General features: G+C 64.9%; 47 protein-coding genes, 2 pseudogenes and 1 riboswitch (2 of these 50 running past the window's edge). Of the genes and pseudogenes, 34 read left to right on the top strand and 15 right to left on the bottom strand.

Annotated elements, in window-relative coordinates; genetic code table 11:
• From tkt to ACXHGZ_RS19340, 8 genes are all read left to right on the top strand, one after another.
• Positions 1–1,824: the 3' portion of a transketolase gene (gene tkt, locus ACXHGZ_RS19375; RefSeq protein WP_084854060.1), read on the top strand. 174 nt of this gene lie to the left of the window's left edge; the window shows 1,824 of its 1,998 coding nt (coding positions 175–1,998); the start codon falls outside the window, past its left edge; the stop codon is at positions 1,822–1,824.
• Between the two features lie 150 nt (positions 1,825–1,974).
• Positions 1,975–3,036: an erythrose-4-phosphate dehydrogenase gene (gene epd / locus ACXHGZ_RS19370; RefSeq protein ID WP_480461041.1), complete on the top strand. Its 1,062-nt coding sequence runs from the start codon at positions 1,975–1,977 to the stop codon at positions 3,034–3,036.
• Positions 3,037–3,048: 12 nt separating this feature from the next.
• Positions 3,049–4,212 carry a phosphoglycerate kinase gene (locus ACXHGZ_RS19365; protein WP_480461040.1) on the top strand — a complete coding sequence of 388 codons (1,164 nt, stop codon included), beginning with the start codon at positions 3,049–3,051 and terminating at the stop codon, positions 4,210–4,212.
• 32 nt (positions 4,213–4,244) lie between these two features.
• Positions 4,245–4,460 carry a hypothetical protein gene (locus ACXHGZ_RS19360; RefSeq protein WP_084854302.1) on the top strand — a complete coding sequence of 72 codons (216 nt, stop codon included), beginning with the start codon at positions 4,245–4,247 and terminating at the stop codon, positions 4,458–4,460.
• Between the two features lie 160 nt (positions 4,461–4,620).
• A complete protein-coding gene (locus tag ACXHGZ_RS19355; RefSeq protein WP_084854066.1) occupies positions 4,621–4,950 on the top strand; it encodes an MliC family protein in 330 nt (109 codons plus the stop codon).
• 98 nt (positions 4,951–5,048) lie between these two features.
• Positions 5,049–6,113 carry a class II fructose-bisphosphate aldolase gene (fba, locus tag ACXHGZ_RS19350; protein ID WP_084854068.1) on the top strand — a complete coding sequence of 355 codons (1,065 nt, stop codon included), beginning with the start codon at positions 5,049–5,051 and terminating at the stop codon, positions 6,111–6,113.
• Between the two features lie 125 nt (positions 6,114–6,238).
• Positions 6,239–6,739, top strand: coding sequence for a M48 metallopeptidase family protein (locus ACXHGZ_RS19345; RefSeq protein ID WP_480461038.1), 501 nt, complete (start codon positions 6,239–6,241; stop codon positions 6,737–6,739).
• A gap of 12 nt (positions 6,740–6,751) precedes the next feature.
• Entirely contained in the window at positions 6,752–7,048 is a 297-nt protein-coding gene (locus tag ACXHGZ_RS19340) for a winged helix-turn-helix domain-containing protein (RefSeq protein ID WP_084854072.1), read from the top strand.
• Positions 7,049–7,082: 34 nt separating this feature from the next.
• On the opposite strand, the gene ACXHGZ_RS19335 is transcribed toward ACXHGZ_RS19340, so the two are convergent.
• Entirely contained in the window at positions 7,083–7,535 is a 453-nt protein-coding gene (locus tag ACXHGZ_RS19335; protein WP_084854304.1) for a GNAT family N-acetyltransferase, read from the bottom strand.
• A gap of 158 nt (positions 7,536–7,693) precedes the next feature.
• On the opposite strand from ACXHGZ_RS19335, the pseudogene ACXHGZ_RS19330 reads away from it, so the two are divergent.
• Positions 7,694–7,870: pseudogene (locus ACXHGZ_RS19330) on the top strand (amino acid ABC transporter substrate-binding protein); the annotation flags it as partial.
• A 49-nt stretch (positions 7,871–7,919) separates the two neighbouring features.
• On the opposite strand, the gene yccS reads toward ACXHGZ_RS19330, so the two are convergent.
• The 6 genes from yccS to ACXHGZ_RS19300 form a co-directional block, all read right to left on the bottom strand.
• Positions 7,920–10,103: a YccS family putative transporter gene (gene yccS / locus ACXHGZ_RS19325; RefSeq protein WP_480461037.1), complete on the bottom strand. Its 2,184-nt coding sequence runs from the start codon at positions 10,101–10,103 to the stop codon at positions 7,920–7,922.
• Between the two features lie 216 nt (positions 10,104–10,319).
• Positions 10,320–11,501, bottom strand: coding sequence for a BaiN/RdsA family NAD(P)/FAD-dependent oxidoreductase (locus ACXHGZ_RS19320; protein WP_480461035.1), 1,182 nt, complete (start codon positions 11,499–11,501; stop codon positions 10,320–10,322).
• A gap of 148 nt (positions 11,502–11,649) precedes the next feature.
• The gene (dbpA, locus tag ACXHGZ_RS19315) at positions 11,650–12,987 is read right to left on the bottom strand and encodes an ATP-dependent RNA helicase DbpA (protein WP_480464103.1); all 1,338 of its coding nucleotides are present in this window, start codon (positions 12,985–12,987) and stop codon (positions 11,650–11,652) included.
• Positions 12,988–13,099: 112 nt separating this feature from the next.
• The gene (mdtD, locus tag ACXHGZ_RS19310; RefSeq protein WP_480461034.1) at positions 13,100–14,527 is read right to left on the bottom strand and encodes a multidrug transporter subunit MdtD; all 1,428 of its coding nucleotides are present in this window, start codon (positions 14,525–14,527) and stop codon (positions 13,100–13,102) included.
• A gap of 66 nt (positions 14,528–14,593) precedes the next feature.
• Positions 14,594–15,922 carry a TldD/PmbA family protein gene (locus ACXHGZ_RS19305; RefSeq protein ID WP_480461032.1) on the bottom strand — a complete coding sequence of 443 codons (1,329 nt, stop codon included), beginning with the start codon at positions 15,920–15,922 and terminating at the stop codon, positions 14,594–14,596.
• On the bottom strand, positions 15,922–17,364 hold the full coding sequence (locus tag ACXHGZ_RS19300) for a TldD/PmbA family protein (protein ID WP_480461030.1): 1,443 nt from the start codon (positions 17,362–17,364) through the stop codon (positions 15,922–15,924). Before ACXHGZ_RS19300 ends, ACXHGZ_RS19305 begins: the two co-directional genes overlap by 1 nt.
• Positions 17,365–17,729: 365 nt before the next feature.
• Between ACXHGZ_RS19300 and ACXHGZ_RS19295 the strand changes: the two genes are divergently transcribed.
• The 3 genes from ACXHGZ_RS19295 (at position 17,730) to ACXHGZ_RS19285 (ending at position 20,304) form a co-directional block, all read left to right on the top strand.
• Entirely contained in the window at positions 17,730–18,635 is a 906-nt protein-coding gene (locus tag ACXHGZ_RS19295; RefSeq protein ID WP_480461029.1) for a hypothetical protein, read from the top strand.
• 2 nt (positions 18,636–18,637) lie between these two features.
• Entirely contained in the window at positions 18,638–19,573 is a 936-nt protein-coding gene (locus ACXHGZ_RS19290; RefSeq protein WP_480461027.1) for a DMT family transporter, read from the top strand.
• 134 nt (positions 19,574–19,707) lie between these two features.
• Positions 19,708–20,304: a hypothetical protein gene (locus ACXHGZ_RS19285; RefSeq protein WP_480461025.1), complete on the top strand. Its 597-nt coding sequence runs from the start codon at positions 19,708–19,710 to the stop codon at positions 20,302–20,304.
• Positions 20,305–20,635: 331 nt separating this feature from the next.
• Here ACXHGZ_RS19285 and putA read toward each other — a convergent pair whose 3' ends face one another.
• The gene (gene putA / locus ACXHGZ_RS19280; protein ID WP_480461023.1) at positions 20,636–24,586 is read right to left on the bottom strand and encodes a trifunctional transcriptional regulator/proline dehydrogenase/L-glutamate gamma-semialdehyde dehydrogenase; all 3,951 of its coding nucleotides are present in this window, start codon (positions 24,584–24,586) and stop codon (positions 20,636–20,638) included.
• A gap of 355 nt (positions 24,587–24,941) precedes the next feature.
• On the opposite strand from putA, the gene putP reads away from it, so the two are divergent.
• From putP to ACXHGZ_RS19235, 9 genes are all read left to right on the top strand, one after another.
• Positions 24,942–26,420 (top strand): sodium/proline symporter PutP, encoded by a 1,479-nt coding sequence (putP, locus tag ACXHGZ_RS19275; protein WP_480461022.1) that lies wholly within the window; start codon positions 24,942–24,944, stop codon positions 26,418–26,420.
• Positions 26,421–26,598: 178 nt separating this feature from the next.
• Entirely contained in the window at positions 26,599–27,435 is an 837-nt protein-coding gene (locus tag ACXHGZ_RS19270) for a 23S rRNA (adenine(2030)-N(6))-methyltransferase RlmJ (RefSeq protein WP_480461021.1), read from the top strand.
• A gap of 158 nt (positions 27,436–27,593) precedes the next feature.
• On the top strand, positions 27,594–29,351 hold the full coding sequence (locus tag ACXHGZ_RS19265) for a carbamoyltransferase family protein (RefSeq protein WP_084854092.1): 1,758 nt from the start codon (positions 27,594–27,596) through the stop codon (positions 29,349–29,351).
• Positions 29,335–30,465, top strand: a complete 1,131-nt coding sequence (locus ACXHGZ_RS19260) for a glycosyltransferase (protein WP_480461020.1) — start codon at positions 29,335–29,337, stop codon at positions 30,463–30,465. Before ACXHGZ_RS19265 ends, ACXHGZ_RS19260 begins: the two co-directional genes overlap by 17 nt.
• Entirely contained in the window at positions 30,465–31,361 is an 897-nt protein-coding gene (locus ACXHGZ_RS19255; protein WP_480461019.1) for an antimicrobial resistance protein Mig-14, read from the top strand. The genes ACXHGZ_RS19260 and ACXHGZ_RS19255 overlap by 1 nt, the downstream gene beginning before the upstream one ends.
• Positions 31,358–32,773: a PIG-L family deacetylase gene (locus ACXHGZ_RS19250; protein WP_480461018.1), complete on the top strand. Its 1,416-nt coding sequence runs from the start codon at positions 31,358–31,360 to the stop codon at positions 32,771–32,773. Before ACXHGZ_RS19255 ends, ACXHGZ_RS19250 begins: the two co-directional genes overlap by 4 nt.
• Positions 32,774–32,802: 29 nt before the next feature.
• On the top strand, positions 32,803–33,759 hold the full coding sequence (locus ACXHGZ_RS19245; RefSeq protein ID WP_480461017.1) for a glycosyltransferase family protein: 957 nt from the start codon (positions 32,803–32,805) through the stop codon (positions 33,757–33,759).
• A 64-nt stretch (positions 33,760–33,823) separates the two neighbouring features.
• Positions 33,824–34,597 (top strand): glycosyltransferase family 2 protein, encoded by a 774-nt coding sequence (locus tag ACXHGZ_RS19240; protein WP_480461016.1) that lies wholly within the window; start codon positions 33,824–33,826, stop codon positions 34,595–34,597.
• 47 nt (positions 34,598–34,644) lie between these two features.
• Positions 34,645–35,739: a glycosyltransferase gene (locus tag ACXHGZ_RS19235; protein ID WP_480461015.1), complete on the top strand. Its 1,095-nt coding sequence runs from the start codon at positions 34,645–34,647 to the stop codon at positions 35,737–35,739.
• On the opposite strand, the gene ACXHGZ_RS19230 is transcribed toward ACXHGZ_RS19235, so the two are convergent.
• Complete coding sequence (locus ACXHGZ_RS19230) at positions 35,736–36,341, bottom strand: BUD32 family EKC/KEOPS complex subunit (RefSeq protein WP_084854104.1); 606 nt, start codon at positions 36,339–36,341, stop codon at positions 35,736–35,738. The genes ACXHGZ_RS19235 and ACXHGZ_RS19230 overlap by 4 nt on opposite strands.
• Before the next feature lie 97 nt (positions 36,342–36,438).
• On the opposite strand from ACXHGZ_RS19230, the pseudogene ACXHGZ_RS19225 reads away from it, so the two are divergent.
• The 3 genes and pseudogenes from ACXHGZ_RS19225 to hldE form a co-directional block, all read left to right on the top strand.
• Positions 36,439–36,684: pseudogene (locus ACXHGZ_RS19225) on the top strand (O-antigen ligase family protein); the annotation flags it as partial.
• Positions 36,685–36,699: 15 nt separating this feature from the next.
• Positions 36,700–38,508, top strand: a complete 1,809-nt coding sequence (gene msbA / locus ACXHGZ_RS19220) for a lipid A export permease/ATP-binding protein MsbA (RefSeq protein ID WP_480464102.1) — start codon at positions 36,700–36,702, stop codon at positions 38,506–38,508.
• Between the two features lie 130 nt (positions 38,509–38,638).
• Positions 38,639–40,060 carry a bifunctional D-glycero-beta-D-manno-heptose-7-phosphate kinase/D-glycero-beta-D-manno-heptose 1-phosphate adenylyltransferase HldE gene (gene hldE / locus ACXHGZ_RS19215; protein ID WP_480461014.1) on the top strand — a complete coding sequence of 474 codons (1,422 nt, stop codon included), beginning with the start codon at positions 38,639–38,641 and terminating at the stop codon, positions 40,058–40,060.
• A gap of 114 nt (positions 40,061–40,174) precedes the next feature.
• Here hldE and ACXHGZ_RS19210 read toward each other — a convergent pair whose 3' ends face one another.
• The 4 genes from ACXHGZ_RS19210 to ACXHGZ_RS19195 form a co-directional block, all read right to left on the bottom strand.
• The gene (locus ACXHGZ_RS19210) at positions 40,175–41,137 is read right to left on the bottom strand and encodes a metal ABC transporter ATPase (RefSeq protein WP_480461013.1); all 963 of its coding nucleotides are present in this window, start codon (positions 41,135–41,137) and stop codon (positions 40,175–40,177) included.
• A 37-nt stretch (positions 41,138–41,174) separates the two neighbouring features.
• Positions 41,175–41,987 (bottom strand): aldo/keto reductase, encoded by an 813-nt coding sequence (locus ACXHGZ_RS19205; protein WP_480461012.1) that lies wholly within the window; start codon positions 41,985–41,987, stop codon positions 41,175–41,177.
• Positions 41,984–43,159: an NAD(P)/FAD-dependent oxidoreductase gene (locus ACXHGZ_RS19200; RefSeq protein ID WP_480461011.1), complete on the bottom strand. Its 1,176-nt coding sequence runs from the start codon at positions 43,157–43,159 to the stop codon at positions 41,984–41,986. The genes ACXHGZ_RS19205 and ACXHGZ_RS19200 overlap by 4 nt, the downstream gene beginning before the upstream one ends.
• A gap of 169 nt (positions 43,160–43,328) precedes the next feature.
• Entirely contained in the window at positions 43,329–43,661 is a 333-nt protein-coding gene (locus tag ACXHGZ_RS19195) for a DMT family transporter (protein WP_084854115.1), read from the bottom strand.
• Between the two features lie 88 nt (positions 43,662–43,749).
• On the opposite strand from ACXHGZ_RS19195, the gene ACXHGZ_RS19190 reads away from it, so the two are divergent.
• Positions 43,750–44,640: a LysR family transcriptional regulator gene (locus tag ACXHGZ_RS19190; protein WP_480461010.1), complete on the top strand. Its 891-nt coding sequence runs from the start codon at positions 43,750–43,752 to the stop codon at positions 44,638–44,640.
• A 52-nt stretch (positions 44,641–44,692) separates the two neighbouring features.
• Positions 44,693–45,961, top strand: coding sequence for a lipid IV(A) 3-deoxy-D-manno-octulosonic acid transferase (waaA, locus tag ACXHGZ_RS19185; RefSeq protein WP_480461009.1), 1,269 nt, complete (start codon positions 44,693–44,695; stop codon positions 45,959–45,961).
• 95 nt (positions 45,962–46,056) lie between these two features.
• Here waaA and ACXHGZ_RS19180 read toward each other — a convergent pair whose 3' ends face one another.
• Complete coding sequence (locus ACXHGZ_RS19180; RefSeq protein ID WP_480461008.1) at positions 46,057–47,484, bottom strand: TolC family outer membrane protein; 1,428 nt, start codon at positions 47,482–47,484, stop codon at positions 46,057–46,059.
• Positions 47,485–47,642: 158 nt separating this feature from the next.
• Positions 47,643–47,749, top strand: a riboswitch (TPP riboswitch).
• A 145-nt stretch (positions 47,750–47,894) separates the two neighbouring features.
• Here ACXHGZ_RS19180 and thiC point away from each other — a divergent pair.
• Complete coding sequence (gene thiC, locus ACXHGZ_RS19175; RefSeq protein ID WP_084854121.1) at positions 47,895–49,781, top strand: phosphomethylpyrimidine synthase ThiC; 1,887 nt, start codon at positions 47,895–47,897, stop codon at positions 49,779–49,781.
• 162 nt (positions 49,782–49,943) lie between these two features.
• Positions 49,944–51,227 carry a putative hydroxymethylpyrimidine transporter CytX gene (gene cytX / locus ACXHGZ_RS19170; protein ID WP_480461007.1) on the top strand — a complete coding sequence of 428 codons (1,284 nt, stop codon included), beginning with the start codon at positions 49,944–49,946 and terminating at the stop codon, positions 51,225–51,227.
• On the opposite strand, the gene ACXHGZ_RS19165 is transcribed toward cytX, so the two are convergent.
• Positions 51,196–51,942, bottom strand: a complete 747-nt coding sequence (locus ACXHGZ_RS19165; protein ID WP_084854125.1) for an RsiV family protein — start codon at positions 51,940–51,942, stop codon at positions 51,196–51,198. The genes cytX and ACXHGZ_RS19165 overlap by 32 nt on opposite strands.
• 184 nt (positions 51,943–52,126) lie before the next feature.
• Here ACXHGZ_RS19165 and ACXHGZ_RS19160 point away from each other — a divergent pair, with 184 nt between their 5' ends.
• The 6 genes from ACXHGZ_RS19160 to ACXHGZ_RS19135 all read left to right on the top strand — a co-directional run.
• Entirely contained in the window at positions 52,127–52,744 is a 618-nt protein-coding gene (locus ACXHGZ_RS19160) for an NUDIX domain-containing protein (RefSeq protein WP_084854127.1), read from the top strand.
• Positions 52,735–53,187 (top strand): DUF1249 domain-containing protein, encoded by a 453-nt coding sequence (locus ACXHGZ_RS19155; protein WP_084854129.1) that lies wholly within the window; start codon positions 52,735–52,737, stop codon positions 53,185–53,187. The genes ACXHGZ_RS19160 and ACXHGZ_RS19155 overlap by 10 nt, the downstream gene beginning before the upstream one ends.
• An 85-nt stretch (positions 53,188–53,272) precedes the next feature.
• A complete protein-coding gene (gene cpdA / locus ACXHGZ_RS19150; RefSeq protein WP_480461005.1) occupies positions 53,273–54,088 on the top strand; it encodes a 3',5'-cyclic-AMP phosphodiesterase in 816 nt (271 codons plus the stop codon).
• Positions 54,089–54,269: 181 nt separating this feature from the next.
• A complete protein-coding gene (locus ACXHGZ_RS19145) occupies positions 54,270–54,878 on the top strand; it encodes a YqiA/YcfP family alpha/beta fold hydrolase (protein WP_480461004.1) in 609 nt (202 codons plus the stop codon).
• A 36-nt stretch (positions 54,879–54,914) separates the two neighbouring features.
• Positions 54,915–56,819, top strand: a complete 1,905-nt coding sequence (gene parE / locus ACXHGZ_RS19140) for a DNA topoisomerase IV subunit B (protein ID WP_084854134.1) — start codon at positions 54,915–54,917, stop codon at positions 56,817–56,819.
• Positions 56,816–57,671 carry the 5' portion of an esterase-like activity of phytase family protein gene (locus ACXHGZ_RS19135; protein ID WP_480461001.1) on the top strand. It continues 131 nt past the right edge of the window, so 856 of the gene's 987 nt are visible here — the first part of the coding sequence; it begins with the start codon at positions 56,816–56,818; its stop codon lies off the right edge, out of view. Before parE ends, ACXHGZ_RS19135 begins: the two co-directional genes overlap by 4 nt.

Raw genomic sequence — 57,671 nt, 5'->3', positions numbered from 1 at the left:
CGCTTCGTGCTGTCCAACGGCCACGGCTCGATGCTCATCTATTCGCTGCTGCACCTGACCGGCTACGACCTGTCGATCGATGACCTCAAGGCCTTCCGCCAGTTGCACAGCCGCACCCCGGGCCACCCGGAATACGGCTACACCGCAGGCGTGGAAACCACCACCGGCCCGTTGGGCCAGGGCATCGCCAACGCCGTGGGCTTCGCCCTGGCGGAAAAAGTGCTGGCCGCCCAGTTCAACCGTGAAGGGCACACCATCGTCGACCACAACACCTACGTGTTCCTCGGCGACGGCTGCATGATGGAAGGCATCTCCCACGAAGTCGCCTCCTTGGCCGGCACCCTGGGCCTGAACAAGCTGATCGCCTTCTACGACGACAACGGCATCTCCATCGACGGTGAAGTGCACGGCTGGTTCACCGACAACACCCCGGCGCGCTTCGAGGCGTACAACTGGCAGGTGATCCGCAACGTCAACGGCCATGACGCCGACGAGATCAAGACGGCCATCGAGACCGCCCGCAAGAGCGACCGCCCGACCCTGATCTGTTGCAAGACCATCATCGGCTTCGGCTCGCCGAACAAGCAGGGCAAGGAAGACTGCCACGGCGCACCGCTGGGCAACGACGAAATCGCCCTGGCGCGCAAGGAGCTGAACTGGAACCACGGCCCGTTCGAAATCCCTGCCGAGATCTACGCCGAGTGGGATGCCAAGGCCGCCGGCGCCAAGCTTGAGGCCGAGTGGAACCAGCGCTTCGACGCCTACGCCAAGGCCTACCCGGAGTTGGCTGCCGAGTTCAAGCGACGTGAAAGCGGCGAGCTGCCGGCCGACTTCGCCGAGAAGGCCCAGGCCTACATCAACGAAGTGGCCGCCAAGGGCGAAACCATCGCCAGCCGCAAGGCCAGCCAGAACGCCCTGAACGCCTTCGGCCCGCTGCTGCCCGAGTTCCTCGGCGGCTCCGCCGACCTGGCCGGTTCCAACCTGACCCTGTGGAAGGGCTGCAAGGGCGTCAGCGCCGACGATGCCAGCGGCAACTACGTGTTCTACGGTGTGCGCGAATTCGGCATGACCGCCATCATGAACGGCGTCGCCCTGCACGGCGGCCTGGTGCCATATGGCGCGACCTTCCTGATGTTCATGGAATACGCGCGCAACGCGGTGCGCATGTCGGCCCTGATGAAGCAGCGCGTGATCCACGTCTACACCCACGACTCCATCGGCCTGGGCGAAGACGGCCCGACCCACCAGCCGATCGAGCAGCTGACCGCCCTGCGCAGCACCCCGAACCTGGACACCTGGCGCCCGGCCGACGCGGTCGAGTCGGCCGTGTCCTGGAAGAACGCCCTGGAGCGCAAGGACGGCCCGTCGGCGCTGATCTTCTCGCGCCAGAACCTGCAGCACCAGGAGCGCGACGCCCAGCAGATCGCCGACATCAGCCGCGGCGGCTACATCCTCAAGGACTGCGCCGGCGAGCCTGAACTGATCCTGATCGCCACCGGTTCGGAAGTGGGCCTGGCGGTCCAGGCGCACGCCAAGCTGACCGAGCAGGGCCGCAAGGTTCGCGTGGTCTCCATGCCGTGCACCAGCGTGTTCGATGCCCAGGATGCTGCCTACAAGCAGTCGGTGCTGCCACTGGAAGTGGGCGCGCGTATCGCCATCGAAGCTGCCCATGCCGACTTCTGGTACAAGTACGTGGGCCTGGAAGGCCGTGTCATCGGCATGACCACCTACGGTGAGTCGGCACCGGCTTCGGCACTGTTCGAAGAATTCGGCTTCACCTTGGAGAACATCCTGGGTACTGCCGAAGAGCTGCTGGAAGACTGATACAGGCAAGGCGAGGGCCCTTGGCCCTCGTTCGCGGCGCAAGGCCGCTCCTACAGGGTATTGCGCATGTCGTCCCCTGTAGGAGCGGCCTTGTGTCGCGAATGGGCCGCCCAGCGGCCCTGTTCAACCGCCGGAGTTCAAGAGCCACCTATGTCCCATCCGCGTCCCTACAAAGTTGCACTCAACGGTTATGGCCGTATCGGTCGCTGTGTCTTGCGCGCCTTGTTCGAGCGCGGGGCGGATGCCGGTTTCGAAATCGTTGCGTTGAACGACCTGGCCGACCAGGCCAGCCTCGAATACCTGACCCGCTTCGACTCCACCCACGGGCGTTTCCCCGGCCAGGTGAGGGTCGATGGCGATTGCCTGCACATCAACGGCGACTGCGTGAAGGTCCTGCGCAGCGCCACTCCGGAAGGCATCGACTGGGGCGCCCTGGGCGTGGACCTGGTGCTGGAATGCTCCGGCGCCTATAACACCCGTGCCGATGGCCAGCGCTTCCTCGATGCCGGCGCGCCGCGAGTGCTGTTCTCCCAGCCGATGGCCAGTGAGGCGGATGTGGACGCCACGGTGGTCTACGGCATCAACCAGGATTGCCTCGGTGGCCAAGAGCGCCTGGTGTCCAATGCCTCCTGCACCACCAATTGCGGCGTGCCGCTGCTGCGGGTGCTGGACCAGGCGTTCGGCATCGAGTATGTGTCGATCACCACCATCCACTCGGCGATGAACGACCAGCCCGTGATCGACGCCTACCACCACGAGGACCTGCGCCGCACCCGTTCGGCCTTCCAGTCGGTGATCCCGGTGTCCACTGGTCTGGCGCGTGGCATCGAGCGGCTGCTTCCGGAACTTGCCGGGCGAATCCAGGCCAAAGCGGTACGCGTGCCGACCGTCAACGTGTCGTGCCTGGACATCACCCTGCAGACCGCCCGCGACACCAGCGCGGCCGAGGTCAACCGGGTGTTGCGCGAGGCTGCCCTGGACGGCCCGCTCAAGGGGCTGCTGGCCTACACCGAGCTGCCCCATGCCAGCTGTGATTTCAACCATGACCCGCATTCGGCCATCGTCGATGCCAGCCAGACCCGTGTTTCCGGCCCCCGCCTGGTGAACCTGCTGGCCTGGTTCGACAACGAATGGGGGTTCGCCAACCGTATGCTCGACGTCGCGGGTCACTTCCTGCGCGTCGTCCACCAAACCCGCACCAAACAGCCCTGAAGGACTGCATTCATGACCGTGTTGAAGATGACCGACCTCGACCTGCAAGGTAAGCGCGTACTGATCCGCGAAGACCTCAACGTCCCTGTGAAGGACGGTGTGGTAGCCAGCGATGCGCGTATCCTGGCTGCGCTGCCGACCATCAAGCTGGCCCTGGAGAAGGGCGCGGCCGTGATGGTCTGCTCGCACCTGGGGCGCCCGACCGAAGGTGAGTTCTCCGCCGAGAATAGCCTCAAGCCGGTTGCCGACTACCTGAGCAAGGCCCTGGGCCGCGACGTGCCGCTGGTTGCCGATTACCTCGACGGTGTCGAGGTCAAGGCCGGTGACCTGGTGCTGTTCGAGAACGTTCGCTTCAACAAGGGCGAGAAGAAGAACGCCGACGAGCTGGCGCAGAAATACGCTGCCCTGTGCGACGTGTTCGTCATGGACGCCTTCGGCACCGCCCACCGTGCCGAGGGTTCCACCCATGGTGTGGCCAAGTTCGCCAAGGTCGCTGCGGCCGGCCCTCTGCTGGCCGCCGAGCTGGACGCCCTGGGCAAGGCCCTGAAGGCCCCGGCCAAGCCGATGGCCGCCATCGTCGCCGGCTCCAAGGTGTCCACCAAGCTGGACGTGCTGAACAGCCTGAGCACCGTCTGTGACCAGCTGATCGTCGGCGGCGGCATCGCCAACACCTTCCTCGCCGCGGCCGGCCACAAGGTCGGCAAGTCGCTGTACGAACCTGACCTGGTCGAGACCGCCAAGGCCATCGCCGCCAAGGTCAGCGTACCGCTGCCGGTGGACGTGGTGGTGGCCAAGGAATTCGCCGAGAGCGCCGAAGCCACCATCAAGTCCATCGCCGATGTGGCCGATGACGACATGATCCTGGACATCGGCCCGAAGACCGCCGAACAGTGCGCGGAGCTGCTCAAGTCGTCCAAGACCATCCTGTGGAACGGCCCGGTCGGCGTGTTCGAATTCGACCAGTTCGGCAACGGTACCAAGGTGCTGGCCAAGGCCATTGCCGATAGCGCCGCCTTCTCCATCGCCGGTGGTGGTGACACCCTGGCGGCCATCGACAAGTATGGCGTCGGCGCTGATATCTCCTACATTTCTACCGGTGGCGGCGCATTCCTCGAGTTCGTCGAGGGCAAGGTCCTGCCTGCCGTTGCTATCCTGGAAGAACGGGCCAAGGCCTGAGCATGACGGCGCATGGCAAAGGGAGCGACCTGATGGTCAAGCAATTGCCTGTGATGATCCTGGCCCTGCTGTTGGGCGCTTGCTCCGGCAAGGGCGCGGACAGCGAGCCGTCGCAGCCGCCCAAGGGCGGTTGCTACCAGTCCCAGTGGCAGGCGGAGACGGCCCCGGTGATCAACAAGCGCATGGGCCCGGAAGGCCTGGAAAAGTACGACGACGAACACCAGCGCAAGGCGCCGGGGTGCCCTTGATCGGGGGGCAGGCAACCTGCGGGCTGTTTTGTGGTCTTGAACAGGGGGCCGCTGTGCGGCCCATCGCAGGCTTCGCCAGCTCCCACGGGGTACACATTTTCCCTGGGGGAGCTGGCGAAGCTGCGAAGGGCTGCGCAGCAGCCCCAATCGAGGGAATTGAATGAAAGCGCTACTGGCCTCGATGGCCCTGGCGACCCTGGCAGGATGCTCACTGCTGCAATCGCCGCAACCCGCCCCGGCGGACAATTGGACCCGCTGGGTCTGCGACACACAGGCCGAAGTGCTTTGGCGCTTCGCCGATGCCACCCAGGAGTCGGTCGACGTGCGTCTGGGCGGCGGCGACCAGGTCTACCGGCTCAAGTCCGAGCCGGGCGCCTCGGGTGCGCTCTACAGCGATGGCGTGCTGGCCTTGCACACCAAGGGCGATGAAGGCCTGGTGTACTGGGTCGCAACCAACGACCTGATTGGGCGGGGCTGCAAGGCACCGTGACTGGCCGGGCCGCGAGGCGGCCCACACTACTTGAACAGCAACCGCCCCTGCGGCAGGCTTGCACGAAACAACGACGCTTGTCGGGAGAGAGATACACAATGGCACTCATTAGCATGCGCCAGATGCTGGACCACGCCGCCGAGTTCGGCTACGGCGTTCCGGCTTTCAACGTCAACAACCTCGAGCAGATGCGCGCCATCATGGAAGCCGCCGACAAGACCGACTCTCCGGTCATCGTCCAGGCCTCGGCCGGTGCCCGCAAGTACGCCGGTGCCCCCTTCCTGCGTCACCTGATCCTGGCAGCGATCGAAGAGTTCCCGCACATCCCGGTGTGCATGCACCAGGACCACGGCACCAGCCCTGACGTATGCCAGCGCTCCATCCAGCTGGGCTTCAGCTCGGTGATGATGGACGGCTCGCTCAAGGAAGACGGCAAGACCCCGTCCGACTACGAGTACAACGTGCGCGTCACCCAGCAGACCGTGGCGTTCGCCCACGCCTGCGGCGTGTCGGTGGAAGGCGAGCTGGGTTGCCTGGGCAGCCTGGAAACCGGCCAGGCCGGTGAAGAAGACGGCATCGGCGCCGAAGGCACCCTGGACCACAGCCAGATGCTGACCGACCCGGAAGAAGCTGCCGACTTCGTCAAGAAGACCCAGGTCGATGCCCTGGCCATCGCCATTGGCACCAGCCACGGCGCGTACAAGTTCACCAAGCCGCCAACCGGCGACATCCTGGCGATCGACCGCATCAAGGAAATCCACAAGCGCATCCCCAACACCCACCTGGTGATGCACGGCTCCTCCTCGGTGCCTCAGGAATGGCTGAAGGTCATCAACGAATACGGCGGTGACATCAAGGAAACCTACGGCGTGCCGGTCGAGGAAATCGTCGAAGGCATCAAGTACGGCGTGCGCAAGGTCAACATCGACACCGACCTGCGCCTGGCGTCCACCGGTGCCATCCGCCGCTACATGGCCCAGCACCCGAGCGAGTTCGACCCACGCAAGTTCTTCGCCGAGACCGTCAAGGCCATGCGTGATGTCTGCATCGCCCGTTATGAAGCCTTCGGCACTGCCGGCAATGCCTCCAAGATCAAGCCGATCTCCCTGGAAGGCATGTTCCAGCGTTACGCCAAGGGCGAGTTGGCTGCCAAGGTCAACTGATCTGGCGTCCATTGGGGCTGCTGCGCAGCCCCATCGCGGGGCAAGCCCGCTCCCACAGGGGTTGCGCACGCCGAACCCTGTGGGAGCGGGCTTGCCCCGCGATTCGTTTCGTTGAACGCCGTGCCATGACCACATTACGCTACCTGCAAGCCTACCCTCCCCACCTGCAAGAGCAGGTGCGCCAGATGATCGCCACCGACCGCCTGGGTGACTACCTGCGCAAACGCTACCCTGATCGTCACGACGTGCAGAACGACAAGGCCCTGTACAGCTACGCCCAGGACCTCAAGCAGCAGTATCTGCGCAGTGCGCCAAACCTGGACAAGGTACTGTTCGACAACCGCCTGGACCTGACCCACCGTGCCCTGGGCCTGAATACTGCGGTCTCGCGGGTGCAGGGCGGCAAGCTCAAGGCCAAGAAGGAAATCCGCATCGCTTCGTTGTTCAAGGAGGCCGCGCCGCAGTTCCTGCGCATGATCGTGGTGCACGAACTGGCACACCTGCGCGAGCGCGACCACAACAAGGCGTTCTACCAACTCTGCCAGCACATGGAACCGGACTACCATCAACTGGAGTTCGACCTGCGCATCTACCTGACCTACCGGGAGCTACCGGGCATCACCTGAGGATCGAGCAGCATGGATGTGAGCAAGACCAAGAGCAGTTTCTACCGCCGGCTCTACGTGGCCTGGCTGATCGACAGCCAGACCGCCACCAGCGTGCCGGCGCTGATGGCGGCCACCGGCATGCCCAGGCGCACCGCCCAGGACACCATCGCCGCCCTGGCCGACCTGGACATCGTCTGCGAGTTCGAGCAGCAGGCGGGGGCGCGCAATCACGCCGGGCACTACCGTATCCATGATTGGGGGGCCATCGACAAGCAGTGGATCATCCAGCACCTGCGCCAGATCAGGGACGTGCTGGGGTATCCATGACCTGAGCGCTCCGGCTGCTCTATGCCCTCTTATCTCAAGCCTTGCGCATACCGATATGCGGGATGCCATCCTCGAGGTACTGCTCCCCCGCCACTTCGAACCCATGCCGCGCATAGTAGGCCTGTAGATGTGCCTGGGCTGACAGATAGATCGGTGTTCCCGGCCAGCAGTGCTCGGCGCACTCCAGGCCCTTGAGCAACAACTGATGGCCCAGGCCGCCACCGCGCGCGGCGGGGGCGGTCACCACCCGGCCAATGACCACATCGCCGCCTTGGGATTGAGGGTCGAGCAGGCGCAGGTAGGCCACCAAACGGTCCTGCTCCCATCCCATCAGGTGCAGCGTATCCCCGCAAAGGTCCTGGCCGTCGACCTCCTGGTAGGCGCATTGCTGCTCCACCACGAAGACTTCGGTGCGCAGTTGCAGGATGGCATAGAGCTGCTCCTTGCCAAGGTCGGTATGGTGCTTGCAGATCCACTCGATGGACATGGGTATGAACTCTTTGAAGGGGCGGTCGATCATCGCAAATCCAGGCTCCGGCGACGAGTCGGACATTGCCCAAAAACAGGCTCCGCAACATTCGGCCAAAATAGAGGCTATTTGATATCATTTGTCGGCTGCCGACCGAGAGGGCTTTGTAGACGAAGGAGGTGCGTGAAGCCGTGACCTTCGTGGAGCCCGCGCTGGGAGAGAACAACCTGCATATCCTGGTCAGCCTCAAGCATCCCGAACATCGACAGATCGTCGAGCGATTCGACCGCGCCATTGCCGCGATGAAGGCCGATGGCAGCTATGCCCGGCTGTTGCGTCAGCATGGGTTCTGACATGCGACGCTTTCGCAGGTGAACCCCGCTGCCAAACCACCGCGCAGGGTCAGTGCGGCGGGTTTTCCTTGATCAGGTGTGCCGCCAGGGTGCGCAGCGGCCCAAGCTGGCGGCAGATCAGCGCCAGTTGCGTCTGCACCAGGCGCTGGTGTTCATCCAGTTCCTCGGGCATTTGCTCCAATGCGCCGGCCAGGGCTTCCTCGGCATCGCTGTGAATGGCCACGGGCAGGCGCGCGGCCAGGCCATTGGCGATCTCATCGAGGCTGTTGGCCAGGCTTTGTCCGGCGCCATCGATCAACTGCTCGTGGACCTCCGGCGGTAGCGCCGTGTCGCGGTGCGCGCCGAGCCCGGAGAGGTAGCTGAGCAGGGTATGGGAGAGCACCAGGAAGCGGAAGCCCACATCGGCTTCCTTGCGGAAATGCCCAGGCTCCATGAGCATGTTGGCCAGCGTGGTCGACAGCGCCGCATCGGCGTTGTGGGCATTGCGGCGGGCCAGGCGGTAGGCCAGGTCGTCGCGCTTGCCATGGGCATACTGCTGCATGATCTGGCGCAGATAGGCACTGGCGCAGGTGAGGGTATTGGCGAGCACCTTGTTCAGGCGCCGCCCCTGCCAGTCGGGCAGGAACAGGAACACCGCCAGAATCGCGATCAGGCTGCCCACGAGGGTATCGAACAAACGCGGCAGGAACAGGCCGTACCCATCACCGATCTGGTTGAAGCAGAACAGCACCATCAGCGTGATCGCGGCGGTGGCCAGAGTGTAGCGGGTGGTGCGGTTGACGAAGAACACCACCCCGGCGACCACCGCGAACATGGACTGGATGATCGGACTGGGGAACAGGTCGAACAGTGCCCAACCCACGGTCAGGCCGATGGCGGTACCGAGGATACGCTGCACCAGCTTGCGCCGAGTGGCGCCATAGTTGGGCTGGCAGACGAACAGGGTGGTGAGGATGATCCAGTAGCCCTGGGTCGGGTGGATCAGGTGCACCATGCCGTAGCCCACCGACAGTGCCAGGGACAGGCGCAGGGCATGGCGGAACAGCAGCGAGGTCGGTGTCAGCTGGGTGCGCAGGCGACTCCAGACGTCCTCGAGGTTGCGCGGTGAGCGGTCCAGCAGGCTGCTGTCGCCGGTGTCGGCCAGGCTGTCCGGGTTGCTGGCGGCGCCCAGCAGGCGGTCGAGGGTCGCCAGGTTGCCGGCCAACGCCCGCAAGGAGCGCAGCAGGCTGCGCCAGGCCGGGTTGCTCTGGATGCGCAGGTGCTCCAGCGAGGCATTGAGGTCCTCCAGCGCTTCAGCGAAACCTGTGCCATAGACGAACGGCTGGCGCAGGCGGATCGACTGCGACAATTGCTGGCAGGCCGAGCCCTGCTGGCGCAGCAGGCGCTGGCAGCGGAACATCACATCGCTGTGGAAGAACGCCTCGGCCAAGGCGTTGTAGGGATAGTGCGAAGCGCTGACCCGCTCATGGATGTCCTGGGCCAGGAAGTACAGCTTGAGGTAGCGGCTGACCTTGGAATTCGGCTGGCTGTTGCCGACCCGGTGCAGAATGATCTCCTTGGCCGCATTCAGGGCCGCCACCACCTTGCCGTTCTGCTGGGCCAGCTCCAGGCGCCGGGCCTCGAGGTCCAGGTTGCGGATCGGCTCGAACAGGTTGGCCTTGAGCTTGAGGTAGCGGCCGAGTTCGAGGAACAGCTTGGCCAGGCTCTGTTGCACCGGCTGATTGGAAAACAGGGCCTGCCACAGCACCGACAGCAGGCCGTACCAGGCCGCGCCCGCCACCAGCAGCAGGGGTTCGTGCCAGAAGTCGCTGACCTGGCCGCCGCGCTGGTCCACGCCGATCATGGTGTACACCGAAAGTATCAATGTGGCCGAGGCGATGGCGCCGTAGCGCTCGCCCAGGGCGCCAAGCATGGTCAGGCCGAAGGTGGCCAGGGCCAGCGCGACAGCGAACAACCAGGGGTAGGGGAACAACAGCTCCACCGACAGCGCGGCGATGGCGAAGCACACCAAGGTCACGGCCAGCGCACTCAGGCGGCCTTGCCAGCCGTCGTCGGTCTCGGCCAGGGCGCTGGCAATGATGCCCAGGAACAGCGGGATCAACAGGGCCATTTCGTCCTGGTACCAGCACAGGGCCATGCTGCCGGTCAGGGCGATCGTAACCCGGATGCTGTAGCTGAACTTGTCTTGGCCCCAAAGGCGACGCAATGAATGGCGGAACGAGCTCGATGACATGATGGCCTGCTGGCAGTGATCGAATGAATACCTTTCATGCCATCCATCATGGGGCCGCTGCGCGCCCCATCGCGGGACAAGCCCTACAAAGGGGTATGCGTAACCCCTGTAGGAGCGGGCTTGTCCCGCGATGGGCTGCGTAGCAGCCCCAATACGATGCCGGCATTGCCACACGGACCAGCAAGAAGCGTTCCGTGCTGCTGAAAGGATTCTACTCTACACGAACTGCGCCGCGGCGTTGGCCGAAGCCCAGGCCCATTGGAAGTTGAAGCCACCCAGGTGGCCGGTTACGTCCAGCACCTCGCCGATGAAATACAGCCCCGGGCTCTTGAGCGATTCCATGGTCTTGGACGAGACCTCGCGGGTATCCACGCCGCCCAGGGTCACCTCGGCAGTGCGGTAGCCCTCGGTACCGGCCGGTACCACCTGCCAGGCCGACAGTCTCTCGGCGACCTCGGCCAGTTCGGCCGGGGTGTACTGCTTCATCGGCTTGGAGACGAACCACTGCTCGGCCAACAGGTTGGCCAGTTTGCGGGTGAACACCTCGGCCAGCACGGTCTTGAGCTCGGCATTGGCGCGCTCGGCCTGGACCTGCTGCAGCCAGGCCAGTGCATCGCGGTCCGGCAGCAGGTTGAGTTCGACCGTGTCGCCGGCCTCCCAGAACGAGGAGATCTGCAGGATCGCCGGGCCGCTCAGGCCGCGGTGGGTGAACAGCAGGTTTTCCCGGAAGCTGGTCCCGTTGCAGCTGGCGATGCAGTCCAGCGAGGTCCCGGAAAGCTCGGTGCACAGTGCCTTGAGTTGAGGCTCGGTGATGGTGAACGGCACCAGGCCGGCACGCGTAGGCAGCAGGCTGTGGCCGAACTGGCGCGCCACCTGGTAGCCAAAACCGGTGGCGCCCAGGGTCGGGATCGACAAACCGCCGGTGGCGATCACCAGGGATTGGCAGGCGAATTGACCGGCGCTGGTCTGCAGCAGGTAGCCGCTCTCGGTCTTCTCGATCTGTTCGATGCTGGTGTGCATGCGGATCTCGGCGCCGGCCTCGTCGCACTCGGCCAACAGCATGTCGAGGATGTCGCTGGCCTTGTTGTCGCAGAACAGCTGGCCGAGCTTCTTCTCGTGGTAGGGCACGGCGTGCTTGGCCACCAGCTCGATGAAGTCCCACTGGGTGTAGCGGGCCAGGGCCGACTTACAGAAATGCGGGTTATGCGAGAGGAAGTTGGCCGGCTCGGTGTACAGGTTGGTGAAGTTGCAGCGACCGCCACCGGACATGAGAATTTTCTTGCCTGGCTTGTTGGCATGGTCGAGCACCAGCACGCGGCGGCCGCGGCGGGCGGTGAGCTGGGCGCACATCAGGCCGGCGGCGCCAGCGCCGAGGATGATCACGTCGGTGGAATGCACGGTGTAAACCTGTCTGGACTCGAAGATGAAACGCTGAACCTGTGGGAGCAGGCTTGTCCCCCGATGGCCTCTCGGCAGGGATGACTCAGTGGCCTGAGCTGACGCTATCGCGGGACGAGCCCGCTCCCACAGGAGACATGCGTTGCTTTCAGATGATGCGGACTTTCAGGGACCGGCCCTTTATCTTGCCGCTGTTAAGCCGCTGCATGGCCTGCTTGGCCACCGCGCGCTCCACGGCCACGAACGCCTGGAAGTCGAAGATGGCGATCTTGCCCACCTGTTTGCCGGGGATACCGGCATCGCCGGTCAGCGCGCCGAGGATATCGCCTGGGCGCAGCTTGTCCTTTCGGCCGGCGGCGATGCACAGGGTGGTCATCGCCGGCAGCAGGGGCTCGCCCCCTTTGCTTTTCAGGCTGTCGAGCTGCTCCCAGCGCAGCGGGCGTTTCTGCAGGTCTTCGATGGCCTGGGCGCGGTGGCCTTCGGCAGGCGCAACCAGGCTGATGGCGATGCCTTTCTCGCCGGCGCGGCCCGTACGGCCGACGCGATGCACGTGGATCTCGGCATCACGGGCCAGTTCGACGTTGATGACCATGTCCAGGCCATCGATGTCCAGGCCCCGGGCGGCCACGTCGGTGGCAACCAGTACCGAGCTGCTGCGGTTGGCGAACATCGTCAACACCTGGTCGCGGTCGCGCTGCTCCAGGTCGCCGTGCAGGGCCTGGGCGACGATGCCCTTGGCGGTCAGGTGGGCGACCAGGTCCTCGCACTGTTGCTTGGTGAAGCAGAACGCCACGCACGATTGTGGGCGGTAGTGGCCCAGCACGCGGGTGACGGCTTCCAGGCGTTGCTGCGGGTCGATCTCGATGAAACGTTGTTCGATCTGGTTGTCGGCGTGCAGGCTCTCGACCTTCACCTGCTGCGGCTTGCGCATGAAATCGGCGGCCAGTTGCTCGATGCCGGCCGGGTAGGTGGCCGAGAACAGCAGGGTCTGGCGGCGCGATGGGGTCTTGCCGATGATGCTGGCGATGGCGTCGAAGAAGCCCATGTCGAGCATGCGGTCGGCTTCGTCCAGCACCAGGGTATTGAGCCCGTCGAGCACCAGGGTGCCCTTGTCCAGGTGCTGCTGCACCCGACCCGGGGTGCCGACGATGATGTGCGCGCCATGCTCCAGCGAGGCGATCTGTGGGCCGAGGGACACGCCGCCGCAGAGGGTGAGGATCTTGATGTTGTCCTCGGCCCGGGCCAGGCGACGCAATTCCTTGGCCACCTGGTCGGCGAGCTCGCGGGTGGGGCACAGCACCAGGGCCTGGCAGCCGAAGTAGCGCGGGTTGATCGGGTTGAGCAGGCCGATGCCGAAGGCGGCAGTCTTGCCGCTACCGGTCTTGGCCTGGGCGATCAGGTCCTGGCCCTTGAGGATGACCGGCAGGCTCTGGGCCTGGATCGGCGTCATCGAGGTGTAGCCGAGGGCGTCCAGGTTAGCCAGCATGGCAGCGGACAGCGGCAGGGTGGCGAAGGCGGTGGAATCGGTGGTCACGAGGCGGGCCTGCGTTGCGAAGCGAAAAATGCCGCACAGTCTACCAGCCTCGTGGCCATTCGCCCTACGACTCCATGTGTGCTTCCTGACGACGGGCACGCCTTCCGTCCGTCGGCGCGAGCTGCAGGAAGATCGCCGCTGCGAGCATCGCCATCAGGCCGATGGTCAGGAAGGTCAGCTGGAAAGCGCCCAAGGTGCTTTCCACGCCCTCGGCGCTGCCGGCTGCGCTGAAGCCGCCGAGCAGGGCGCCGGCGCAGGCCACCCCGAGGCTCAGGGACAGTTGCGCGACCACCGACAACAGGCTGTTGCCGCTGCTGGCGTGGGCGTCGTCCAGGTCGATCAAGGTCACGGTGTTCATGGCCGTGAACTGCATCGAGTTGACCGCCCCGAGCAGGGCCAGTTGTACCAATAGCAGGGTATAGGGCGTCTGTTCGTCCACCAGCCCCAGGCTGGCCAACAGCGCACCGAGTAGCAGGGTGTTGCCGGTGAGGATGATGCGATAGCCGAAGCGCTCGATCAGCGGCCTGGCGATGGATTTGGCCAGCATCGCCGCCGCCGCCAGCGGGATCATGCTCATGCCGGCTTCGGCCGGTGAGTAACCCAGCGCCACCTGCAACAGCAGCGGTACGAGGAAGGGCAGGGCGCCGCTGCCCAGGCGCGCGAACAGGTTGCCCAGGATACCGATGGCGAAGGTGCGCACGCGGAACAGGCTGGGCGGGAACAGCGGTTCCGGGTCACGCCCGGCGCGCAGCCAGTACGCGGCCAGGCACGCCATGCCGGCGAACAGCAGGAGCATGACCCGCAGGTGTGGCAGGTGCAGCTCGCCCAGACCCTCCATGGCGATGGTGATCAGCACCATCGCCGCGCCGAACAGGATGAAACCAGGGCCGTCGAACGTGGTGCGTTCGACGCCGCGCAGGTCGGGGATGAACTTCCACACGGCATAGCAGCCCAGTGCGCCGACGGGCAGGTTGATCAGGAAGATCCAGTGCCAGCTGAGGATCTCCACCAGCCAGCCGCCCAGCGTCGGGCCGAGCAGCGGGCCGAGCAGGCCGGGGATGGTGACGAAGCTCATGATTCGCACCAGCTCCGAGCGCGGGTAGGCGCGCAGCACCACCAGCCGGCCGACCGGCAACATCAGGGCGCCGCCCAGGCCTTGGATGACCCGGGCAAGGATCAGGAAGGTCAGGCTGTTGGCCATGGCGCACAGCAGCGAGCCGAGGCTGAAGAGGATGATGGCGCTGAAGAAGATGCGCTTGGTGCCGAAACGGTCGGCGATCCAGCCCGAGGCAGGGATCAACAAGGCGACGGTGAGCATGTAGGCGATGATCACGCCCTGCATGCGCAGCGGGTCCTCGGCCAGGGAGCGGGCCATGGCGGGCAGGGCGGTATTGAGGATGGTGCCGTCCAGGGACTGCATGAAGAAAGCGATCGCCACCACCCAGGGGATCCAGCGGGCGGTGACAGGGTCCAGCGGGGCGCGTTCGGGCATGACGTCCTCGGTTGTCAGGATCCGGCCCTTTCGCGGGTGAGCCCGCGAAAGGGCCGGACAATCCAATCACAATGTCAGTGTCAGGGCTTTGACCAACGCCCCCGGTAAATGACTCGATCCAGTGCTGCGTTGGCCATAGGTGCTGGTCGACAGGATCAACTCCCGCTCACGGGTCAGGTCTTCCAGCTGGCTGCCCAGCAGGCTGTACAGGCTGTCATCGAAGCGCATGGTGCTCACCGGCCCCTGGATACGACCTTCCTTGACCCAGAACGTGGCGAAACGGGTCAGCCCGGTCATGCGCGCGGCCGGCAGGTCGGAGTAGTTCAGGTACCAGAGGTTGCTGATGTACAGGCCCGTGCCCAGCCGCTCGAGGACCTGCGCCGATGCCAGCTGCCCCGGCGCCAGGCTCAGCGCACAAGGCGACTCGTAGCCGTCGGCACCGTTGGCCTGCAGTTCGAACTCGACAGCGCTGCGTGCGCTGACCAGGCGCTCCAGGGCGCGGCCCTTGCTGATCAGACGCAGGTCCTGGCGAGGCGAGCCCTCATCGGAAAACGGCGGGCTCAGCGAACCGCTGACCTGTTCGTCGAAGCTGACCAGTGGGCTGAGGCAGGCATCGCCGTTGTACAGGCGCTGCAGCGCGCTGTTGCCGGTGGCCAGCGCTTGGGCGGAAAAGCCGCCCCAGCAGAGCATGCCGGCGATCTCGTCCATGGCCGCTGGGGCCAGGTAGGCCCGGTAGCGGCCGGGCTCGAGAGTGATGGCCGGGCGCCCCAAGAATGCCAGTTGCTCACGGGCCTGGCGCAGACGCGCGACGAAGTGCTCAGTATTCCAGGCCTGGCCCGCATAATTGGCTTTGACCGCCTGGCCGTTGGCATGGAACAGGCTCCAGTCGAAGTTGAAACTGTTGGCCTGGTGCCAGCCGAAGGCACCGAATGAGCTGGCAAAGCCGTGGCAGATGGGGCCTGCGGCATAGATCCCGACCAGGTCCAGGTCGCCGGCCTCGCGCTCGACCAGTGCCAGCACTTCGCTCAGTTCCGGTAGCGGCTCCTGCAGCAGGCTGTGGCTGTGCCAGGCGCTTTCATCGAGCCTCAGGTAGGGGTCGGCCGGGAGCAGCGGCAAGGTCTGGCGCAACTGTGCGAGGCCGTCGCGCAGGCGTTGGCTGTCGAGGGCGGCGTCGTCGCCCAGAGTGACCTGCTGCTGCGCCTGGCGGCCATCGCGCACCAGTCGCAGTTGGACGCTGGCCTGGCTGACCAGGCCAGCCTGGCGCACCTTGGCATGGTTCAGGCGTACGAACTGCGAGTGCTCGGCACTGTAACCGAGGGTGAAATGCTCCCCAGGCTCGATGGCACTGCGCAGGGTGCCGAGCAGGTCTTCGAAACGTTGTTGGTAGCGGGCCATCAGGCGTCCCCTCCGAATACGTCGATCTGGCGGAACACGCAGGCCGGCGAGGCGTGGCCGACCCGTACTACCTGGTTGGGTTCGCCCTTGCCGCAATTGGGCGTGCCGAGCACCTGGAAGGTGCTGTGGTCACCCACTGCGGACAGGTTGCGCCAGAAGTCGGCGGAAATGCCGCGGTAGTTGGGGTTCTTTACCACCCCCTTGAGCTCGCCATCTTCGATCAGCTGACCCCACTCGCAGCCGAACTGGAACTTGTTGCGCGCATCGTCGATGGACCAGGAGCGGTTGGTGCGCATCAGGATGCCGCGCTCGATACCGGCGACCAATTGCGCGAGCGTCCGGTCGCCGGGTTCGATATTGAGGTTGGCCATGCGGTCGATGGGAGCACGGTTCCAGCCGCAGGCCCGGCTGTTGGCCACGCCCTCCAGGCCCGAGCGGTATTGCGACAACGCCCCGCCCAGGGGGCGCAGCAACAGGCCGTCGCGGATCAGGTACTGCTTGCTCGCCTGGGTGCCATCGTCATCGAAGGCATAGCTGGCCAATTCTTCGCCGAGGGTGGGGTCGAAGGTCACGTTGAGCAGGGTCGAGCCGTACTGCAAGTGGCCGAAGTCGCTCGCCTTGACGAAGCTGGTGCCGGCGTAGTTGCGTTCGTCGCCCAGGATCCGGTCCATCTCCAGCGGGTGGCCGATGGATTCGTGGATCTGCAGCATCATCTGGTCGGGCATCAGCAGCAGGTCGCGAGGGCCGCTGGGGGTATTGGGTGCCAGCAGCAATTGCAGGGCTTGGTCTGCGATGCGGCGGGCGGCACCGACCAGGCCACAGCGCTCGATGACTTCGAAGCCGCCCTGCTGGCCGAAGTTCTCCCGGCCCAGGCTGCGGCACTGGCTGTCCTGGCCATCGCTGGCGGTCACGCTCAGGCCGGGGAACAGGAAGCGTTGGGCATGGCGCAGTTCGGCACCGGCCGAGTTCAGGTAGGTCTGCTCGACCAGGCTGGTGCCCAGGCTCGCCTGCCAGTCCACCAGGCGGCTGTCCCTGGGTACGCTGGCCGATTCGCTGGCGAGCAGCTCGAGGCACTCGGCCAGGCTTGGCAGGGGCTGGTCGAAGTTGGGCGAGACATGGTCGTGACGCTGGCTTGTCACCGGCTGGTCGCGCAGGTCAAGCAAACTGTGGGCGGCGATGGTGCGGGCCAGGGCTTCGGCCTGCTCCAGGGCGCGCTGCAGCCCGGCCTGGGACAGGTCGGCGGTGGCGGCATAGGCCTCGACGCCATTGATGCGCACGGTGAGCATCGCGCCTTCGTCCTGGCTGAAAGAAGGCGGTTCGGCCACATTGCGGCGCACCGACAGGCTCTGGTGCGACTGCTTCACATGGCGCAGGGAAAACATCTCGGCCGAGCTGCGCAGCGCTTTGAAGCGTTGATGCAGCAGGGCGCTGGAATCGAACATGCGGGAACCTCCGGTGCGCGGTGGCTCCCCCTAGAACCACCCTCATACATTGCCTTGGCGGCTAGGGGCTTGGCCTGGGGCGATGTCTGGACATTATGGCAGCCCGGTACTTGTCGGTCAGGAATTAACGCGCAGCCGGCTACGCACCCAGGCGAACCGGCAGCCTCATTAGGCGGCGCCTTCCTTCTGGATGGCGGCTTTCAACATCGCGTTCAGGTGCAATGCGACGTGGTGGGCCCATGTCGCCACCTGATTTGCTCAGATCGAATCAGCGCTTCGATTTACTCAACTGTACAGGCTTTATACCCCCTCTTACTGTGGGGTCAAGGCATGCCTCTCCCCCGAATTGCAATGGAATGATACGGATGAGCCTGAACGACTTCGTTGTAGATGCACTCGTACGCACCCCTGCTTACCAGAACGTGCGTTTATGGACCGTCGAGAACCATGAGAAGTACTCGACCTTGGCCCAGCCAGAGCCGGGCCCCGGCGCCGATCATCGCTACAACCACGAGATATTTCTGCTCATGCGCGCCTTGAACGAGCAAGGTGTGGGCCAGGCCGGGCTATGTGCCGACGCAACGGGCCAGGGGGCGCTCAAGAACGTCATCGGCAACGTCGCCGAGCGGTTGGCCGCTCTGGGCAGTGGGCGGCGCGTGCACTACGTCGAACTGGGCCCTGAGCCGATCAAGAGCGTGTGCCTGCTCAAGCGCATGGCCGAGACGTCCAGTTCCATTCGCTACACCGCCATCGACATCAACCAGGCCTCGGAACCCGCCATGAGCGATGCTGTGCGTCCCATCGTGCAAGGGGCGGGCAGCTTCAACTACATGGCCGCCGACTATCGCACCGTCACCCGTGACGCATTGCGTCACGACCAAGACCTAACCCTGATCACCCTGTTGGGGTTCCAGGAAGGCAACGAGCTGCCGGTAAACACCGGGCGGCTGATCCGAAATCTTGCAGGTGACGCGACCTACATCCTTTCGGAAATGCAGGTGTACGACCAAGGCCTGCAAAACGCCATCCTCACGTTCTATGCCAACCCGTGCATGGTCGAATTCTCGCGGATGGTGGCGCTGCAACAAGGCTTCACCCCGTCGGGCGAGCACGAAGCCATTCTCCTGCCGTTACGGCTCCTGGACGAGCCGATCCATGTGGCCGTGACCCTTCAGCCTGTCCAGCCGCAGCAACTGGGCATGTGGCACACAGACGGCACCAACTATGTGCTGAACATTACGTTCGAACAATTGCATCGCATAGGGGCGTGAACATGCCAAGCAGTGCGCCATACCTGATCCTGCTGCAGGCTATCTTCGTGCTGTCCTGGAGCTCGGGCTTCATTGGTGCCCGGCTGGGCACCGAAGATGCCGGCGCCATCAACCTGCTGTTCTGGCGCTTCCTGCTGGTCAGCCTCTGTCTGCTGCCGTTCGTTGCGCACCGGCTGCGTACGTTGTCATGGGCACAGGTGCGCTACAACGCCGTGATCGGCTTCCTGGCCCAATTCGCCTACCTGGTCAGCGTCTACATTGCCATCCGCGGTGGGCTGCCTGCTGGAATCGCCGCCATCATCTGTGCGCTGCAGCCGTTGATCACGGCATCGATGAGCAACAACGACCAGCATGAGCGCAGTGGTCGGCAGGAGTGGTTGGGGCTTGGGGTCGGGTTCGCGGGTGTCAGCATGGTCATACTCGGTGAATACAACCTGTCCACGACCCGGCTCGCCCCCTGGCTGTACGCCCTGCCGCTGATTGCCGCGGTGACGTTGTCCATCGCCACCCTGTACCAGCGGCGGCAGACGGTGCTGGAGACCGGCCACAGCAAGGATGGCTTGCTGATGCCGTTGTTCCTGCAGTCATGCGCCACGCTGGTACTGCTCGCCGCCACAGGGGCCCCGTTGAGCTTGATCGAGGTTCCGGCCAGCACACAGGTCTGGGCGGCCGTTGCATGGCTGACCTTGTTCTCCACGTTCATTGCCTACCTGAGCCTATGGGTATTGCTGACGAAACTGTCGGCGACCCGTGTCTCGGCGCTGGTCTATCTGGAGCCGCCTGTGACATTGCTGTGGGCAGCGTTGATGTTCGGTGATGCCATCCATTGGACGGCCTATGTGGGCATCGCGGTGGTCGCGGCGGGGATCGCCATCACTCGCCATCGGCGCAGGGCGGTCTCGCCTGCCAATGGGCTCGGGGCGTCGAAACAGCTGTAATGGAGCGATACCGGTGAAGTTACATTCCGTCAATTTTCTTTGCGAACGGTCCGATGCAGGTTTGGGAACGGTCTTGCTGCACGACTTTCACGCATCGTTTTTGATGACGGCTTTCTTGAACGAAGGTCGTTGTCATGCCCAACACAAGTGTTTCTATGGTATCCCTCTCGGCCTCGGCCCCGGCTGAGCCGCTTCCGCGTTTTCAGGTAGTCGCCATTCCCAAGCTCATCCTGATGATAATGCTCTCCATGGGCAGCTACACGACGTACTGGTACTACCGGCAATGGTTGTTGTACCGAAAGGAGCAGGGTCTCCGGCTGGTCCCGCTGTTGCTTTGCCTGTTCGGTGGGCTGCTGCTGTACCCGTTGCTTACGCGGGTAGCGCGGTATGAGCGCGACGCGGGGCGATCGGTAGACTGGTCGCCATTGGGGATTACCTTGATGCTATGGCTGCCTCACGTTGCCTTGTTCTGCGCCTGGGTTCTTCTCGGGATGCAGGTGCAAGAGGCCGGTGTGACGCCCGCGACCGTGCGATACGTGTTCGCCGTGGCGGTGTCGGTTCTGCTTTGCCTGAGCCTTCCCTTGGTGGCCATGGTCAAGGTTCAGCAGGTGATCAACGTGTCACAGGGCGATTCATTGGGGCGTGGCAATGCGGCGCTGACGGTTGCCAACCTGGTATGGATTCTCATGGCCCTGTTCGTATTGGCGGCATGTTGTGGCCGCTCGATTTGATCAACTGGCACGGTATCGTTCCGGTGCCGCTCCAACAAGCGAAAGCTAGCCGGTGTTCATGCCAGGTATCGATCTAGATGCAGCTTTAGGCCCAATCGACTTCCAGGTCCTAATCATGAAAAAGGGAGAGCCGAGGCTCTAATGCCTGTCAGTTAAGGCCCCATCGCCGGCAAGCCGGCTCCCACCTTTCCTGCGCTGCTGTTGTAGACACCGCGGAACCTGTGGGAGCCGGCTTGCCGGCGATGGGCTGCGAAGCAGCCCCAAATGCAGCCGATAAGGCTTAACTAACCGGCATTAGCCGAGGCTCTCCCTTTTTCTTCACTCGCTACTATCAGCCGATGGTCATCAGGCTGGCGTTACCACCCGCCGCAGCGGTATTCACGCTTACCGCCCGCTCGATCACCAGGCGCTCCAGGGCGATCTGGTGATCGCCACTGGACAGCCCATGCACACCGACGATGGCACCGGCGCGCTTGGCCACCTGCTCGCAGACGCTGCGCAGCTGGTCGGAGTCGCCGTGGTGGATGACCGCGTCGAAGGCCACTTCGTCCTTCTGCCAGTCGGCCACCAGCTTGACCTTGGCCTGCAGCTCCTTGGGCAGGCGGGCGCGCAGGCTCTTGGCCGGCTCGCCGTCGGCCCATACTGCCGAGCTGCCCACGGCCAGCACGGCGGCGAACTGGGCCAGCAGGTCGGCCTCGTTGTCGGCCAGGCACAGCACGTGCTCACGTGGCAGTACGGTGTAGGTGTTGCGCTCGCCGGTCGGGCCTGGCAGTACGCGGGTGATGCCGCTCTGGGACTGCTCGGCGAACTGCTCGCACAGCGTGGCCAACTCGGGCTGGTTGCTGCCAGCCCAGCTCTTGAGGGCGTGCAGCGGCTTGATCAACTGGTCGCGCAGGGCACTGTCGACCTTGCTTTCCCCGTCGGCGCGCTGGAAGTGGCGGGCGATGGCGTCGGCCGGGCGGGTCGACAGCAGGCGGTAGAGGTACAGCGGGCCACCGGCTTTCGGGCCGGTGCCGGACAGGCCTTCGCCGCCGAACGGCTGCACGCCCACCACTGCACCGACGATGTTGCGGTTCACGTACATGTTGCCGGCATTGACGTTATCCACCACCTTGGCGATGGTCTCGTCGATGCGGGTATGCACGCCCAGGGTCAGGCCGTAGCCGGAAGCGTTGATCTGCTCGATCAGCTGGTCGAGGTCCTTGCGGTTGTAGCGCACCACGTGCAGCACCGGGCCGAAGATCTCGCGCTTGAGCTCGTCGAAGCTCTCCAGCTCGATCAGGGTCGGCATGACGAAGGTGCCGCGCTTGCATTCCTCGCTGTTGGCGATGGCCACCTGATAGACCGCACGGCCTTTCTCGCGCATGCCTTGGATGTGTTTCTCGATACCGGCCTTGGCTTCAGCATCGATCACCGGGCCGATGTCCACGGACAGGCGCTCTGGGTTGCCCAGGCGGCTTTCGGCCATGGCGCCCTTGAGCATCTCGATCACGCGATCGGCGGAGTCTTCCTGCAGGCACAGCACGCGCAGGGCCGAGCAGCGTTGGCCGGCGCTGTCGAAGGCCGAGGACACCACGTCGATCACCACCTGCTCGGTCAGCGCCGAGGAGTCGACGATCATGGCGTTCTGGCCGCCGGTCTCGGCGATCAGCGGGATCGGGCGGCCCTGGGCATCCAGGCGACCGGCGATATTGCGTTGCAGCAGGCGCGCCACTTCGGTGGAGCCGGTGAACATCACGCCTTTGACGCGCTCGTCACCCACCAGGCCGGCACCGACGGTCTCGCCGCGGCCAGGCAGCAGTTGCAGCACGCCTTCAGGGATGCCGGCTTCGAGCAGCAGGCGCACGGCCTGGGCGGCGACCAGCGGGGTCTGTTCGGCCGGTTTGGCCAGTACCGGGTTACCGGCGGCCAGGGCGGCAGCCACCTGGCCGGTGAAGATCGCCAGCGGGAAGTTCCACGGGCTGATGCACACCACCGGGCCCAGCGGGCGGTGGGCGTCATTGCTGAAGTCGTTGCGTGCCTGGACGGCGTAGTAGCGCAGGAAGTCCACGGCCTCGCGCACTTCGGCGATGGCATTGGCGAAGGTCTTGCCGGCTTCGCGCACCAGCAGGCCCATCAGCGGCTGGATCTCGGCCTCCATCAGGTCGGCGGTGCGCTCGAGGATCGCGGCGCGTTCGGCCGGCGGTGTGGCCTGCCAGATCGGTGCGGCATTGAGCGCGCACTGGATGGCATTGTCGACATCGGCGACGGTCGCTTCCTGCACGTGGCCCACCACATCGCGGTGGTCCGACGGGTTGAGCACGGGTGCGGCAGGTTGGTCGCTGGCGGCGCAGGCCAGCAGCGGGGCAGCCTTCCAGTCGTTGTGGGCGGTGGCCAGCAGGGCGCAGGACAGCGACGCCAGGCGATGCTCGTTGGCCATGTCGATACCGGCCGAGTTGGCCCGCTCGTTGCCATAGAGGTCGCGTGGCAGCGGGATGCGCGGGTGCGGCAGGCCGATCTGGCCTTCCTGGGTAGCCATGCGCTCGATGCTGGCAACCGGGTCGGCGACCAGTTCCTGGATGGAGATCGAGTGGTCGGCGATGCGGTTGACGAACGAGGTGTTGGCGCCGTTTTCCAGCAGACGGCGAACCAGGTAGGCCAGCAGGGTTTCATGGGTGCCGACCGGTGCATAGACGCGGCACGGGCGGTTCAGCTTGCCTTCGGAAACCTTGCCCACCACCTGCTCGTACAGCGGCTCGCCCATGCCGTGCAGGCACTGGAACTCGTACTGGCCCGGGTAGTAGTTCTGGCCGGCGATGTGGTAGATGGCCGACAGGGTGTGGGCGTTGTGGGTGGCGAACTGCGGGTAGATGGCTTCGGGTACCGACAACAGCTTGCGTGCGCAGGCGATGTAGGACACGTCGGTGTACACCTTGCGGGTATAGACCGGGTAGCCTTCCAGGCCTTCGACCTGGGCGCGCTTGATCTCGCTGTCCCAGTACGCGCCTTTCACCAGGCGGATCATCAGGCGGTGGCGGCTGCGCTTGGCCAGGTCGATGACATAGTCGATCACGTACGGGCAACGCTTCTGGTAGGCCTGGATGACGAAGCCGATGCCGTTCCAGCCGGCCAGCGACGGCTCGAAGCACAGGCGCTCGAGCAGGTCCAGGGACAGCTCCAGGCGGTCGGCTTCCTCGGCGTCGATGTTCAGGCCGATGTCGTATTGCTTGGCCAGCAGGGTCAGCGACAGCAGGCGCGGATACAGCTCTTCCATCACGCGCTCGTACTGGGCGCGGCTGTAGCGCGGGTGCAGGGCCGACAGCTTGATGGAGATGCCTGGGCCTTCATAGATGCCACGACCGTGGGAAGCCTTGCCGATCGAGTGGATCGCCTGCTCGTAGGAGGCCAGGTACTTCTGCGCGTCATGTTCGGTCAGGGCAGCCTCGCCGAGCATGTCGTAGGAGTAGCGGAAGCCCTTGGACTCGAAGCGGCTGGCGTTGGCCAGGGCTTCGGCGATGGTCTCGCCGGTGACGAACTGTTCGCCCATCAGGCGCATGGCCATGTCGACACCCTTGCGGATCATCGGCTCGCCGCTCTTGCCGATGATGCGGGTGAGCGAGGAGGTCAGGCCGGATTCGTTGTGAGTGGAGACCAGCTTGCCGGTCAACAGCAGGCCCCAGGTGGCGGCGTTGACGAACAGCGACGGGCTGTTGCCCAGGTGCGGCTGCCAGTTGCCGGTGCTGATCTTGTCGCGGATCAGCGCATCGCGGGTACCCTTGTCGGGGATGCGCAGCAGGGCCTCGGCCAGGCACATCAGGGCCACGCCTTCCTGGGACGACAGGGAGAACTCCTGCAGCAGGCCTTGGACGATACCGGCACGACCACCGGTGCTCTTCTGGTTGCGCAGTTTCTCGGCGATACCGGCGGCCAGCTTGTTGGTGGCGTCTGCCTGCTCGACCGACAGGCGAGCCTGCTCAAGCAGCATGGGTACCACTTCCGGCTCGGGGCGGCGGTAGGCTGCGGTGATGGCCGAGCGCAGCACCGATTGCGGCAGGATGCTCTCGGCGAACTCCAGGAAGCACTGGTGGCTGTGGTCGGGCTGGACTTCGCCGGCGTCATCGCCAGCGGTGCTGCCGTGGCCGCTCAGTTCGTTCAGGGTGGCGCCACCCTCGAGCTTCTCCAGGTAGTTGAAGATCGCTTGCTTGATCAACCAGTGCGGCGTGCGGTCGATGGACTGCGCAGCTGCTTTGAGTCGCTCACGGGTCGGGTCGTCGAGTTTGACCCCAAGGGTGGTCGTCGCCATTTTTTATCCTCGTTATTGCCACGGGTGTGGCCTAAGCTGGACGCAAGATTAGCTGTAGGACAAATCAGGTGCAACCGGGTGCAACCCGATTTTTATGTTGAAAAGGTGCAACTCGTCTGGAGGCTTTTCTTACACGACGAAAAGGCACGTTCTTGGTGCGTTTTCTTCTGAAAACCATTGTCTATGCTCCAAAAAGATACAAAAAGCAGGATTTTTCTGAAAATGCCCGCATGGGTGCAACTTGCCATCGAAAAATGGTTGCACCTGATTCGCGTTGTTGCATAGGATTCGTCGCCTAGGTGCAACCGCCGTCCGGGCGGTCGCTAAACATAAAAACAAATGCCAGGGCACAACCATGGGCAATCCATTGACGATCACTTTCGTGATCTATATCGCAGTAATGGTGCTGATCGGCTTCGCCGCCTATCGCTCCACCAAGAACCTCTCCGACTACATTCTCGGCGGCCGTAGCCTCGGCAGCGTGGTGACCGCGCTTTCCGCCGGTGCCTCCGACATGAGCGGCTGGTTGTTGATGGGCCTGCCTGGGGCCATCTATTTCGCGGGCCTGTCCGAGGCCTGGATCGCCATCGGCCTGACTGTCGGCGCCTACCTCAACTGGCTGTTCGTCGCTGGCCGCCTGCGTGTGCAGACCGAACACAACGGTGACGCGCTGACCCTGCCGGATTACTTCTCCAGCCGCTTCGAAGACCAGTCGGGCCTGCTGCGGATCATCTCGGCCATCGTCATCCTGGTGTTCTTCACCATCTATTGCGCCTCCGGCATCGTCGCCGGCGCCCGCCTGTTCGAAAGCACCTTCGGCATGTCGTACGAGACCGCCCTGTGGGCCGGTGCCGCGGCGACCATCGCCTATACCTTCATCGGTGGCTTCCTGGCCGTGAGCTGGACCGACACCGTGCAGGCCTCGCTGATGATCTTCGCGCTGATCCTCACGCCGGTCATCGTGCTGATCTCTACTGGCGGCTTCGATGCGACGTTCCAGGCCATCGAGCTGCAAGATCCGACGAACTTCGACATGTTCAAGGGCGCGACCTTCATCGGCATCGTCTCGCTGATGGGCTGGGGCCTGGGCTACTTCGGCCAGCCGCACATCCTGGCGCGCTTCATGGCCGCCGACTCGGTGAAATCCATCGCCAAGGCCCGCCGTATCTCCATGACCTGGATGATCCTGTGCCTGGCCGGTACCTGTGCCGTAGGCTTCTTCGGCATTGCCTACTTCTCTGCGCACCCCGAGGTAGCGGGTCCTGTCACCGAGAACCACGAACGTGTGTTCATCGAGCTGGCCAAGATCCTGTTCAACCCCTGGATCGCCGGTGTGCTGCTGTCGGCCATCCTGGCTGCGGTGATGAGCACCTTGAGCTGCCAGCTGCTGGTGTGTTCCAGCGCCCTGACCGAAGACTTCTACAAGGCCTTCCTGCGCAAGGGCGCTTCCCAGCTTGAGCTGGTCTGGGTCGGTCGTCTGATGGTCCTGGCCGTGGCCCTGATCGCCATCGCCATGGCCGCCAACCCGGAAAACCGCGTGCTGGGCCTGGTGGCCTATGCCTGGGCCGGCTTCGGTGCCGCCTTCGGTCCGGTGGTGCTGATCTCGGTATTGTGGAAGGGCATGACCCGCAACGGCGCCCTGGCCGGTATCGTGGTCGGTGCGCTGACCGTGATCCTGTGGAAGAACTACGTTGGCCTGGGTCTGTACGAGATCATCCCGGGCTTCCTGTTCGCCAGCATCGCCATCGTCGTGGTGAGCAAGCTGGGCCGTCCGTCGACCAGCATGGTCTCGCGCTTCGAGAAGGCTGACGCGGCGTATCACGCTGACAAGTGATACCTGTCGAATAGGCGTCGGCCCCATCGCCGGCAAGCCGGCTCCCACAGCAAGCACTGGCCTGAAGGTTCCAGGGCTTCTGTGGGGGCCGGCTTGCCGGCGATGAGGCCAACTCTGACATCCAGGCCTGACGCCACCTGCATGACAAGGTAAACTTGCCATCCCCGCAGGAGTCGCCATGAACTATCGTCACGCCTTTCACGCCGGCAACCACGCCGACGTCCTCAAGCACATCGTGCTGACCCGCCTCATCGCCTTGATGTCGCGCAAGGAACAGCCCTTCGCCTATATCGACACCCACGCCGGCCTTGGCCTGTACGACCTGCAGGGCGACCAGGCGACCCGTACCGGTGAATACCTCGAAGGCGTCGCCCGCCTGTGGAACCGCGATGACCTGCCGGCCGTCACCGCCGATTACCTGCGCATCATCAAGCGCATGAACCCCGACGGCGAGCTGCGCTACTACCCGGGCTCCCCGGAGCTGGCGCGGCGCCTGATGCGCCAGCAGGATCGCGCGCTGCTCAACGAGAAGCACCCCGAGGACGGCCCGCTGCTCAAGGACAACATGAAGAAGGACCCGCGAGTGATCGTGCACCTGGGCGAGGGTTGGCATGTTCCCCGGGTCTTGCTGCCAGTACAGGAAAAGCGCGCCGTGATGTTGATCGACCCGCCCTTCGAGCAGGCCGATGAGCTCAAGCGCTGCACCGTGGCGATGAAAGAAGCGATCGGCCGCATGCGCCAGACCGTCGCGGCGATCTGGTACCCGATCAAGGACCAGCGTTCCCTGACCCGTTTCTACCAGGACCTGACCAGCACTGGTGCGCCCAAGCTGCTGCGGGTCGAGCTGTATGTGCATCATCAGGACAGCCCGCAGGGGCTGAACGGCTCGGGCCTGGCCATCGCCAACCCGCCGTGGGGCCTGGAGGACGAGCTCAAGGAGCTGCTGCCCTGGCTGGCGAAAGAGTTGGCACAGACTGCTGGTAGCTACCGGATGGACTGGCTGATCGCCGAATAATCTTGATTGCCTGTGCTGGCTTCATCGCCGGCTTGCCGGCGATGAGGCCGGTACAGGTTGCCGCGTTGCGCATATGTTTGCGTTATAATCCCGCCCTTTAGCCGCCGTCCGCCCGTGAGGCCGTCGGCGCATCTCTACCGAATGAAGAGGCTAGACCCTTGGCATTGACGATTCTTGGCCTGTCCGGCGCCCTTAGCCATGACCCTTCCGCGGCCCTGTACATCGACGGCAAACTGGTTGCCGCCGCCGAAGAAGAGCGCTTCGTGCGTGACAAGCATGCGAAGAACCGCATGCCCTACGAGTCGGCGAAGTTCTGCCTGGAGCAGGCCGGTATCAAACCGTCCGACGTCGACGTGGTGGCCATTCCCTTCGCCCCCATCAGCCTGTTCGGCAAGGCACGCTGGCACTATGCCAAGCGCTACTGGTATGCCCCGGACCGCGCCCTCGATGCGATCCTGATGGGCAACCGTCGCTACAAGCGCTACCGCAAGAAGATCGTCTGGTGCCTGGAGCAGCTGGGCTTCGACCCGAAGAAGATCAAGATCGAGCCGGTCGAACACCACCTGGCCCACGCCTCCAGCGCCTACCACTGCTCGGGTTTCAAGGAAAAGACCGCGATCCTCGGCATCGACGGCAAGGGTGAGTACGCCACTACCTTCTTCGGCTACGGCGAGAACGGCAAGATCCACAAGATCAAGGAGTTCTACGACCCGGATTCCCTGGGCGGCCTGTATGGCGCGATCACCGAGTTCCTCGGCTTCGAAATGCTCGACGGCGAGTTCAAGGTCATGGGCATGGCCCCGTACGGCGATGCCAGCAAGTATGACTTCTCCCGCCTGGCCAGCTTCGAGAACGGCGAGCTGGTGATCAACACCGAATATGCCAATGTCATCGGCCTGCGTCGCTATAAAGAGAAGGGCAAGGGCTTCTACTTCTCGCCCAAGCTGATCGAGTGGCTGGGGCCCAAGCGCGAAGGCGACATCGCCGATGAGCCGTACATCCACTACGCGGCGAGCATGCAGGCGCTGTTCGAGAAGCTCGCCCTGCAGATGATCGACCACTACCTGGGCGACATCCTCAAGCAGACCGGCAAGCTGGCCTTCGCCGGCGGCTGCGCGCTGAACGTCAAGCTCAACCAGAAGATCATCGCCCGCCCGGACGTCAAGGAACTGTTCGTGCAGCCGGCGTCCGGCGACGCCGGTACCGCGGTCGGCGCGGCGGCCTATGTGTCCCACGCCCGTGGCGTACCGGTCGAGAAGATGGAGCACGTCTACCTCGGCCCAGCGTACTCCAACGAAGACGTGATCGCCGCCTGCGCCCGCCACCCGAACGCGCCCAAATGGCGCAAGCTCGACGACATGCCCCAGCGTATCGCCAGGATCATGGTCGATGGCAACCCGGTGGCCTGGTTCCAGGGGCGCATGGAGTTCGGCCCGCGCGCCTTGGGCGGCCGCTCCATCATCGGTTGCCCGAGCGTGCCGGGCGTGGCTGACCGGATCAACGAGCAGATCAAGTTCCGCGAGCGCTGGAGACCTTTCTGCCCGTCGATGCTCGACACCGTCGCCCCGCAGATGATCAAGGTCGACCACCCGGCACCGTTCATGACCTTCACCTTCGAGGTGGCCGAGGAGTGGAAAACCCGCGTGCCTGAAGTGGTCCACGAGGACGGCACTTCCCGCGCCCAGGTGCTCAAGCGCGAATACAACCCGCGCTACTACGACATGATGAAGGCCCTCGAAGACCTGACCGGCAACGGCGTGTCGCTGAACACCTCGCTCAACCGTCGTGGCGAACCCATGATCTGCTCGCCGACCGATGCCCTGAACATGTTCTTCGGCTCGGACCTGCAGTACCTGATCATGGAAGACATCCTGGTGGTCAAGGATGGCGCAGCGCCTTATGACCAACCGCTCTGAACGGCGCGTCCTGCAGTTCTGCCATGGCTATGACGGGCCGTTCCTGGATTGCGCCCGTCAATACGCCAGCCTGTTCCAGGGCCGCGGCTATCAGGTCACCACGGTCTTCCTGACCGGCAAGGCCGACCCCGAGGTCGCGGCTGGCTGCGCTTCGGACGAGGTGCTATTCCTGGAGTTCAGCTCCAAGGCCGTGCGCGGCCTGAAGCTCGGGGCCATCGCGGCCCTGCGCAAGATCGCAGCCGCGCGCGATTTCAGCTTCTGCATCGCCCACCGCTTCAAGCCGATCTACGTGGCGCTGCTGGGCACCGGCCTGCCGGTGATCGGCGTGCACCATGCGTTCGGCGACTACCAGCGCAGTGGCCGACGCTTGTTCGCCAACCTGTTTCGCAAGCGCCTGAGCCTGCTGGGCGTCTCGGACGCGGTGCGCGACGACATGCGCCGCTGCCTGGCGCAGTGGCCGGCCGAGCGTATCCAGACCCTGTACAACCGCATCGACGTACAGGCGCTGCAGGCCAGCCTGGTGCCCCGTGAAGAAGCGCGTAGGGCCCTGGGGCTCGACCCGCAGGCCTGGATCGTCGGCAATGTCGGGCGCCTGCACCCGGACAAGGACCAGGCTACCCTGCTGCGTGGTTTCGCCGAGGCACTGCCGGGCCTACCCGCCGGTGCTCGCCTGGCGATCCTGGGCAAGGGCCGTCTGGAAGAGGCGCTCAAGGCCCAGGCCATGGCGCTGGGCATTGCCGGGCAGGTCGACTTCCTCGGCCAGGTACCCGATGCCCGTCGCTATTTCCAGGCCTTCGACGTGTTCGCCCTGAGCTCGGACCACGAGCCGTTCGGCATGGTCCTGCTGGAGGCTATGGTCGCGGGCGTGCCCTTGCTCGCCACTGCCTGTGGCGGTGCCCAGGAAGTGGTCGAAGGCGTGGGCGTGCTGTTCCCGTTGGGTGATGCTGGCCAACTGGCCCAGGGCCTCAAGCACATGGCGGGGCTGGACGCATCGCAGCGCCAGGCATGCGCCGAACATATGCTGCAACGGCTGCACCAGCGCTTCTCCGACCAGGCCGTGCGCGAGGCCTTCTGGGCGTTGCCGCAGGTACGCGCACTGGTAGCGGAGGCGTGATGCTCAATCATATCCGGGCCTTTCGCGAACGCGGTTGGGCGCCTGTCGATGCCGCCACCTATGCCGCTGCCTGGCAACGTTTCGGCGGCAGCGTCGCGACCCATCCGTTGGTGATCGAGCAATTGGCCGACCTGGCGCAGATTCCGGTGCGTTATCTGGGCTGGGAGGTCGATGGCGAAGTCAAGGCGGCCATTCCTACCTGGGGCCGGCACCTGGCACTGTCCAAGGACGTGCTCAAGCGTCACGGCAAGAAAGGCCTGTTCGACCTCGGCAATGCCGAGATCATCCTGCCGGCCGCCGGTGATGCCGGGGCGCCGCTGCGTCATGCCGGGCGTTACCTGTCGGAGCTGAACCAGGGTAGATTCACGGGGCTCAAGGCGCAGGCCGAGCAACTGGCCATGGCGCGTGCCCACGAAGACCTGTCCAAGAAGTTTCGCTACAACCAGCGCCGCGAGTTGCGCCTGCTGGAAGAGGCGGGCGGTGTGGTGCGGCCGATCAGTGATTTCTCCGCCAACGAAATCGCAACCATGTACTGCGACCTGTTCCAGCGCCGCTGGGGCTTCCCGGCCACCGGCGCGGCACGCATGGCCGATGTGCTGGAGCGCCTGCGCGAGCTGTTGATCGGCTCGGTGCTGCTGCTCGACGGGGCCCCTATCGCCATCCAGCTGGTGTACCGGGTCGAGGCGCCGGAGTGGGTCAGCGTCGAGTACGTCAACGGCGGCGTGGACCCCGAGACAAAGGCCTTCAGCCCTGGCAGCGTGTTGAGCTTCCTCAATACCCAGGCCGCCTGGGAAGATGCCCGGGCGCGCAACAAGCCGCTGCGATTCTCCTTCGGTCGTGCCGATCGTGAATACAAGGACCGTTGGTGCAACCCCGTGCCGGTGTTCCAGTCGTGAGCCGCAAGCAGCAGTTGCTCAAGCGCCATCGGCGCAACAAGCGCGTGGGCCTGCTGGCAGGCCTGGTCGTGTTGGCTGCACTGGGGGTCGTCACCTGGTGGTGGTTGCCGCTGGTGCTGTTGCCGCTGCTGTGGGTGGCGCACGAGGCTTGGTTCGCCGACCACCTGTTCTATTCGCCCGCCGAGGACTACGCCTACCGTTTCGGTGACCAGGCTCGCCAGGTTGCCGCCAGCCTTCGCGAGGGCGTGCTGCAGGCCGACGTGGCCTTGGCCGGGGATGAAACGCTGATTCTCGAAGTGCGGCTGAAAAGCAGCTGGCTGGGGCGCTGGCTCGACCCGCGCGTGGAGCTGCAGGGCGAAGCGGAGCAGGACCGCCAGGCCTTCGAGCGTGGCGTGGATGGTGTGCGCTTTCTCAACCTCACCGGCTTCGCTGCGCCGCTGATGGCCGGGGCGTTGCGCCTGCGTGGCCGGTATTGTCGATTGGTGGGTACGCCGCGGCTGTGGATAACCCCACCGGTCGAGCTCGACCGGCGCCGGGTCATGGTCATCGCCCCCCATGCCGACGACGCCGAGCTGGCTGCCTATGGTCTCTACAGCCAGGCCGATGAAGCCTGGGTCGTCACCCTGACCGCCGGCGAGATCGAGGCCGAGCATTATCAGCAGATGGGTCTGCCCAAGGCCGAGGCGGCGCGCCTCAAGGGCCGTCTGCGCGCCTGGGACAGCATTACCGTGCCACGTTGGGCCGGGGTGCCCGAGGCACATTGTGTCCAGCTGGGCTATTTCTGCCTGCAACTGCCTGCGATGCAGGCGACGCCAGACCAACCGGTAGGTTCGCGCGAGGCTGAGCTGGCCGATACCCGCCCGTTCCGCCGCTTGAATGCCTTCACCTTGCCGGGCGACGCCGATGGCGCCCCCACCTGGCACAATCTGCTGGCTGATCTGCGCACCCTGCTGCTGCAGGCCCGGCCGCAGGTGCTGGTGATGCCGCACCCGCAACTCGACCCGCACCCGGACCACATCTGTGCCCAGGCCGCAGTGCACGAAGCCTTGCAAGGCCTGGACTGGCAGCCTGAGACACAGCTGTACTACGCGAACCATTTGCACGACAACGACCGCTGGCCCATGGGCGACAGCGGCGATGGCGTGGCCTTGCCTCCACAGTTGAGCGCCGAACAGGCCTGGGTGCCCTATTGCCGGGTCCTGGACCTTGCCACCCAGCGCGACAAAGCCATGGCGTTGGGCATGATGCATGACCTGCAGCCGCCTGCGCCGTTCAAGCGCCGCTTGCGCCGGGTGCTGCAGCACTGGCTGGCCGGGCGCAAGCCGTCGGTGTATGGCGAAAACGAATTCTTCCGCAAGGCGGTCCGCCGCCACGAACTGTTCTGGCATCGCCCGTGCGAGCGTGACGAATGATTGATGGCGCACAGAGCCCAAGGAAAGCAATGAAAGTCCTATTTCTGGTGCAGAAGGAGCAGCGGGCGATCCTGGACCGCCTGTACGATGGCGTCGCCGCCCATTGCGACTGCGACCTGCGCTGGCTGACCAGCGAGGACCAGCGCAACCTGCGCCGCTACTTCAAGCGTGAAGTCGATGTCACCCGCTATGACCGGATCGTGTTCTTCCTGCGTTTCAAGCAGGAGATCCGCCAGGTCGGTTTCATTCGCACCGTGCCCAACCTGGTGATCCTCGAGCACGATGCCTACCAGAACTACATCCCCTGCAAGTACACCGGCAAATTCAGTGCGCATTACCGCCACCTGCCGTGGGCGCGGGTGATCAGTTCCGGCTACATGGTCAGTGAACGCTTGCGCCAGGAAGGTTTCGACGCGGTGTTCGTGCCCAAGGGCTATGACGAACAGCTGCTCACCGACCAGGGGCGCGAGCGTGATATCGAGCTGGCCTTCGTCGGCAGCACCGGCAGCGTGGCCTACAGCGGCCGAAAGGCCTTGCTCGATGAGCTCGGCCAGGTGGAAAACCTGGTGGTCACTCGTACCAAGTCGGGCGAGGACTACTGCAACACGCTCAACCGCATCCGTTTCTTCGTCAGCGCCGATGTGGGCATGGGCGAATACATGATCAAGAACTTCGAGGCCATGGCCTGCGGCTGCGTGCTGCTGGCCTACGACCAGGGTGAGGCGGAAAACCGCGCCCTGGGCCTTGAGGACATGCACAACGTGGTGCTGTACGACAGCGTCCCGACGCTACAGGAAAAACTGCGCACGCTGCGGCAGGACCCAGCGTTGGCTGCGCGCATCGCTGCCAACGGTCGGGAGCTGGCGGTTTCACGCTTCAGCTTCGCCCAGGTTGGCCGTAGCATCGTCGAACACATGGAACCCCCGCTGCGGCCTCAGCCACCGCTGAGTGCCTGGCAGCGACTGCGCCTGAGGCTGGGGTTCTGAGCAATGGCGCTCCTGTCGCAGGGAATGCGTGAGTCGTTGACAGTCCAAAGGTGGAGGGAGCCCCGTGCGCTTCTCTGAGAACAGTGATATCACCGTGGTCGTGACCAGTTGCGGGCGTTTCGACCTGCTCAAGGAAACGCTCGAGAGTTTCGACCGATACAACACCGCGCCGATCCGCGAAGTCTTCATCACCGAAGACTCCGGGGACGATGCGGTCCACGATGCAGTACCTGCGCACTGGAAGCCTCACTGCACGGTATTCGTCAATCGGCCCAAGCTGGGCCAGCTGCCCTCCATCGACTTGGCCTACAGCCAGGTGAAGACGCCGTACATCTTCCATTGCGAAGACGACTGGCGCTTCTACCGCCAGGGGTTCGTCGAGGACTCCCGTGCAATCCTGGAGGTCAGCCCGAACCTGTTGCAGGTCTGGCTGCGCAGCCATGCCCACGACCTGGCGGTCCACAGCCCCTATATCCATTTGGGCGAGCGCCAGGTGATCGCAGGCGTGCCGTGCTACCCGCTGTTATCCGACAAGGCCGAGTGGCAAGCCTTCTCGCTCAACCCAGGCCTGCGCCGCCTGAGCGACTACCAACGTTGTGCGCCGTTTGCCGCCTATTCTGGTGAGAAGGCGTTGTCGCGCCGGTACGCCGAGCTGAACCTGGGCGCGGTCACCCTTGAAGGGGACGCGGTGCTGCACACGGGCTTTGGCAACCACGTGACCTTGCCCGAGGAAGTCCAGCGCAAGGCCAGGCGGCGCAAGCGGGACCGCCAGAAACTGATACTGACGCTGTTGGTGGGGCTGGTGGTTGGCACGGGGATCGGTTTTCTTGTCGGTTGAAGCGGCGTGCCTGATGAGCCATTCATTTTCCGGAGGGGCGTGACCCGATGAACATCGTCAATGTGATGTGGTCGGGCGGTGCGCAATATACGTCCATCCACACGGTTCACCGGCAGGTGCTGGGGCATGCCCCGGCCGATGTGCGCGTGAGCAATTGGCTGCTGCTCGGTGAGCAGGGGTGTGGCGGGCTGGGTGAAACCCACCTCTGGAACCTGCCGCAACGGGCGCTCAAGGGCCGCCTGCCGGAGCGCCTAATGGTGCCCTGGTTGCGCCTGCGCCTGCGCGCGGCCTTGCGCCAGGCGCAGCCTGACGTGCTGCTGCTCGATGGCCTGGGTGTCGCGCGCTTGATGCTGCCGCTGCTGCGCCAGTTGCCCGGTGTTCGCGCGGCGGTCCTGTTCCATGGCTCCACCCGGCTGCGCGGCAGTGACGTAAGCCTGTTGCGCAGTGTGCCTCGTGAACGCCTGTCCATCGCTGCGGTGTCCGGTACACTGGCCCGCTCGCTCGAGCAGGACCTCGGCCTGCCGGTGCGCACCCTGCGCATTGCCATGGACCCGGCCGTGTTCTGCGGCCAGCTGCTTGCACGCAACGCCGCCCGGCAGACACTTGGCCTGCCTGTCCAGGGCGAAGGCCGCGTGCTGTGCGCCGTGGGCCGGTTGGTGGAAAGCAAAGGCTTCGAAATGCTGATCGAGGCGTTCGCCAGGGCGCGCGAGCAGCAGCCCAACCTGCACTTGATGATTTTCGGCGATGGGGAGTTGCGCGATCGTCTCGCGGCGCGGATCGAGGCGCTGGGGCTCTACGGCTGCGTGCGGCTGTGCGGTTACCGGCCAGACCTTTCCCAGCTATACCGTGCCTTCGATGGCTTGCTGCTGCCTTCGCGCTCCGAGGGGCTGGGGCTGGTGTTGCAAGAGGCAGTGCTGGCGGATATCCCGGTGATCTGCAGCGATCTTGCGGTGTTCCGCGAGCAACTGGGCGAAGCCGATTGCTACCTGCCGGTCGCTGACGTCGAGGCCTGGAGCCAGGCCATCGCACGCTGCGCCAGCCTCGATACCCAGGCCACGGCGGCAGCCCAGCGGCGCTCGCTGGCGCCGGAGCAGAGCTGGCAAGCGTTCCTGAGCGGGGTCGCCAGCCTGTTGGGGCGCTAGTCTCGAAGCAGGGCGGCCTCCAAGGCCGCCAGCGGGAACTGGTTGGCGAGATTCTCGCGCTCGATATAGCGCGCCATGTGCTGCACATTGCGGCGCACCATCCGCGCCGGCAGCGGGGCGCGCAGGAAGCGCATGTCCGCGACGTCGATCAGGCCCAGGCGCTGGTCAGGCGTCATCACCACGTTGCCCAGGTGCAGCGAGCGAAAATAGATGCCGGAACGGTGCAACTGGCGGATCAGCTCGACCAGCTGCGGCAGCAGGACGTCCCAGCTGAACCCCGGTTCGCGCGACAGTTGCAGCAGCGTCTGGCCCGGCAACGGTCGGTAGAGCACGGCCGTACGGCCCGGCAGGTCGAGCTTGTGATGGCTGATCACTTCCAGCGTCGGGATCCCCATCTGCGCCAGGCGCGCAGCGTTATCGATGAAGCGCCGTGAGTAGGGGCGCAACAGCGCAGATGAAATCAGACGCTTGCGACGAAAAACCTTGAGGATATTTCCATCCCCGAGCAGGTAGACTTTGGCACCGTGGCTATCTGCCTCTAGAACCTTGGCGCCGAGTGTCAGCTGATCGAAGTCGACCTGGGAGAGCCGGGAGCATTGCATGGGTAGGGCCTTGTCGTCTGGCAAGCAAAAATGACCGGCCATAATGCCGAAAATAAAGCGTCAGCACCATGATGACGGGTTTGGATTCTTTTGGGGGCTGTGGGTAGCGGTGTGGTTGTTCGCCCTAGGCGAGATCCTGCGCGCCCGTGGCATGCTGTTCGGCAAGGTGCTGCTCGGCTACTGGATCTTCTCCACCCTTGCCATGCAATTCGATGCCGCCAGCCTCACCGATACCCCGCGTGCCGAATGGTTCATCAGTTGGTTGCCGGTGGGCCTGGCCATGCTGCTGCCCTGGGTGCGTGCCGAAAACGATGCCTGTGGTAAAATTCCCGGTTCAACCTGAACAGCGAGCTCGATGATGGCCGAAACACCGCTACCGGCGGAGCACTCCTCCAGCCTGAAGATCTATTTCCGGCTGCTGGGCTACGTCAAACCCTATATCGGCATCTTCCTGCTGAGCATCGTGGGTTTCGTGATCTTTGCCTCGACCCAGCCGATGCTGGCCGGGATCTTGAAATACTTCGTCGATGGGCTGAGCAATCCGCAAGCGGTGCTGTTCCCCAATGTCCCCTACCTACGCGACCTGCAACTGCTGCAGGCCGTGCCACTGCTGATCATCCTGATCGCGGCCTGGCAGGGGCTGGGGTCGTTCCTGGGCAACTACTACCTGGCCAAGGTCTCCCTGGGGCTGGTACATGACCTGCGGGTGCAATTGTTCAACAAGTTGCTGGTGCTGCCCAACCGCTACTTCGACAACCATAACTCCGGCCACCTGATCTCGCGCATCACCTTCAACGTGACCATGGTCACCGGTGCGGCGACCGACGCCATCAAGGTGGTGATCCGTGAAGGCCTGACCGTGGTCTTCCTGTTCGCCTACCTGTTGTGGATGAACTGGAAGCTGACCCTGGTGATGGTTGCCATCCTGCCGGTCATCGCGCTGATGGTGAGCACCGCCAGCAAGAAATTCCGCAAGCAGAGCAAGAAGATCCAGGTCGCCATGGGGGATGTCACCCATGTGGCGTCCGAAACCATCCAGGGCTACCGCGTGGTGCGCAGCTTCGGTGGTGAGGCCTACGAGGAGCGGCGCTTCCACGACGCCAGCCAGGGCAACACCGAGAAGCAGCTGCGCATGACCAAGACCGGCGCGCTGTACACGCCATTGCTGCAGTTGGTGATCTATAGCGCCATGGCATCGCTGATGTTCCTGGTGCTGTTCCTGCGTGGCGATGCCTCGGCGGGTGACCTGGTGGCCTATATCACGGCCGCAGGCCTGCTGCCCAAGCCGATCCGCCAGCTTTCGGAAGTCAGCTCGACCATTCAGAAGGGCCTGGCGGGCGCCGAGAGCATCTTCGAGCAACTGGACGAGCAGCCCGAAGTGGACACCGGCACCGTGGAAAAAGACCGCGTGGAAGGTCGCCTGGAGGTGCGCAACCTCAGCTTCACCTACCCCGGTACCGACCGCCAGGTGCTCAGCGATATCAGCTTCACTGCCGAGCCTGGGCAGATGATCGCCCTGGTAGGGCGCTCCGGCAGCGGCAAGTCCACCCTGGCCTCGCTGATCCCGCGCTTCTACCACCACACCAACGGGCAGATCCTGCTCGACGGTGTGGAGATCGAGCAGTATCGCTTGCGCAACCTGCGCCGCCATGTGGCCCAGGTGACCCAGCACGTCACGCTGTTCAACGACACGGTGGCCAACAACATCGCCTACGGCGACCTGGCCGGTGCGCCGCGCGCGGACATCGAGGCCGCCGCCGCCGATGCCTATGCCAAGGAGTTCGTCGACCAGTTGCCCAAGGGCTTCGACACCGAGGTCGGCGAAAACGGTGTGTTGCTCTCCGGCGGCCAGCGCCAGCGCCTGGCGATCGCCCGTGCCCTGCTGAAGAACGCACCGCTGCTGATCCTCGACGAGGCGACCTCGGCCCTGGATACCGAGTCCGAGCGCCACATCCAGGCTGCCCTGGACCACGTGATGCAGGGACGTACCACCCTGGTGATCGCCCACCGCCTGTCGACCATCGAGAAGGCCGACCTGATCCTGGTCATGGACCAGGGCCGGCTGGTCGAGCGCGGCACCCATGCCGAGCTGCTCCAGGCAAATGGCCATTATGCCCGCCTGCACGCCATGGGGCTGGACGCGCCGGAAAAGGCCGACATCACCTGATATCCCCTGGGTCGGGGCCGAGTCGGCCCCGATCATCATCGGTAACGTACAGATCGAAGCTGGCCGTAAAGCCGTCACCGACCCTGTGCTAATATCCTGCCCCTGTTCACTATTTTCATATGGGTTGCCCATGAAGTTGTCCATGCCGCGTTTCGATCAAGCCCCGGTTCTGGTGGTCGGCGATGTCATGCTCGACCGCTACTGGCATGGCGGTACCTCGCGGATCTCTCCCGAAGCCCCGGTGCCGGTGGTCAAGGTCGAGCAGATCGAGGATCGCCCCGGTGGCGCGGCCAACGTCGCATTGAACATCGCCGCCCTGGGCGCGCCAGCCTCGTTGGTTGGCGTGACCGGCCAGGACGAGGCTGCCGACAGCCTCGCCAACAGCCTGCACGCAGCGGGTGTGCGCTCGGTGTTCCAGCGCATTGCCCACCAGCCGACCATCGTCAAGCTGCGGGTCATGAGCCGTCACCAACAATTGCTGCGCATCGATTTCGAAGAGCCGTTCGCCACCGACCCGCTGTCACTGGGCGAGGAGGTCGATGGCCTGCTCGAAGGCATCAAGGTGCTGGTGCTGTCGGATTACGGCAAGGGCGCGCTCAAGAACCACCAGAGCCTGATCCAGGCTGCACGTGCCAAGGGCATCCCGGTTCTGGCCGACCCCAAGGGCAAGGATTTCTCCATCTACCGCGGCGCCAGCCTGATCACCCCGAACCTCAGCGAGTTCGAGACCATCGTCGGCCGTTGCGCCGACGAGGGCGAGCTGGTCGCCAAGGGCCTGCAATTGCTGCAGGAGCTTGACCTGGGCGCGCTGCTGGTGACCCGTGGCGAGCACGGCATGACCCTGCTGCGCACCGGCCACCCGGCGTTGCACCTGCCGGCGCGTGCCCGCGAAGTGTTCGATGTCACCGGTGCGGGCGATACCGTGATTTCCACCCTGGCGGCGGCCATCGCAGCCGGCGAGGACTTGCCCCACGCGGTGGCCCTGGCCAACCTCGCCGCAGGCATCGTGGTCGGCAAGTTAGGTACAGCGGCCATCAGCGCCCCTGAACTGCGCCGCGCGATCCAGCGCGAGGAAGGTTCCGAGCGCGGCGTGCTGACCCTCGAGCAACTGCTGCTGGCTATCGATGATGCCCGGGCGCACAACGAGAAGATCGTCTTCACCAACGGTTGCTTCGACATTCTCCATGCCGGCCACGTGACCTACCTGGAGCAAGCGCGGGCCCAGGGCGATCGTCTGATCGTGGCGGTCAACGACGATGCCTCGGTCAGCCGGCTCAAGGGCCCAGGTCGGCCGATCAACAGCGTCGACCGGCGTATGGCCGTGCTGGCTGGCCTGGGCGCGGTGGACTGGGTCATCAGCTTCCCCGAAGGCACGCCGGAGAACCTGCTCAGCCAGGTCAAGCCGGATGTGCTGGTCAAGGGCGGGGACTACGGCATCGATCAGGTGGTGGGGGCCGATATCGTCAAGGCCTACGGCGGCACCGTGAAGGTGCTGGGGCTGGTGGAGAACAGCTCGACCACGGCGATCGTCGAGAAGATCCGCAAGCACTGATCCACCCGTGGGGCTGCTGCGCAGCCCTTTCGCGGCACAAGGGCGCCCCTACAAAAAGCCGGGCCTGTAGGCGCGGCCTTGTGCCGCGAAAGGGGCGCGCAGCGCCCCCCGGTATCATTTATTGTGCAACGCCCGCTGCAACAACGCCCGGGCCTTGTCACCAAAGCGCTGCAGGTGCGAGGCCGGCTCCGGCCGGTGTTCTTCCAGCCCCTGCTGCCTGATCCAGTCCTTCCAGCGAATCCGCTCATCCCCGACCACCCAGCCGTCCTGCCGGGCAAAGCTCTCGGCCAGGTACAGGCCTCGTGTACTGGCTGGCACCAGTTCGTCCTTCTTCAAGGTATAGAGTTCGGCTGTCGGTTGGCCATCGACCAGCGGCATCAGGTACAGGTCCGGCCGCTTGCGATTGAGCCGTGCCACCAGCTGGTCGCCTTCGAGCCGCTCGTCCACGTGGAACAGGCTGAGCGACTTGGCTTCCCGGGGTACCTGCAGACGCAGGTCGTAGATCAACTGCAACGACGCGGTAGGCAGGTGCACATAGGCACGTGGCCGCTCCAGCAGCATCAGGTTGCCGCAATGCACCGGGCGCGCCGCGCCGGACTCGGGCGTGAGCACGAACGGCAGGGCTTCCCGATAATGCAGCGCGTCGGCATAGGGGGCGGGCAGCCAGGTGTCGCCGAAGCGCCCGCCGAGCCAGCCTTCCGGGGTTTCCAGCAGGCATTCCTCGGCCACTTCCTGGATGGCGGTGTGCAGGGGTAGGTTGATTTCCTGGGCGGGCACGTAGCCTGAGATCAGCTTGAGCACCACGTCGCCGCGGTCCTGCCGGCGCTGGCGCACCAGCACCCAGTAGTCTCGGTGCTGCCAATGCAGTGTCAGGCGCACCGAAACCCCCAGGTTAGCCAGCTCGACCACGAAGCGTTCGTGGTCGGCCAGCTCGATGGCCTTGCGCCGCTGCTGTACCTGGCCGAAGTTCAACGGCATGCCGATGCTCTGGTAGATCAGGCCGTCGGGTGTGGCTTCGACGTGCAGCGGCAGGGTCTTGAAGTTGCTCGGGTTCTTGCGGATCAGCGTTCGCGGCACGAGGCTCCTCCTTGCGTTGGGCGCCCGTCAGGGCGACTCAAGGCTGGCCCAGGATTCGGGCGACGGTGGCCACGTTATGGGCCAGGTGCAACGGGTTGATGGTGCCGACGATAGCACTGCTTACCCCGGGGTGGGCGAACAGCAGCTCGAAACTGGCCTGCACCGGGTCGACCCCCGGCGCCAGGCAGATATGCCCGCTGGCCAGGGCCTTCTTCACCAGGATGGCTTTGCCGTGTTCGGCAGCGTAGTCCAGTACCGGGCGCTCCGCCTGTTCGTTGAGGTTGTAGGTGACCATCGCGCAATCGCCTTGCTCCAGGGCCTTGAGGCCACCTGCCACGGTCTTGCCGGACAGGCCGTAGCCGAGGATCTTGCCTTCCTGCTTGAGTTCGGCCAGGGTCTGGTAGACGCCTTGCTGCTCCAGGATCTGCACGTCGTTGCCGTCGGAATGCACCAGCACCAGCTCGATACGGTCGGTTTCCAGGCGGCGCAGGCTGCGCTCCACCGACAGGCGGGTATGGGCGGCGCTGAAGTCGAAGTGCGACTGACCATTGTCGAACTCTTCGCCCACCTTGCTGACGATCACCCATTGCTCACGTTGGCCGCGCAGCAACGGGCCCAGGCGTTCCTCGCTGCGGCCGTAGGCAGGCGCGGTGTCGATCAGGTTGATGCCCAGCTCGCGGGCCTGGGCCAGCAGCAGGCGCGCCTCGTCATCGCCTGGGATGGTGAAGCCATTGGGGTACTTGACGCCTTGGTCGCGGCCGAGCTTGACTGTGCCCAGGCCCAGCGGAGAGACCTTCAGGCCGGTGCTGCCCAAGGGGCGCAGGAAGTCGTGCAGGGTCGGCAGGCTCATGGCAGCAGTTGCTCCCAGGCAGGGACGCCCAGGGCGGGGCGAGGCAGCTCGGCCAGGTCAGGTTGCGCGGCGGGGCGGATGCCGTCGTGCTCCAGGCTCGCCAGCACGCGGTCGGCAAAGTCGGGTGCCAGGGCCAGCTTGGTCGGCCAGCCCACCAGCAGCCGCTGCTGCTGGGTGAGGAAGGCGTTGTCTGGGCGGACCAACCCCGACTGCGCAGGTTCGGCGCGGTCGACCCGTAAGGTGGCCCAGCGCACCTGGCTCTGGTCGACCCAAGGCAGCAGGCTGGCGATTTCCTTCTGCGCCGCGGCGATCTGTGCGGCGGGTTCCCGTGCCACGCCGTCGGCCTCGGCGAGGTCGCCACCGAGGTACCAGACCCATTGGCCGTCGCGGGCCGGGTGGGTGGTGACGGTGACCCTCGGCTTGGGCCCGCCGCCCAGGCAATGGGCATACAGTGGCTTGAGGTTCGGCCCCTTGGCCATGACCATGTGCAGCGGTCGGCGCTGCATGGCCGGCTGCTCCAGCCCAAGCGCGTGGAGCAGGCCCTCGGTGCCGGCACCGGCGCTGAGCACGATACGCTGGGCGCGTATTTCACGACCATCCACGCGCAAACCGATCAGTTCGTCGCCCTCGCGCAGTGGCTCGACCCGTTCGCCGGCCAGCAGGCTGTCACCGGCCAGTTCGGCCAGGTTGGCGAGCAGGCTCGGCACGTCGATGACCAGTTCGGCGAGGCGATAGACCTTGCCCTTGAAGGCGCGGTCCTGCAGGGCAGGGGGCAGTTGCTCGCCCTTGACCTGATCGACCCGTCCACGCACGGCCTTGCTGGCGAAGAAGCTGGTGAGGTTGCCCGCCAGGGTGCCCGGGGACCACAGATAGTGGGCCTCGGACAGCAGGCGGGTCTTGCCAAGGTCGAGTTCGCCATTGCCGGCCAAGGCTTCGCGCCAACGGCGCGGCATATCGGCGATGGCCTCGGAGGCGCCGGTCAGGGCCCCATGCAGGGCGTACTTGGTGCCGCCATGGATGATGCCCTGGGACTTGATGGTCTGCTCGCCACCGAGGCTGGCGCGTTCCACCAGCACCGTCGAATACCCCAGGCGCCGCAGCCTTGCGTTGAGCCAGAGGCCAGCGACCCCGGCGCCGACGATCAGCACGTCAGTGGAAATGGCAGATGGCATGCGGGCACCTCTAGAACTGGGACAGTTGCCCAGTATACAGGCTGTGGGCACACGCGGGCCTCATCGCAGGCTGTCGCCAGTTCCCACCGAGATTGCGAAAGACTTGCGAAATCCCTGTGGGAGCCGGCTTGCCGGCGATGGGACCACAGCGGTGCTACAGCCAGTGGGGTCAGTGGCCGGCAGTCTTGGAGAACAGCTGGATCACCACCACGCCACCGACGATCATGGCCATCCCCAGCATGGCCGGCACATCCAGTTTCTGCCCGTAGATCACCAGGGCGGCGACGCTGATCAGCACGATGCCCAGGCCTGACCAGATGGCGTAGGCGATACCCACCGGAATGCTGCGCACCACCAGCGTCAGCATCCAGAATGCCACGGCATAGCCACAGACCATCAGCAGCAGCGGCAATGGCGTGCTCAAGCCCTTGACCGCTTTCATTGAAGCGGTGGCGATGACTTCGGCGCAGATGGCGATGGCCAGGTAGGTGTAGGCATTCATGATCAGGGTCCTCCGTTGCTGGGTGGGCATTCTAGACTTTCGTCGGATGGGGTAAAGTCATTACCTATCTGCTATGGAGATAGGTTGCATGGCCCAACAATGGGATCTCGAGCAACTGCGCACCTTCCTGCGGGTCACCGAGCTGCGCTCGTTTTCCGCCGTCGCCCGGGAGCAGCACAAGGCGCAATCGGTGGTCAGCAATGCCATCGCGCTGCTGGAGGCCGACCTGGGCGTGACCTTGTTCGAGCGCAGCAGTGGCCGCCAGCCGCGCCTGACCGAAAGCGGGGCGGCCCTGCTCGAGGACGCCCGCGAACTGCTGCGCCAGTGCGAGCGCCTGGATGGCCGGGCCATGGCCCTGATGCGCGGCCAGGAAGCCTTGTTGCGCGTCGCCCAGGATGAGGCCATGCCCTACCAGCCGGTGATCGATAGCCTCGACGAGTTGGCCAGCCGCTTCCCTTTCCTGGAAGTGCAGGTGGCCAGCGGCGCCCAGGGCGATGTGGCGCGCAAGCTGGTGGAGCGTCGTGCCGACCTGGGGTTGTTCTTTCATCACGAGCGCATCCCTGCGTCGCTGGAGCGCCGCGCCCTGGGCAGTGTGGAGATGGTCACCGTATGTGCCGTGGACCATCCGCTGGCGGGCGAACGGCAGGTGACTCGCCAGCAGTTGGCCCGTCACCGGCAGTTGTTGATCACACCGCAACAAAGCGGTTACCCCGGAGGTGAAGCGATCAGCCCGCAGGTGTGGCGCGCCGACAGCTTCTACGCCATGGCCGAGCTCCTGATGCGTGGGCTGGGTTGGGCCTGGCTGCCAAGGCATGTGGTGCAGTATCCGACCTACCAGGCGCAGATGGTCGAACTCGACAGTGAGTGGCGCCCACCCGCGCTGGTCGTCGAATTGGCCTGGCGCCGCGACCAGCCCCTGGGGCCGGCGGCGCAATGGCTGGCGGAACGCTTTGCCGTGCACCTGCGGGCCATTGGCTGAGGACCGGTTCCCGGCAGGCCTTTTCGTACAGTTCCTAGTACACTGCGTCGCCATGAACAGAACCCTCTATACCTTACTTTTCCACCTGGGCCTGCCACTGGTTGCGCTGCGCCTGTACCTGCGTGCGCGCAAGGCGCCGGCCTATGGCCAGCGCATCGCCGAGCGCTTCGCTTGCAAGCTGGCGCCGATGCGCCAGGGCGGCATCTGGGTGCACGCGGTGTCGGTGGGCGAAAGCATCGCTGCCGCGCCGATGATCCGTGCCTTGCTCAAGGCCTACCCGGACCTGCCGATCACCCTGACCTGCATGACGCCCACCGGTTCGGAGCGGATCCGCGCGATGTTCGCCGACGAGCCGCGAATCCAGCATTGCTACCTGCCTTATGACCTGCCTTGGGCGGCGGGGCGCTTTCTCGATCATGTCCGGCCGCGGCTGGGCATCATCATGGAGACCGAGCTGTGGCCCAACCATATCCACCAGTGCGCCAAACGCGGCATTCCTGTGGCCCTGGCCAATGCGCGGCTGTCCGAGCGCTCGGCCCGTGGCTATGCACGTTTCGCCGGCCTGACCCGGCCGATGCTGGCCGAGATGAGCCTGATCGCGGTGCAGACCGAGACCGAGGCGCAGCGTTTCCGCAGTCTGGGCGCGCGGCCTGAGTGTGTGCAGGTGACCGGTTCGATCAAGTTCGACCTGAAGGTCGACGCGCAATTGCAGCCTCGCGCGCGTGACCTGCGTGAGCAATGGGGCGCCGGGCAGCGCCCGGTGTGGATCGCCGCCAGCACCCACGAGGGTGAGGATGAATTGATCCTCGAGGCCCATCGGCAATTGCTGCAGGTTCATGGCGATGCACTATTGGTGCTGGTGCCGCGCCATCCCGAGCGGTTCGATGCGGTGCATGCCTTATGTGACGCACAGTTCGCCACCGTGCGCCGTTCTTCCGGCATGCCGGTGCAAGCCCAGACCCAGGTCTTGCTCGGCGATACCATGGGGGAGTTGCTGTTCCTCTATGCCCTGGCCGACATTGCCTTCGTGGGCGGCAGCCTGGTGCCTACCGGCGGGCACAACCCGCTGGAGCCGGCGGCACTGGCGCTACCGGTACTGACGGGGCCGCACGTGTTCAACTTCCTGGAAATCAGCGCGATGCTGCGCGAGGCGGGGGCGTTGCAGGAGGTGGACGATGCCAGCGGCCTGGCCGGGGCGGTGCGTCGGTTGGTCGAGCTGCCCCAGGATGCCCGGCGCATGGGCGAGGCGGGCAGGGCGGTGATGCAGGCCAACCAGGGGGCGTTGCAGCGGTTGCTGGATGGGCTGGGGAAATGGTTGTAAGCGTTCGCCGGAGCTGATTCGGTGCCGGTGGGACGGTGCGCCGCGCGGGCGGCGCGTGATCTCACCGGCACCGAATCAACTCACACCTAGCACGCTCAAGGCCTGCGTTCGAAGTTCTTGGCCGCCGCCGCAGCCAGGTCCGGCGGCAGGAAGTCCTTGTCCGGGTTGTAGTCGGCTTTCAGGTAGCGCCCCAGGTCCTGCAGGTCCTGCGGGCTGAGGGTACCGGCGGCCTGTTTCAGGCGCAGGTTGTCGAGGATGTAGTCGTAGCGGCTGTTGTTGTAGTCGCGCACCGAGGTGTACAGCTGGCGCTGTGCGTCGAGCACATCGACGATGTTGCGGGTACCGACCTGGTAGCCGATCTCGGTGGCCTCCAGGGCACTCTGGTTGGAGATGATCGACTGCTTGCGTGCCTGCACCTGCTCCACGTCGGTGTTCACCGCCCGGTGCAGGTTGCGGGTGTTTTCCACCACCTGGCGGCGCAGGCTTTCACGTTGCTGCTCGCTCTGGCTCAGGCGCTGGTAGGCCTCGCGCACCTGGGAGCTGGTCAGGCCGCCGCTGTAGATCGGGATGTTCAGCTGCAGGCCGATACTGGTCTGTTCGATATCGCCGCTGTAGCGCACGCCGGGCTGCGGGTTGGAGAACCCCAGGCTGTCGTTGTCGCCCTTCTGGTAGCGGGCCACCGCATCCAGGGTCGGCGCGTGGCCGGCCTTGCGTTGGCGCAGGGTCTCCTCGGCCGCCGTGACGGCATGATTGGTGGCCAGCAGGTTGAGGTTCTGCCGTGCCGCGGTCTCGACCCAGGCCTTGGCGTCGTTGGGCGTTGGCACTTGCACCGGCAGGGTGTGGACCACGCCCTGGAGCGAACCGTATTCGCGGTTGGTCAGGGTCACCAGGGCCTCGAAGGCGTCCTGGACCTGGCGCTCGGCGATGATCCGGTTGGCCCGGGCGGTGTCGTAGCTGGCCTGTGACTGCAGCACGTCGGTCTTGTCCGAGAGGCCGACGTCGAAGCGTTCGTTGGACTGGTCCAGCTGGCGTTTGAAGGCGGCTTCCTCGGCCTTGGTCGAGGCCAGGTTGTCCTGGGCGCGCAGCACCGCAAAATAGTTTTCGGCGGTTTGCAGGATCAGGTTCTGTTCGGTCGCGGAAAGCTCCAGGGCGGCCTGCTCGTTGACCGCCTCGGCAGCCTGTAGCTGGAACCAGCGGTCGGCGCGGAAGATCGGCTGTGCCAGGGTCGCGTTCCACGAGTTGCCGCTGCGGTTGGAGGTGACCGAAGGTTCATCGAACTTGGTGCGGGTGTTCATCATCTCGGCGCCGGCCGACAGGTTCGGCAGCAGGCCGGCGCGGGCCTGGGGCACCACTTCGCGGCGGGCGCCATAGTCGGCGCGGGCGGCGGCGAGGTCGGCGTTGTTGTCGACCGCTTCCTGGTAGACGCTGATCAGGTCGGTCTTCACCGTGGGCACATCCACTGCCCAGACCACTCCGTTGGACGCACAAGACACGGCAATCGCCAGTGAGAGTTTGCGCAGCATAGGGCAATCCTTGTACGAAATTTAATTACTGAACTGTTGAGTATCGAACGATGGCCCAGTGTAGTGCCCCGTGCCTCGGCCAACAATCGTCCCGGTGCCTTTCATCATCCTGGCATTTACCCGCTTGGCTTTGCTGGCCACTTGAGTCTAGACTGCGCATGTTCTTGTCGGGGTGCCTTGAATCGAAGGCTGAGATCGGATAGTTCCGGATCCCGTTGAACCTGATCAGGTTAGCGCCTGCGTAGGGAACAAGATTGCTCGCTTTCCCGGCGAGATCTTGTGCCAGGTCCGGGATTGTCGAAGCTTACGCTCAAGGCACCTCCGTGTATCCGGCACCAGCACCGTCCCAGGTGCAATCCGCGCCCCCTTCAGGTTCTCCCCGACATTCCACGCTGTCTGGAGAGCCTGTGATGAGCAAACAAGAAAAATCGATCCACCTCAGCGAGTCGGCGCAAGTCGACCAGCAGTCCGTGCAACCGTTCCCCCGTTCGCGCAAGGTCTATGTCGAAGGTTCGCGCCCCGACATCCGCGTGCCGATGCGTGAAATCAGCCTGCATGACACCCCCACCGATTTTGGCGGCGAGCAGAACGCCCCGGTGCTGGTCTATGACACCTCCGGGCCCTACACCGACCCGAACGTCGTCATCGATGTACGCAAGGGCCTGGGCGACGTCCGTTCGGCGTGGATCGAGGCTCGCGGTGACACCGTGCGCCTGGACGGCCTGAGCTCGAACTTCGGCCAGCAGCGCTTGAACGATGCCGACCTGGCCAAGCTGCGTTTCGCCCACGTGCGCAACCCGCGCCGCGCCAAGCCCGGTGCCAACGTCACCCAGATGCACTACGCGCGCCAGGGCATCATCACCGCCGAGATGGAATACGTCGCCATCCGCGAGAACATGAAGCTGCAGGAAGCCCGCGCCGCCGGTCTGCTCGACCAGCAGCATGCCGGCCATAGCTTCGGTGCCAGCATTCCGAAGGAAATCACCCCCGAGTTCGTCCGTGAAGAGATCGCCCGTGGTCGCGCGATCATTCCGGCCAACATCAACCACCCGGAGCTGGAGCCGATGATCATCGGCCGCAACTTCCTGGTGAAGATCAACGGCAACATCGGCAACAGTGCCCTGGGCTCCTCCATCGAGGAAGAAGTGGCCAAGCTGACCTGGGGCATTCGCTGGGGTTCGGACACCGTCATGGACCTGTCCACCGGCAAGCACATCCACGAGACCCGCGAGTGGATCATCCGCAACTCGCCGGTGCCGATCGGTACCGTACCGATCTACCAGGCCCTGGAGAAAGTTGGCGGGGTTGCCGAGGACCTGACCTGGGAGTTGTTCCGCGACACCCTGATCGAACAGGCCGAACAGGGCGTGGACTACTTCACCATCCACGCAGGCGTGCTGCTGCGCTACGTGCCGCTGACCGCCAAGCGCGTGACCGGCATCGTCAGCCGCGGCGGCTCGATCATGGCCAAGTGGTGCCTGGCGCATCACAAGGAAAACTTCCTGTACACGCATTTCGACGAGATCTGCGAAATCATGAAGGCCTACGACGTCAGCTTCTCGCTGGGCGACGGCCTGCGCCCGGGCTCGATCGCAGACGCCAACGATGCGGCCCAGTTCGGTGAGCTCGAGACCCTGGGGGAGCTGACCAAGATCGCCTGGAAGCACGACGTGCAGTGCATGATCGAAGGTCCCGGCCACGTGCCGATGCAACTGATCAAGGAGAACATGGACAAGCAGCTCGAGTGCTGCGACGAGGCGCCGTTCTACACCCTCGGCCCACTGACCACCGACATCGCGCCGGGCTACGACCACATCACCTCCGGCATCGGTGCGGCGATGATCGGCTGGTTCGGCTGCGCCATGCTCTGCTACGTGACGCCCAAGGAACACCTGGGCCTGCCGAACAAGGACGACGTCAAGACCGGCATCATCACCTACAAGATCGCCGCGCATGCCGCAGACCTTGCCAAGGGGCACCCGGGCGCGCAGATCCGCGACAACGCGCTGTCCAAGGCGCGCTTCGAGTTTCGCTGGGAAGACCAGTTCAACCTCGGCCTGGACCCGGACACCGCCCGTGCGTTCCATGACGAAACCCTGCCCAAGGAGTCGGCCAAGGTGGCGCACTTCTGCTCGATGTGCGGGCCGAAGTTCTGTTCCATGAAGATCACTCAAGAGGTGCGCGAGTACGCTGCCAACCAGCGTATCGAAGCCACGGACGTCTCGGTGGAGGAGGGCATGCGCGAGCAGGCCGAGCGCTTCCGCCAGGAAGGCAGCCAACTGTACAAGAAAGTCTAGGCAGGCTGAGGGCCGCTTCGCGGCCCTTTCGCGGCACAAGGCCGCTCCTACAGCAGCGCAAGGTTCACGCCCTGCGCTGTCCCTGTAGGAGCGGCCTTGTGCCGCGAAACGAGGACGTAAGTCCTCGCCAAGAACATCAATAACATCCCGGCGAGCGCCTTCATGAGCATACCCAGCCACTTCTCCCCGGACCACCCGGTCCCCCACAGCCAGCGCCAATTCGGTGCCCGCGACCTGTTCTCGCTCTGGTTCTCTCTCGGCATCGGCCTGATGGTCCTGCAGGTCGGCGCGCTGCTGGCGCCCGGCCTGGGCCTGGCGGGGGCGATCCTGGCCATCGTCCTGGGCACGGCGGTCGGTGTACTGCTGCTGGCCGCCGCCGGGGTGATCGGCAGCGACACGGGTCTGTCGGCCATGGCCACCCTGCGCCTGACCCTGGGCCGCCATGGCGCGCGCCTGCCGGCGCTGCTCAATCTGCTGCAACTGGTGGGTTGGGGCTCGTTCGAGATCATCGTCATGCGTGACGCCGCCAGCCTGCTGGGCGCTCGTGCCTTCGGCGAAGGTAGCGCCTGGACCAGCCCGGTGCTCTGGACCCTGTGCTTCGGCGCCCTGGCCACCCTGCTCGCCGTCAGCGGGCCGCTGGCCTTCGTGCGTAAGGTGCTGCGCAAATGGGGGATCTGGCTGCTGCTCGGCGCCTGCCTGTGGCTGACCTGGAACCTGTTCGCCAAGGCCGACCTGGCCGGGCTGTGGCAGCGGGCCGGCGATGGTTCGCTGTCGCTGGCGGTCGGTTTCGACATCGTCATCGCCATGCCGCTGTCGTGGTTGCCGCTGATCGCCGACTACTCGCGCTTCGGCCAGCGTGCCAGCCGTGTGTTCGGCGGCACGGCACTGGGCTTTTTCATCGGCAATGCCTGGCTGATGAGCCTGGGCGTGGCCTACACCCTGGCCTTCGCGCCCAGTGGTGAAGTCAATGCGCTGCTGCTGGCCCTGGCCGGTGCCGGGCTGGGCATCCCATTGTTGCTTATCTTGCTGGACGAGTCGGAAAACGCCTTCGCCGACATCCACTCGGCGGCGGTGTCCACCGGCCTGTTGGTGCGTTTGCGGGTCGAGCACCTGGCCCTGGCCATCGGTGTGCTGTGCACCCTGGTCGCCCTGCTGGCGCCGCTGGCCCAGTACCAGAACTTCCTGCTGCTGATCGGTTCGGTGTTCGCGCCGCTGTTCGGCGTGGTGCTGGTCGACCACTTCGTCGTTCGTCGGCGGCAACTGCCGGCGCTGGTGGCCGGGCTACACTGGCAGGCACTGCTGGCCTGGGCGGTGGGCGTGGCGGCGTATCACCTGATGGCCAATGTCGCGCCGGAGCTGGGGGCGACCCTGCCGGCACTGCTGCTGGCAGGGGGGCTGCATGGCCTGCTGAGCCTCAGCCGCGGCCGGGAAACAGCTCAGGCCTGAGCACGCCATTCAGGCGCGGGTAGGGGATCTTCAGCTCGATGTGGCCCATGGAATAGGGCGCGATGGCATAGACCTCGTACTTGACCACGACCGCGCCGTAGGTCAGGGCCACATGGGGGGACTTGCGGAACGGCCAGGTCTTGGCGAACTCCGGGTCCTTGTCCATGCCGGTGCTGATCATCCAGGCGCGGTGGGACTCTTCCACGGTCTTCCAGAAGGTATCTTCCTGGCCTGGCAGGAGCATGTCCTGCAGGGTCAGGACCTTGTCCAGCTTGCGTGAGTAGTTGATGAAACCGCGCCCGGGCATGCCGTGGGCGCCGCCGCTGTCCAGGTAGCTGGACAGCTCGATGATCACCAGCCCGTCATGCTGCTCGCGTACCTTGGCTTGCAGGTAGCTGCTGTTGCGCTTCTCGGCGCTGGCCAGGTACTGCTGTTCGTAGGCCTGCAACGAAGTGGGCGCGCCGCTGCGCTGGTTGTCTTCGGTCAGCTGCAACAGGCGTTTTTCGACGATGGCGTCGAGCTTGGGCAGGGCCGGGAAGTGGATGGTGTCGATGTTCACCAGTGGGCAGTCGCTTTCGCTGCAGCCGGGCTTGACGTGTTCCCAGGCGTCGCGCTTGACCTCGAGCGGGGCCCGGTAGTTGGGCTCGAACAGGCTCTGGCAGGCGCCCAGGGCCATTGCCAGCACGGCCACGGAAGTCAGTTTGACAAGCGTCATGATGATCCTTGCAGAACAAAGGGAGTCGGCCTTTGACCGTCGGCGAAGCCGTCGGTTCGCCACTAAGCTAACAGAGTACAGAGGCTCTGTCCCGGCCGCCTGAGCGGTCGCCGGAAAGGGGTGAAACACGGCGGCACGCAGAGTAGGATGGCGCGATGCGGTAAACGAGGTAACGAGGATTTCCATGTCAGACACGTTGAATTCGCAACCCAAGGCGGTCGAGATCGTCGAACGGGCCAATTGCTTCCAGGGCTTCTACCGGCTCGACAAGCTGCGCCTGCGCCACGAACTGTTCGCCGGCGGCCTGGGCCGTGAGATCAGCCGCGAACTGTTCGTGCGCCACGACGCAGTCTGTGTGCTGCCGTACGACCCGTTGCGCGACGAAGTGGTGCTGATCGAGCAGTTCCGCGTCGGTGCCATGGGCAAGGTGGAAAACCCCTGGCTGATCGAGATGGTTGCCGGGCTGATCGACAAGGACGAGCAGCCCGAGGAAGTCGCCCATCGCGAAGCCGAGGAAGAAGCGGGCCTTACGTTCAGCGCACTGTGGCCGATGACCCGTTACTTCCCATCCCCCGGTGGCAGCGACGAGTACGTGCATCTGTTCCTGGGCCGTTGCAGCAGCGAAGGCGCCGGCGGGCTTCACGGGCTGGAGGAGGAGGGCGAGGATATCCGTGTACGCGTCTGGGCCTTCGAGGACGCCTTGCAGGCCGTGCGCGATGGGCGCATCTGCAACGCCGCGACCATCATCGGCCTGCAATGGCTGGCGCTGAACCGTGACGAAGTGCGAGGTATGTGGAAGTGAACCTGTTGCGCGAGCGCTACCGGGTCGACCTGGCCGGGCTGCAGGCCGCCTGCGAGGCCAATTATGCCCGCCTGATGCGCCTGTTGCCGGACATGCGCACCACCCAGAGCTCGCGCCGCATCGGCATGACCCAGGGCGACCAGATGCTCGGCGTGCTGGTGCTCGATGTGCTGCTGGCCTGCCCGTACACCACCACCTTGCGGGTGCGCCAGGAGCACAGCCTGCCGTGGCTGCCGGTGCCGCACCTGGAGGTGCAGGTGTACCACGACGCGCGCATGGCCGAGGTGGTCAGCGCTGAACACACCCGGCGCCTGCGCAGCATCTACCCGTACCCCAACGCAGCGATGCACCAGCCGGACGAGAAGGCCCAGCTCAACCTGTTCCTGGGCGAATGGCTGAGCCACTGCCTGGCCTGTGGTCATGAACTGGAAGCCGTTCGCTGAAATGTGATGCAGGTCGGGCAAGGCCCTTTGCCCGACGCGTACAGGCAGCCGATAATCGCCCTGAACCCGTTCGAGGAGACGGCCCTTGCCGCAGCCCAACCACGCCCAAGATCCGGCGCCGCTTCATGTGGTGCAACTGACCGATGCCCACCTGTTCGCCAGCCCTGGCGGTACCTTGCTGGGCATGAATACCCGAGACAGTCTGCGTCACGTGGTCGAACAGGTGCGTCGCGAGCAGCCGCGCATCGACCTGCTGCTGTGCACGGGCGACCTTTCCCAGGATGGCAGCGTTGCCTCCTACGAAGCTTTTCGGCAGGTGAGCGCTTCGCTTGGCACACCGAGCCGCTGGCTCCCGGGCAACCATGACGAGGCCCGGGTGATGGCCGAGGTGGCCCAGGGAAGCGACCTGGTTCAGGCGGTGACCGACCTGGGTGCCTGGCGCATCGTCATGCTCAATTCGAACGTGCCCGATGCCACCCACGGTTGGCTCGCCGACGACCAGCTGACCATTCTGGACCAAGCCCTGGCCGCTGCCGGTGAACGGCATTGCCTGGTGTGCCTGCACCATCAGCCGGTGGATATCGGTTGTGCCTGGATCGCCCCGATCGGGCTGCGCAATGCCGATGAACTGTGGGCGCGCCTGCGTGGTTGTCCACAGGTCAAGGCGGTGCTCTGGGGGCATGTCCACCAGCCGTGGGATGAACAACGTGATGGCATCCGCCTGTTGGCCACGCCATCGACCTGCATCCAGTTCGCGGCCCGCAGCGAGGACTTCCAGGTCAGCGAGGAGCAGCCGGGTTATCGCTGGCTGCGCCTGCATGGCGATGGGCGGGTGGAGACGGGGGTCGAGCGGGCGCGGGATTTCGCGGTGAAGCTGGACTTCGACAGCCCGGGATACTGAAGGGGCCTGCAGGGGGCCATCGCGGGACAAGCCCGCTCCCACAGGGTGCCGCGAAGCGGTCCTTGGATTGTGACGAAAATGTTGAAACTTCTGTGCGACGCCAAAACCCGGTGAACGCGCTACACTGCGCGTCCCTGCGCCCGCATGGACGGGTGCACAGCAGTCGATACCGAGGGGCAGCATGTCGGGTTCCATCCTCTATATCCATGGCTTCAACAGCTCGCCGCTGTCGAAGAAGGCGCGCCAGCTCGAGGCGGTGATGCAGGCCCTGGGCCTGGTCGGGCGCCTGCGCGTGCCGGCCTTGCATCATCACCCGCGCCAGGCCATCGCCCAGCTGGAAGCCGCCATCGCCGAGCTCGGTACCCCCTTGCTGGTGGGGAGTTCGCTCGGTGGCTACTATGCCACCTACCTGGCCGAGCGCCATGGCCTGAAAGCCCTGCTGATCAACCCGGCAGTCGGGCCGCACCGCCTGTTCGACGGCTACCTGGGTACCCAGCGCAACCTGTACACCGACGAATCCTGGGAACTGACCCTGGACCATGTACAGGCCTTGGCCGAACTCGAAGTGCCGCCGCCCCAGGACGCCAGCCGCTACCAGGTATGGTTGCAGACTGCCGACGAAACCCTGGACTATCGCCAGGCCGAACGCTATTACCAGGCTTGTGCCTTGCGTATCCAGGCCGGCGGCGACCACAGCTTCCAAGGCTTCGCCGACCGTCTGCCGGCCCTGCTGGCCTTCGCCGGCATTGCCCGCGGGCAGTATGCGACGCTCGATTTTTCTGTATTTTGACCTTTTTTGCATTCACCAGACTGACGACGAGACCCCATGGCCAATCCCAGCGCTAGCGCCTATAACGCAGACGCCATCGAAGTCCTCTCGGGCCTTGACCCGGTCCGCAAGCGACCGGGCATGTACACCGACACCAGCCGGCCGAACCACCTGGCCCAGGAAGTCATCGACAACAGTGTCGACGAAGCTCTGGCTGGCCACGCACGCTCGGTGCAGGTGATCCTTCATGCCGACCATTCCCTGGAAGTGTGCGACGACGGTCGCGGAATGCCGGTGGATATCCACCCCGAAGAGGGTGTGTCCGGGGTCGAGCTGATCCTCACCAAGCTGCACGCCGGCGGCAAGTTCTCCAACAAGAACTACCAGTTCTCCGGTGGCCTGCACGGCGTCGGCATCTCGGTGGTCAACGCCCTGTCGACCCAGGTCCGCGTGCGGGTCAAGCGCGATGGCAACGAATACCAGATGACCTTCGCCGATGGCTTCAAGGCCAGCGAGCTGGAGGTGGTCGGCACGGTGGGCAAGCGCAACACCGGCACCAGCGTGTACTTCAGCCCCGACCCCAAGTATTTCGACTCGGCCAAGTTCTCCGTCAGCCGCCTCAAGCATGTGCTCAAGGCCAAGGCGGTGCTCTGCCCGGGCCTGCTGGTCAGCTTCGAGGACAAGGCCAGCGGCGAGAAGGTCGAGTGGCACTACGAAGACGGCCTGCGCTCCTACCTGGTCGACTCGGTCAGCGAGTTCCTGCGTCTGCCCGACGAGCCGTTCTGCGGCAGCCTGGCTGGCAATAAGGAGGCTGTGGACTGGGCCCTGCTATGGCTGCCGGAGGGCGGCGACAGTGTCCAGGAGAGTTACGTCAACCTGATCCCCACCGCCCAGGGCGGCACCCATGTCAACGGCCTGCGCCAGGGCCTGCTGGATGCGATGCGCGAGTTCTGCGAGTTCCGCAACCTGCTGCCCCGTGGCGTCAAGCTGGCGCCGGAGGATGTTTGGGAACGCATCACCTTCGTGCTGTCGATGAAGATGCAGGAGCCGCAATTTTCCGGCCAGACCAAGGAGCGTCTGTCGTCCCGCGAGGCGGCAGCGTTCGTCTCCGGCGTGGTCAAGGACGCCTTCAGCCTATGGCTCAACGCCCACCCGGAACTGGGCATGCAGCTGGCGGAGCTGGCCATCAGCAACGCCGGCCGGCGCCTGAAGGCGAGCAAGAAAGTCGAGCGCAAGCGCATCACCCAGGGCCCGGCGCTGCCAGGCAAACTGGCCGATTGCGCAGGGCAGGACCCGATGCGTGCCGAGCTGTTCCTGGTCGAGGGTGACTCGGCCGGCGGTTCGGCCAAGCAGGCGCGAGACAAGGAGTATCAGGCGATACTGCCGCTGCGCGGGAAGATCCTCAACACCTGGGAAGTCGATGGTGGCGAGGTGCTGGCCAGCCAGGAGGTGCACAACATCGCCGTGGCCATCGGCGTGGACCCTGGTGCCGCCGACCTCTCGCAGCTGCGCTACGGCAAGATCTGCATCCTGGCCGATGCCGACTCCGACGGCCTGCACATCGCTACCTTGCTGTGCGCGCTGTTCGTCCAGCATTTCCGACCGCTGGTGGAGGCCGGCCACGTCTACGTGGCCATGCCGCCGCTGTACCGCATCGACCTGGGCAAGGAGATCTATTACGCCCTGGACGAAGCCGAGCGCGATGGCATCCTCGATCGACTGGTCGCCGAGAAGAAGCGCGGCAAGCCGCAGGTCACCCGATTCAAGGGCCTGGGCGAGATGAACCCACCACAGCTGCGCGAGACCACCATGGACCCGAACACCCGGCGCCTGGTGCAACTGACCCTGGACGACGTGCAGGGCACCACCGAGATCATGGACATGCTGCTGGCCAAGAAGCGCGCCGGTGATCGCAAGAGCTGGCTGGAAACCAAGGGTAACCTCGCCGAGGTCCTGGTTTGATCCGCCTGCTGGCCGCCGTTTGCCTGGCCTTGCTGGCCCTGCCGAGCCAGGCGGGCAGCTGGCCGGAGCTCAAGCTCGGCGCAGAGTACCCGGTCGAAGGCATGCGCGGCGGCAACCTCTCGGGGTTGGCCTGGTGCCGTGGGGCGTTGTGGACCGTGTCCGACCGTGACGATGATCGCATCTATCGCCTCGACCAGCAGGGCGACGTGTGGCGCGCCCAGCCGCTGACCTTCACCCCGCCGCCGGTGCCGCAGAGCGGCTTGCCATGGGGGCTCCGGTCGCGCAACTGGGCGGTGTCCTACCTCCGCGGCGGTGAGCTGGACTTCGAAGGCATCACCTGCGATCAGGCTGGTAATTTCTACTTGGTCAGCGAAGCCCATGCGGCGGTGCTGCAAGTGCCTGTCGAGGGTGAGCCTGAATGGCTGCGGATCGACCCGACCATGGTTCGGCAGGCCCGTGCCAGTGGCATGTTGCTGCACTTCAACGCGTTGTTCGAAGGCCTGGCGATCAACCCGGCGGGCGACCGCCTGTGGCTGGCTGCCGAGCGTGAACGGCGCGGCCTGGTCGCCATCGAGCGCCAGCAGTCGGTGTGGAATTGTGGGCGCAGCTGCGTGCTGCTCAGCGAAGCCGGGGTCGAGATGCAGCCGCCACAGATGCCCGAACCCCAGGCCATATCGCGCGACTTCTCGGACCTTGCCTGGTACGAGGGCAAGCTGTTCACCCTCGAGCGCAATGCCTACCGGATCTGCCGCCGCGACACCGACAGCGGCAAGGTCGAGCGCTGCTGGTCGTTCGCCGCCGATGCGCTGGTCGACTCGCGTCGCTACGATCAGCCATATGGCTTGGCCGAAG

The organism is Pseudomonas shiyinii (assembly GCF_056725765.1).
This window is presented reverse-complemented; position numbering and strand designations above follow the sequence as displayed.

Bases quoted from the DNA above. Each gene is read 5' to 3' on its own strand.
- epd (WP_480461041.1), top strand. From the start codon at position 1,975: ATGTCCCATCCGCGTCCCTACAAAGTTGCACTCAACGGTTATGGCCGT.
- ACXHGZ_RS19365 (WP_480461040.1), top strand. From the start codon at position 3,049: ATGACCGTGTTGAAGATGACCGACCTCGACCTGCAAGGTAAGCGCGTA.
- ACXHGZ_RS19360 (WP_084854302.1), top strand. From the start codon at position 4,245: ATGGTCAAGCAATTGCCTGTGATGATCCTGGCCCTGCTGTTGGGCGCT.
- ACXHGZ_RS19355 (WP_084854066.1), top strand. From the start codon at position 4,621: ATGAAAGCGCTACTGGCCTCGATGGCCCTGGCGACCCTGGCAGGATGC.
- fba (WP_084854068.1), top strand. From the start codon at position 5,049: ATGGCACTCATTAGCATGCGCCAGATGCTGGACCACGCCGCCGAGTTC.
- ACXHGZ_RS19345 (WP_480461038.1), top strand. From the start codon at position 6,239: ATGACCACATTACGCTACCTGCAAGCCTACCCTCCCCACCTGCAAGAG.
- ACXHGZ_RS19340 (WP_084854072.1), top strand. From the start codon at position 6,752: ATGGATGTGAGCAAGACCAAGAGCAGTTTCTACCGCCGGCTCTACGTG.
- ACXHGZ_RS19335 (WP_084854304.1), bottom strand. From the start codon at position 7,535: ATGTCCATCGAGTGGATCTGCAAGCACCATACCGACCTTGGCAAGGAG.
- yccS (WP_480461037.1), bottom strand. From the start codon at position 10,103: ATGTCATCGAGCTCGTTCCGCCATTCATTGCGTCGCCTTTGGGGCCAA.
- dbpA (WP_480464103.1), bottom strand. From the start codon at position 12,987: ATGCTGGCTAACCTGGACGCCCTCGGCTACACCTCGATGACGCCGATC.
- mdtD (WP_480461034.1), bottom strand. From the start codon at position 14,527: ATGCCCGAACGCGCCCCGCTGGACCCTGTCACCGCCCGCTGGATCCCC.
- ACXHGZ_RS19305 (WP_480461032.1), bottom strand. From the start codon at position 15,922: ATGGCCCGCTACCAACAACGTTTCGAAGACCTGCTCGGCACCCTGCGC.
- ACXHGZ_RS19300 (WP_480461030.1), bottom strand. From the start codon at position 17,364: ATGTTCGATTCCAGCGCCCTGCTGCATCAACGCTTCAAAGCGCTGCGC.
- ACXHGZ_RS19295 (WP_480461029.1), top strand. From the start codon at position 17,730: ATGAGCCTGAACGACTTCGTTGTAGATGCACTCGTACGCACCCCTGCT.
- ACXHGZ_RS19290 (WP_480461027.1), top strand. From the start codon at position 18,638: ATGCCAAGCAGTGCGCCATACCTGATCCTGCTGCAGGCTATCTTCGTG.
- ACXHGZ_RS19285 (WP_480461025.1), top strand. From the start codon at position 19,708: ATGCCCAACACAAGTGTTTCTATGGTATCCCTCTCGGCCTCGGCCCCG.
- putA (WP_480461023.1), bottom strand. From the start codon at position 24,586: ATGGCGACGACCACCCTTGGGGTCAAACTCGACGACCCGACCCGTGAG.
- putP (WP_480461022.1), top strand. From the start codon at position 24,942: ATGGGCAATCCATTGACGATCACTTTCGTGATCTATATCGCAGTAATG.
- ACXHGZ_RS19270 (WP_480461021.1), top strand. From the start codon at position 26,599: ATGAACTATCGTCACGCCTTTCACGCCGGCAACCACGCCGACGTCCTC.
- ACXHGZ_RS19260 (WP_480461020.1), top strand. From the start codon at position 29,335: ATGACCAACCGCTCTGAACGGCGCGTCCTGCAGTTCTGCCATGGCTAT.
- ACXHGZ_RS19255 (WP_480461019.1), top strand. From the start codon at position 30,465: ATGCTCAATCATATCCGGGCCTTTCGCGAACGCGGTTGGGCGCCTGTC.
- ACXHGZ_RS19245 (WP_480461017.1), top strand. From the start codon at position 32,803: ATGAAAGTCCTATTTCTGGTGCAGAAGGAGCAGCGGGCGATCCTGGAC.
- ACXHGZ_RS19235 (WP_480461015.1), top strand. From the start codon at position 34,645: ATGAACATCGTCAATGTGATGTGGTCGGGCGGTGCGCAATATACGTCC.
- ACXHGZ_RS19230 (WP_084854104.1), bottom strand. From the start codon at position 36,341: ATGCAATGCTCCCGGCTCTCCCAGGTCGACTTCGATCAGCTGACACTC.
- msbA (WP_480464102.1), top strand. From the start codon at position 36,700: ATGGCCGAAACACCGCTACCGGCGGAGCACTCCTCCAGCCTGAAGATC.
- hldE (WP_480461014.1), top strand. From the start codon at position 38,639: ATGAAGTTGTCCATGCCGCGTTTCGATCAAGCCCCGGTTCTGGTGGTC.
- ACXHGZ_RS19205 (WP_480461012.1), bottom strand. From the start codon at position 41,987: ATGAGCCTGCCGACCCTGCACGACTTCCTGCGCCCCTTGGGCAGCACC.
- ACXHGZ_RS19200 (WP_480461011.1), bottom strand. From the start codon at position 43,159: ATGCCATCTGCCATTTCCACTGACGTGCTGATCGTCGGCGCCGGGGTC.
- ACXHGZ_RS19195 (WP_084854115.1), bottom strand. From the start codon at position 43,661: ATGAATGCCTACACCTACCTGGCCATCGCCATCTGCGCCGAAGTCATC.
- ACXHGZ_RS19190 (WP_480461010.1), top strand. From the start codon at position 43,750: ATGGCCCAACAATGGGATCTCGAGCAACTGCGCACCTTCCTGCGGGTC.
- waaA (WP_480461009.1), top strand. From the start codon at position 44,693: ATGAACAGAACCCTCTATACCTTACTTTTCCACCTGGGCCTGCCACTG.
- ACXHGZ_RS19180 (WP_480461008.1), bottom strand. From the start codon at position 47,484: ATGCTGCGCAAACTCTCACTGGCGATTGCCGTGTCTTGTGCGTCCAAC.
- thiC (WP_084854121.1), top strand. From the start codon at position 47,895: ATGAGCAAACAAGAAAAATCGATCCACCTCAGCGAGTCGGCGCAAGTC.
- cytX (WP_480461007.1), top strand. From the start codon at position 49,944: ATGAGCATACCCAGCCACTTCTCCCCGGACCACCCGGTCCCCCACAGC.
- ACXHGZ_RS19165 (WP_084854125.1), bottom strand. From the start codon at position 51,942: ATGACGCTTGTCAAACTGACTTCCGTGGCCGTGCTGGCAATGGCCCTG.
- ACXHGZ_RS19160 (WP_084854127.1), top strand. From the start codon at position 52,127: ATGTCAGACACGTTGAATTCGCAACCCAAGGCGGTCGAGATCGTCGAA.
- ACXHGZ_RS19145 (WP_480461004.1), top strand. From the start codon at position 54,270: ATGTCGGGTTCCATCCTCTATATCCATGGCTTCAACAGCTCGCCGCTG.
- parE (WP_084854134.1), top strand. From the start codon at position 54,915: ATGGCCAATCCCAGCGCTAGCGCCTATAACGCAGACGCCATCGAAGTC.